Source organism: Streptomyces sp. NPDC022552 (genome assembly GCF_055561875.1).
The window spans coordinates 114,850-171,254 of the sequence record NZ_JBVHGJ010000016.1 but is presented as its reverse complement, the minus strand read 5'-3'; the positions used below and the strand labels follow the sequence as shown (position 1 = coordinate 171,254).

Here is a 56,405-nt window from a genome sequence, read left to right as displayed (position 1 = left end):
CCTCGACGGCTTCGAGCTCTCCCGTATCGACCTCGAACAGCGCCGCGAGGGCGACGTCCTCGGCCAGGCCCAGTCCGGCGTCCGCTCCTCGCTGCGGATGCTCACCGTCATCGACGACGAGGAGGTCATCGCCGCCGCCCGCGAGGAGGCCACCGCCGTCGTCCTGGCCGACCCCGACCTCACCGACCACCCCGAGCTGCGCACCGCCCTGGACGCGCTCCTGGACAAGGAGCGGGAGGAGTTCCTGGAGAAGGGGTGACGGCACACCCCGCCCACCGGCCATATCGTGGAGGCACAGGAGCCCTGAAGCACAAGGACAAGGACCTCAGATGACCCGCGTGATCGCCGGTACGGCCGGCGGACGCCGACTGGCCGTGCCGCCCGGCAACGGCACCCGCCCGACCTCCGACCGGGCGCGCGAGGGCCTCTTCTCCACCTGGGAGTCGCTCCTCGGCACCCTCCACGGGGCCCGTGTGGCCGATCTGTACGCGGGCTCGGGCGCCGTCGGCCTGGAGGCGCTCTCGCGCGGCGCCTCCCACGCCCTGCTCGTCGAGGCCGACGCCCGGGCCGCCCGGACCGTCCGCGAGAACATCCGCACGCTCGGACTCCCCGGTGCCGAACTGCGGACCGGCAAAGCGGAGCAGATCGTGACAGGACCGGCGCCCGCCGACCCGTACGACCTGGTCTTCCTCGACCCGCCCTACGCCGTCTCGGACGACGATCTTCGCGAGATCCTCCTCACACTCCGCTCCGGGGGCTGGATCGCCGACGATGCCGTCGTCACCGTGGAGCGCAGCACCCGAGGCGGAGAGTTCGCCTGGCCGGCCGGTTTCACATCACTCCGGGCCCGTCGCTACGGCGAGGGAACGTTTTGGTACGGTCGCGCCGCCTCTACGTGCGAAGACGCACGATGACCGGACCGGAGAGCGAGGGACCCAAGTTGCGCCGCGCCGTCTGTCCGGGGTCATTCGACCCCATCACCAACGGACACCTCGACATCATCGCCCGCGCCTCCAAGCTGTACGACGTCGTGCACGTCGCGGTGATGATCAACCAGTCCAAGCGAGGGCTGTTCACCGTCGACGAGCGGATCGAACTGATCCGTGAGGTCACGGCCGACTTCGGCAACGTCGAGGTCGAGGCCTTCCACGGCCTGCTCGTCGACTTCTGCAAGCAGCGGGACATCCCCGCGATCGTCAAGGGTCTGCGCGCGGTCAGCGACTTCGACTACGAGCTGCAGATGGCGCAGATGAACAACGGGCTCTCGGGCGTCGAGACCCTGTTCGTCCCCACCAACCCGACGTACAGCTTCCTGTCGTCCTCGCTGGTCAAGGAGGTCGCCGCCTGGGGCGGCGACGTCTCCCACCTGGTCCCGCCGGCCGTCCTCGGCCGGCTCACCGAGCGCCTCGCCGAGCGGCGCGCCGAGCAGTGACCCCGAGCGACCGTCCCTGACGGTCCGTCACCTGGTGTCGTACGGGGGACGACTGCCCTTACAGTCGTCCCGTCCGTCTCCATCCAGCTGTAGAGAGTGGCGAGCACCCGGTGGACGTGCAGAAGAAGCTCGACGAGATCGTTTCCACGATCACAAACGCCCGCTCCATGCCCATGTCGGCGTCCTGCGTGGTCAACCGCGCCGAGCTGCTCGCCATGCTCGAAGAGGTACGGGAGGCCCTGCCGGGCTCCCTCGCCCAGGCCCAGGAGCTGCTCGGCGGCCGGGAGCAGATGGTCGAGCACGCCCGCCAGGAGGCCGAGCGGATCATCGAGGCCGCCCACGCCGAGCGCGGCTCGCTGATCTCGGACACCCAGGTCGCCCGCCAGTCCCAGGACGAGGCGGACCGGATCCTCTCCGAGGCCCGCCGGGAGGCCGAGGAGATCCGCGCCGAGGCCGACGACTACGTCGACTCCAAGCTCGCCAACTTCGAGGTCGTCCTCAACAAGACCATCGGCTCCGTCGACCGGGGCCGCGAGAAGCTGCTCGGCCGCGGCCCCGGCCTGGACGAGCAGGGCTACGCCGACGAGGACGCCCCGGAGTACAGCGCGGACCCGCAGACCCTGATCCACCGGGCGGACGAGTACGTGGACGCCAAGCTCGGCGCCTTCGAGGCCGTGCTGTCCAAGACCCTGGAGGCCGTCGGCCGGGGCCGGCAGAAGCTGCACGGGCGGATCGCCACGGACGACCTCGGCGCGCACATGGCCGCCCAGGACGCGGCCGGCGGCTCCCGGCCCACCAGCGACGCCGACTACCTGGCCGGCCTCGCCGAGCTGGCGGACCCCGAGCCGGTGCAGCAGCAGCCCGTCATGCAGCAGGCCCCGCAGATCCCGGCCCAGCAGCCGGACCCGTACGGGTACCAGCAGCAGCCCCAGCACCAGGACACCTACGCCTACCAGCAGCCCGACCCCTACGCGTACCAGCAGCAGCCCGACCCGTACTCCGTTGCAGGCAGCGGCTCAACCGGAGCGGCTTACGCCGCGCCCGCGTACGAGCAGCAGTACGGCTACGAGCAGCAGCCGCCGCAGCACCAGCCGCAGGCCGCCGCGCTCGACGAGACCAGCTTCTTCGACACGAGCATGATCGACCTGGAGCAGCTGCGTCAGTACGAGCAGGGTCACGGCCACGGTCAGGGGCACTGAACGATCAGCTCCACGGACCCGGATTGGGTCCTGAGCGACGCGTCCAGTATCCTGGCTCTTCGGTCGCGCGTATGCCCGCGATCCATGCTGCCCGCTCCGTCTCCCGATTCGAACGCGGCAGCCCCCTCACGATCCGAAAGCAGGAAGAGCCCTGAGCACGCGCCTTGACCACCGCAACCCCCTCGTGTTCGACACACACGAGCTGGGGCGGCGTCCTGGTGCCCTCCAGCGGATCTCCCGTTCGGTCGAGGCCCCCAAGAACTTCGGTGTCGAAGGGGTCATCGGAGTGCCGGAAGGCGCGCCGGTGGAAATCGACCTCCGCCTCGAGTCGGTCATGGAAGGGGTGCTCGTCACAGGCACCGCCCGTGCATCGGCCGAAGGGGAGTGCGTAAGGTGTCTGGAGCCCGTCGAGCTCGAGCTCGACGTGGACTTCCAGGAGATGTTCTCGTACCCCGACTCCGACGACCGGGGCCGCTCCAAGGCGGCCGCGGACGACGAAGCCGAGGACGACGAGGACATGATCCCCCTCGAGGACGGCATGTTCGACCTCGAGCCCGTGCTGCGTGATGCGGTGGTGCTCGCACTGCCGATGCAGCCGGTGTGCCGGGAGGACTGTGCGGGTCTGTGTTCCGAGTGCGGGACCAACCTGAACGAGAACCCGGACCACCACCACGATGCCGTCGACATGCGTTGGGCGGCACTGCAGGGACTCGCCGGTTCGCTGGGAACCGATGAGAAGGACAACATGAGCGGCGCCGAAGCTGGCGTCGACGAGAAGCAGGAGAAGTAGCCGTGGCTGTTCCGAAGCGGAAGATGTCGCGCAGCAACACGCGCCACCGCCGGTCGCAGTGGAAGGCTGCGGTCCCCACCCTGGTTTCGTGTGAGCGTTGCCAGGAGCCGAAGCAGCAGCACATCGCGTGCCCGAGCTGCGGCACCTACAACAAGCGCCAGGTCCTCTCGGTCTGAGTGGCTGGTGAGAGGCGCAATGTCTGAGTCCAACAAGACGGACAATGCCTCGTCCCACACGCTTCTGGAAGGGCGGCTCGGGTATCAGCTCGAGTCCGCCCTTCTGGTGCGTGCGCTGACGCACCGCTCGTACGCGTACGAGAACGGCGGTCTGCCCACCAACGAGCGTCTGGAGTTCCTCGGGGACTCCGTGCTCGGCCTGGTGGTCACGGACACGCTGTACCGCACCCACCCCGACCTGCCCGAAGGCCAGCTGGCCAAGCTGCGGGCCGCGGTGGTCAACTCGCGTGCGCTGGCGGAGGTCGGTCGCGACCTCGAACTCGGCTCCTTCATCCGGCTCGGCCGGGGCGAAGAGGGCACGGGTGGCCGGGACAAGGCATCCATCCTCGCCGACACCCTTGAAGCGGTGATCGGTGCGGTCTATCTCGACCAGGGCCTCGACGCGGCCTCGGAGCTGGTGCACCGGCTCTTCGACCCGCTGATCGAGAAGTCCTCGAACCTCGGTGCAGGACTGGACTGGAAGACCAGCCTCCAGGAGCTGACCGCGGCCGAGGGTCTGGGTGTTCCGGAGTACCTCGTCACGGAGACGGGTCCGGACCACGAGAAGACCTTCACTGCTGCCGCCCGCGTCGGTGGTGTCTCGTACGGCACCGGCACCGGCCGCAGCAAGAAGGAAGCGGAGCAGCAGGCGGCGGAGTCCGCATGGCGCGCGATTCGCGCGGCGGCGGACGAGCGTCTCGCGGCGGCGAAGGCCGCGGCGGAGGCGGCGGCCGAAGCGACGCCGGAAGAGGTCGCCGACACCCCTTCCCCCGCGGACCAGGCCTCGGCCTGAAGCCCTCCCCTTCCTGACGGCACTGCTTCCCGACGACCCCGCCCGGGGCCCGCGAGGGTCCTCCGGGCGGGGTCTTCTGCTGACGTCCGGCCGTCCCGGCCAGGGCGGTAGGCTTCGGGCGTCGTCTTTCCCGTACCCCTCCGGAGGAGTCCCGTGCCCGAGTTGCCCGAGGTCGAGGTCGTACGACGCGGTCTCGAGCGCTGGGTCGGCGGGCGGACCGTGGGCGAGGTCGAGGTGCTGCATCCCAGGGCCGTACGCCGGCACCTGGCCGGCGGCCCGGACTTCGCCGCCCGCCTCAAGGGTCACCGGTTCGGGATCGCGCGCCGGCGCGGCAAGTACCTCTGGATCCCTCTGGCGGACACCGAGGCCTCCGTCCTCGGCCACCTCGGGATGAGCGGGCAGCTGCTCGTACAGCCCGAGACCACCCCGGACGAGAAGCATCTGCGCATCCGTGTCCGGTTCGAGGACGGCCTCGGCACCGAACTGCGCTTCGTCGACCAGCGCACCTTCGGCGGACTCTCGCTCCACGACAACACCCCCGACGGGCTGCCCGACGTCATCGCGCACATCGCCCGCGATCCGCTGGACCCGGCGTTCGACGACGCCGCGTTCCAGACCGCCCTGCGGCTGCGCCGTACGACGATCAAGCGGGCGCTGCTCGACCAGACGCTGATCAGCGGGGTCGGCAACATCTACGCGGACGAGGCGCTCTGGCGCGCCAAGCTGCACTACGAACGCCCGACCGCGACGCTCACCCGGCCCCGCTCGGCCGAACTCCTCGGCCATGTACGGGACGTGATGAACGCGGCCCTCGCGGCCGGCGGGACCAGTTTCGACAGTCTGTACGTCAATGTGAACGGCGAGTCCGGCTACTTCGACCGGTCGCTCGACGCGTACGGACGCGAGGACGAGCCGTGCCGCCGCTGCGGTACGCCGATGCGCCGCCGTCCCTGGATGAACCGGTCGAGCTACTTCTGCCCGCGCTGCCAGCGCCCGCCGCGCGCCACGGCCTGACGGCCGCGCGCACTCCCACGCTCAACGCGCTCGCTTCTGTCGCTCACACGCTCGCCGCGGCGGCGCGCTCCTCGTCGTAGCTCTCCCGCGCCGTGAGGACGTCCGGCATCCGGCCCTCCACCAGCTCGATCAGCCCGACGAGCCGCTCGGCGACCTCGCGTCCCAGTGGCGTGAGCGTGTAGTCCACCCGGGGCGGGTTGGTCGGCTGCGCCTCGCGGTGGACGAGCCCGTCGCGCTCCAGCGCGTGCAGAGTCTGCGCCAGCATCTTCTCGCTGACCCCGTCGACCCGGCGGCGCAGCTCGTTGAAGCGGAACGTGCCCTCGTGGAGCGCGCCGAGCGTGAGCGTGCCCCACCGGCCCGTCACATGCTCCAGCGTCTCGCGCGAGGTGCAGGCTCGGGCGAACACGTTGAACACGAGGTCGTCAGTCATGCCCTCTACCATACCCGCGCACAGCGCTAACCATGGGTATGCGCTCTCTGATGGGTTGCACTGTTGAAAAGTTAGTGCTCTACTTCTTGTCATTCCCCCCGCCGATGAGGAGTCCCACCATGTCCACGCCGCCCGTCGTCTCCATCGCCTACCACTCCGGCTACGGCCACACCGCCGTCGTCGCCGAGGCCGTCCGTGCCGGCGCGCTCGACGCGGGCGCCACCGTCCACCTGATCAAGGTCGACGAGATCACCGACGCCCAGTGGGAGCTGCTCGACGCCTCCGACGCGATCGTGTTCGGCTCGCCGACGTACATGGGTACCGCCTCGGGCGCGTTCCACAAGTTCGCCGAGGACAGCTCGAAGCGCTGGTTCACGGACACCTGGACCGACAAGCTGGCGGCGGGCTTCACCAACTCCGCCTCCAAGAGCGGCGACAAGCTGCACACCCTGCAGTTCTTCCAGATCCTGGCCGCCCAGCACGGCATGACCTGGGTCAACCTGGGCCTGAAGCCGGGCTGGAACACCACCGAGGCGTCCGAGAACGACATCAACCGCCTCGGCTTCTTCGCCGGCGCCGCCGCCCAGACCCACAACGACCTGGGCCCCGAGGGCGTCCACAAGGCCGACCTCGCCACCGCCGAACACCTCGGCCGCCGCGTCGCCGCCACCGCGCGCACCTTCGCCCTCGGCCGCGCGGCCGCCTGATCCCCTCCCGCGAAGAAGGGCCCCGCCACCACCCGGTGACGGGGCCCTTCTCGGTGTTCGGTCAGAACGTGGAGGTCGCCTTACCCGCTGACGGCTCAGAAGCCGAAGTCCTGCGTCCACCAGGGGCCGCCGTCGGCGAAGTGCACGCCGACGCCGAGCGTCGTGTAGTCGCAGTTCAGGATGTTCGCGCGGTGGCCGTCGCTGTTCATCCAGGACTCCATCACGGCCGCCGCGTCCACCTGGCCGCGGGCGATGTTCTCGCCGCCCATGCCGGAGACGCCCGCCTGGGCCGCGCGGTCCCACGGCGTGTCGCCGTCGGGGTCCGTGTGGTCGAAGAAGCCGCGCGCGGCCATGTCCGCGCTGAAGTCGCCCGCCAGCGCGGCGAGAGCGGCGTCCGAGCGCACCGGGGTGCAGCCCACCTTGGCCCGCTCCTGGTTGACCAGCCGGACGACCTCGGCCTCGGCGGCCGCGGCGCGGCTCAGGGTCGGCGCGGCCGGCGGCGTCGTACGGGTCGGCGCGGGCTTCGTCGTCGTCGGCGCGGGCTTCGGCGTCGCCGTCTTCGGCGGCGTGGGCTTCTTCGTCGGGGCCGCCGTCTTCGACGGCTTGGCGACGGTCTTCGACGGCGTCGGAGAAGCGGTCGTCCTGGACGGCTTCGGCGAGGGGGTCGCGGAGGGGGAGGCCTTGCCCGTGGGCGTAGCCGTACCCGGGGTGGGCGGAGTGGAGGACGGCGTCGCGGACGAGCCGCCCTGCGTCGTCAGCTCCGGAGCCTGCCGGGACTCGCTCTGCTCCTTGCCGGAGGCGACGCTGCCCACGGTGTGCGTCTCCCCGCCGGGCAGCAGGCCCGAGGCGACGGCGACCGCGCCGACCGCCACCGCGGCGGACACGCCGAGCAGCCCGTTACGCACGGGCCGCTTCCTGCGGCGGATACCCCGGTGCCGGCTGTCCGAACCGGCCGCGTAATCTTCTGCGGCGGGCGCGGCGCCGGAGCGACGATGGCGTCCCATCTGCTCTGCCTTCCTGACGTCCTGTGCTGACTGTTCCGTGTGGCTGTGGCGTGCTGGCTGTGCTCTGGTCTTTGCTGATCTTTGCTTCCGCGGACCCGTAGAAGGTCCTCGGGCGAGGCACGCCCGAACGGGTGAGCCTCATTCGGTCGGGACTGTACGCCATGACGCACGGGGGTGACGTGCCCCTTGAGCAATTGGCCCGTTAGCGTTCAGCCATGAACGAAGACGTACGGCTGACCGCCTGGGTGCGCGGCCGAGTACAGGGAGTGGGCTTCCGTTGGTTCACCAGGGCAAACGCAATGGAGATCGGAAGCCTCGTCGGCTTCGCCCTCAACCTCGACGACGGCCGGGTACAGGTCGTGGCCGAGGGGCCGAGTGAGAATTGCCACCGTCTGCTGGAGTGGCTGCGCGCCGGCGACACTCCCGGGCGGGTAACCGGAGTCACGGAGATCTGGGGCACTCCGCGAGGCGGTTACGACGGCTTCGAGATCCGCTGACGATCACCCTGACGGCGCTCCGTCCGATGGCCCGCTCGGCCCTCGGGCGGACGTTCGGCGAAGGGCCGCCGACATGGAAATGGCCTGATGGTTGCCAAGAAGGGCTTGCGATGCCAAGCTGCGCGCGGAAGGATGATCGCTACGCCCCCTGAGGCACCGAGTTGCGAGGTCCAGCCGCCTGTTGTGCGGCCGTAGACCCCCGGTCGCCCCTTGATACGGGGCGTGATCGTGTTGACCGTCAAACTTTTTGGTGAGACTCTGGAAGCCCCGCGCACCTTAGCTGTTTGGCAGTAAGAACCGGCACGACATGAAGCACTGCCGAGCACCGCGGGTGCGAAAATCCCTCACGACCCACACCGCTTCGGTCGGTCACTCAGTGTGGAGGACCATCCATCATGGCAAAGGCGCTTCTCGGTTACGTCGGCGGCTCCGACCCGCGACTCCTCGCCGAGATGCGACGGCTTCAGCAGCGCGTCCAGGACCTCGAGTCCGAGCTTGTACGGATTCAGTCCGAGAACGACGCGCTCAACGCTGCCGCCGCACAGCATGGCGAGTCGCTGCTCGACAGCATCGACCTCGACGTTCCCAAGGCGGAGCCTGCGCTCACCTGACCGTCACCATCCCAGTGACAGTCAGCCCCGTGCCGGGGCAGGGTGAGAAACACTCTCGCTAGCACAGCTAGATATGCAAGGGACGCTCAGGCGTCCCTTCTTTCTTGAGTCCCCCACGTCACACCCCTCCTCACCCGAGGGTGTGCCCTGCACCTTCATGGGTGAAACGCGCAACCCCAGGTAGAGTCCGGGGGCGTGCATCTCAAGGCCCTGACCCTCCGCGGTTTCAAGTCGTTCGCATCCGCCACCACGCTGCGGTTCGAACCGGGAATCACGTGTGTCGTCGGGCCGAACGGATCCGGCAAGTCCAATGTCGTGGACGCGCTGTCCTGGGTCATGGGCGAGCAGGGCGCCAAGTCGCTGCGCGGCGGCAAGATGGAGGACGTCATCTTCGCCGGCACGACCGGGCGGCCGCCGCTCGGTCGTGCCGAGGTGTCGCTGACCATCGACAACTCCGACGGCGCGCTCCCCATCGACTACGCCGAGGTCACGATCACCCGGATCATGTTCCGGGGTGGCAGCAGCGAGTACCAGATCAACGGCGACACCTGCCGCCTGCTCGACATCCAGGACCTGCTCTCCGACTCCGGAATCGGCCGAGAGATGCATGTCATCGTCGGCCAGGGCCAGCTCGACTCCGTCCTGCACGCCGACCCGATGGGCCGGCGCGCCTTCATCGAGGAGGCGGCGGGCGTCCTCAAGCACCGCAAGCGCAAGGAGAAGGCGCTGCGGAAGCTCGACGCGATGCAGGCCAACCTCGCGCGCGTGCAGGACCTGACCGACGAGCTGCGCCGCCAGCTCAAGCCGCTCGGCCGGCAGGCGGCGGTCGCCCGCCGGGCAGCCGTCATCCAGGCCGATCTGCGCGACGCCCGGCTGCGGCTGCTCTCCGACGACCTCGTACGCCTCCAGGAGGCCCTGAAGGCCGAGGTCGCCGACGAGGCCGCGCTCAAGGAGCGCAAGGACGGTGCCGAGAACGAGCTGCGGGCCGCCCTCGCGAAGGAGGCCGAGCTCGAGGACGAGGTCCGCCGGCTCGCCCCGCGGCTCCAGCGCGCCCAGCGGACCTGGTACGAACTCTCGCAGCTCGCCGAGCGGGTACGGGGCACGATCTCGCTCGCCGACGCGCGCGTGAAGAGCGCCACCGCCCAGCCGCCCGAGGAGCGCCGGGGCCGGGACCCGGAGGACATGGAGCGCGAGGCCGCCCGCATCCGCGAGCAGGAGGCCGAGCTGGAGGCCGCCCTGGAGGCGGCCGAACGGGCTCTGGAGGACACCGTCGCCCACCGGGCCGACCTGGAGCGCGAACTCGCGGTCGAGGAGCGCCGGCTCAAGGACGTGGCGCGCGCGATCGCCGACCGGCGCGAGGGCCTGGCCCGGCTGCACGGCCAGGTCAGCGCCGCCCGCTCGCGCGCCGCGTCCGCCCAGGCCGAGATCGACCGGCTCGCCGCCGCCCGGGACGAGGCCCAGGAGCGGGCCGTCGCGGCCCAGGAGGAGTACGAGCAGCTCAAGGCCGAGGTCGACGGCCTCGACGCGGACGACAGCGAACGGGGGGAGCGGTACGAAGCCGCCCGCCGTGACCTCGCCGAGGCGGAGGCAGCCTTGACGGCCGCCCGCGAGGCAGCCACCGCGGCCGACCGTCTCCGGGCCGCGACCCGGGCCCGCCACGACGCGCTCTCGCTCGGGCTGCGCCGCAAGGACGGGACGGGAGCGCTGCTCGGCGCCCGCGACAGCCTGACCGGGCTGCTCGGCCCGGCCGCCGAACTCCTCACCGTCACCCCCGGGCACGAGGTCGCGCTCGCCGCCGCCCTCGGCGCGGCGGCCGACGCCGTCGCCGTCTCCGGCCCCACCGCGGCGGTCGAGGCCCTGCGCCTCCTGCGCAAGCAGGACGCGGGCCGCGCGGCGCTGCTGCTCACCGGGACGGAGGGCCCGGCGCGCCCGTCCGACACCGCGGGCCGACCCGGCGCCGCCGACCTCGTCCGGGGCCCCGAGGAACTCATGGGCGCGGTGCGACGGTTGCTCGACGGGATCGTGGTGGTGGGATCCCTGGAGGAGGCCGAGGACCTCGTCCACGCGCACCCGGAACTCACCGCCGTGACCGCCGAGGGCGACATGCTCGGGGCGCACTTCGCCCACGGCGGCTCCGCCGGGGCGCCCAGCCTCCTCGAAGTGCAGGCGTCCGTCGACGAGGCGGCCGCCGAGCTGGAGGAGCTGGAGTCGCGCTGCGAGGAGCTGGCCCGCGCCCAGCAGGCGGCGACCGAGGCGAGGCGCGCCACCGCCGCCCTCGTCGAGGAGCTGGCCGAGAGCCGCCGCGCCGCCGACCGGGAGAAGTCCCAGGTCGCCCAGCAGCTCGGCCGGCTCGCCGGGCAGGCCAGGGGCGCCGCGGGCGAGGCCGAGCGGACCGCGGCCGCCGCCGCCCGCGCGGAAGAGGCCCTGGAGAAGGCGCTCCACGAGGCCGAGGAGCTCGCCGAGCGGCTGCTCGTCGCCGAGGAGGCGCCGAGCGAGGAGGAGCCCGACACCTCCGTGCGCGACCGGCTCGCCGCCGACGGCGCCAACGCCCGCCAGACCGAGATGGAGGCCAGGCTCCAGCTTCGTACGCACGAGGAACGGGTCAAGGGTCTTGCCGGACGGGCCGACTCCCTCGACCGGGGCGCCCGCGCCGAACGCGAGGCACGCGCGCGTGCGGAGCAGCGGCGGGCCCGGCTGCGTCACGAGGCGGAGGTCGCGACCGCCGTCGCCACCGGCACCCGGCAGCTGCTGGCCCATGTCGAGGTCTCCCTCGTCCGGGCCGAGCAGGAGCGGGCGCTCGCCGACGCCGCCAAGGGCGCGCGTGAGCAGGGCCTGTCCGCCGCCCGGGCCCGGGGCAGGGATCTGAAGGCCGAGCTGGACAAGCTCACCGACTCCGTCCACCGGGGTGAGGTCCTCGGTGCCGAGAAGCGGATGCGGATCGAGCAGCTGGAGACCAAGGCCCTGGAGGAGCTGGGTGTCGAGCCGGCCGGACTGGTCGCCGAGTACGGCCCCCATACGCTCGTACCGCCGTCGCCGCCCGCCGAGGGCGAGGAGCTGCCGGAGGACCCGGAGCATCCGCGCAACCAGCCCCGCCCGTTCGTCCGTTCGGAGCAGGAGAAGCGGCTCAAGGCGGCCGAGCGGGCGTACCAGCAGCTCGGCAAGGTGAATCCGCTGGCTCTCGAAGAGTTCGCGGCGCTGGAGGAACGGCACAAGTTCCTCTCCGAGCAGCTGGAGGACCTGAAGAAGACCCGGGCGGACCTCCTTCAGGTCGTGAAGGAGGTCGACATCCGTGTCGAGCAGGTCTTCAGCGAGGCGTACCGGGACACCGCCCGCGAGTTCGAGGGCGTCTTCTCGCGGCTCTTCCCCGGGGGCGAGGGCCGGCTGATCCTGACCGACCCCGACAACATGCTCACCACGGGCGTCGACGTGGAGGCCCGTCCGCCCGGCAAGAAGGTCAAGCGGCTCTCGCTGCTCTCCGGCGGCGAGCGTTCGCTGACCGCCGTGGCCATGCTGGTCTCCATCTTCAAGGCCAGGCCCAGCCCGTTCTACGTGATGGACGAGGTGGAGGCGGCGCTCGACGACACCAACCTCCAGCGGCTGATCCGGATCATGCAGGAGCTCCAGGAGTCCTCGCAGCTGATCGTCATCACGCACCAGAAGCGGACGATGGAGGTCGCGGACGCGCTGTACGGCGTTTCCATGCAGGGGGACGGGGTATCGAAGGTCATCAGCCAGCGACTGCGGTGATGATCAACTTCAAGTCTTGAACACAAGAGGTCCAAAACTCAGTTTTAAGTCATATGACATGACCTCTTGACTTCGAAACGTGAAGGCATAGTCTCTGCAACGTTGCTTTTACCTTCACGTGGTGGGCGGCGTGATGTTGTGCGCCACTTGAAGGGCTCGCCCCCCACGCCCCGGCGACGCTGCCGGAGCCCGTAGGAGTCCATGTGACCAGCCCCGCGCAGGCGCCCACGCCGCCGCCGTCCGAAGGCCGAGCCGCCCACCCGGACCACCTCGGCCACGTCATCTTCATCACGGCGTCCGCCGCGATGGGAGGCTTCCTCTTCGGATACGACAGCTCCGTCATCAACGGCGCCGTCGAGGCCATCCGGGACCGCTACGACATCGGCTCCGGCACGCTGGCCCAAGTCATCGCGATCGCCCTGATCGGCTGCGCCATCGGCGCCGCGACCGCCGGCCGCATGGCCGACAAGATCGGCCGCATCCGCTGCATGCAGATCGCCGCCGTGCTGTTCACCGTCAGCGCCGTCGGCTCGGCGCTGCCCTTCGCCCTCTGGGACCTGGCCTTCTGGCGGATCATCGGCGGCTTCGCCATCGGCATGGCCTCGGTGATCGGCCCGGCCTACATCGCCGAGGTCGCCCCCGCCGCCTACCGCGGCCGCCTCGGCTCCTTCCAGCAGGCCGCGATCGTCATCGGCATCGCCATCTCCCAGCTCGTCAACTACGGCATCCTGCAGCTCGCCGACGGCGACCAGCGCGGCGAGATCGGCGGCCTCGAGGCCTGGCAGTGGATGCTCGGCGTGATGGTCGTTCCCGCCGTGCTCTACGGTCTGCTCTCCTTCGCCATCCCGGAGTCCCCCCGCTTCCTCATCTCCGTCGGCAGGATCGACAAGGCCAAGGAGGTCCTCTCCGAGGTCGAGGGCCATGAGGTGAACCTGGACCACCGCGTCGCCGAGATCGAACAGGCCATGCGCCGTGAGCACAAGTCCACCTTCAGGGACCTGCTCGTCGTCGGCAGCCGCTTCAAGCTGCTCCCGATCGTCTGGGTCGGCATCGGACTCTCGGTCTTCCAGCAGCTCGTCGGCATCAACGTCGCGTTCTACTACTCCTCGACGCTCTGGCAGTCGGTCGGCATCGACCCCTCCAGCTCGTTCTTCTACTCGTTCACCACGTCGATCATCAACATCATCGGCACCGTGATCGCGATGGTCCTGGTCGACCGGGTGGGCCGTAAGCCCCTCGCCCTCGTCGGCTCCGTCGGCATGGCGATCGCCCTCGCCGTCGAGGCCTGGGCCTTCTCCGCGGACCTCGTCGACGGCAAGCTGCCCGAGACCCAGGGCGTCGTGGCGCTCGTCGCCGCCCACGTCTTCGTGCTCTTCTTCGCCCTCTCGTGGGGTGTGGTGGTCTGGGTCTTCCTCGGCGAGATGTTCCCCAACCGGATCCGCGCCGCCGCCCTCGGCGTCGCCGCGTCCGCGCAGTGGATCGCCAACTGGGCCATCACCGCCAGCTTCCCGTCCCTCGCGGACTGGAACCTCTCCGGCACGTACATCATCTACACGGTCTTCGCCGTGCTCTCCATCCCCTTCGTGCTCAGGTACGTGAAGGAGACCAAGGGCAAGGCGTTGGAGGAGATGGGCTAATCCCCGCTGCCCCTCTCCTCGCACTCGGAACTGCCCCGGCCCACGGTCCTATGCCGTGAGCCGGGGCAGCACCGTCTCTCCCAGCAGCCGCAGGGACCGCCACCCCTCCTCGACCGGCATGCCGCCGCACAGCGGATGCAGCACCAGACTCTCCAGCTCCCGCCCGAGCGCCACGCACTCGTCCGGCGTGACGATCCGGTAGACCTCCTCGGCCCGCAGTTCGGCCACCGTCGTCGCCGTCGAACGCACCGCCGAGCGGATGTCCTTCGACTGCCAGGAGGCGTAGGTGCGCGCCTCGTGCAGGAAGTGCTCCCCGTACAGCGCCCACGACCGGTCCGGGTCCTCCGAGACATGCAGCAGCGGGGTCCGCTCGGCCGGCATCATCGTCCAGCCCTCGGTGCCGTGCTCCACGCACTGCTGCCGGTAGTACGTCTCCAGCTCCGGGAGATGCGCGCTCGGGAAGAGCGGCAGCCCGAGCCGCGCCGCCCGCCGCGCCGCCGCCTTCGAGGAACCGCCGACGAGCAGCAGCGGATGCGGCCTGCTGAGGGGCCGCGGGGTGACCCGTACGGTACGTCCCTGATACGTGAAGGGCTCACCGGACCACGCCTTCAGGAGGGTCTCCAGGAGCAGGTCCTGGAGCTTGCCGCGGCGGCCCCAGTCGACCCCGCGCTCCTCGTACTCCTCCGGCCGGTAGCCGATGCCCGCGACCGTCACCAGGCGGCCCCCGCTGAGCAGGTCGAGAACGGCGATCTCCTCCGCGAGCCGCAGCGGGTCGTGCAGCGGGCCGATGATCGCGGAGACCGTGACCGCGATCCTCTTCGTGGCGCCGAACACCGCGCCCGCGAAGGCGAAGGGGGAGGGCAGCCAGTTGTTGGCGGCGCCGTGGTGCTCCTCGGTCTGGACGGTGTCGACGCCGTGCTCGTCGGCGTAGGCGGCCATGGCGAGGGCGGCGCGATAGCGTTCCGAGAGGGACTCGGGGGTCGCGTGCGGATCGACGAGGTTGAACCGTACGACTGTGAAGGGCATGGGAAGTCCCCCTCCGCGCGTGGGAAGCCGGCGAAGGGGGACGGTATCTGACGTAGCGTCAGATGGAAACAGTCTGAGGAGCGGTCTCGGAGACGGTCTCAGGGACCGTCTCGCGGGCCTCGGCCGGATCCACGGTCTTCGACTGCCCGGCGGTCCGGGGCAGTACGGCGTACAGCACACCCGCGATCACGATCGTCGCCGCCCAGCCGAGCCCGTTCTCGCCGATCCAGGACGAGGCGAGCGGACCGGAGAACCAGTCGACCTTGGTGAACAGCAGACCGCTCACCAGCGCCACCGCCCACGCCGTCATGGCCTGCCAGGCGAAACCGCCCCGGTACCAGTACGCGCTGGTCCGCGTGGTGTCCATCAGCGCCTCACCGTCGTAGGACCGCCGGCGCAGCATGTCGACGCCGAAGACGCCGATCCACGCCGAGAAGGCCACCGCGAGCAGGGTGAGGAAGGAGATGAACGAGCCGATGAAGCTGGTCGCCACCACCATGAGCAGGAAGCCGAAGACCAGGCTGATCACGGCGTTCACGCTCACCGCCGCCGCACGGGAGACCTTGATGCCGAGGGTCTGCGCGGTGAACCCGGCCGAGTACATCGACATCGAGTTGATCAGCAGCATCCCGATCAGCGCGATCAGCAGGTACGGCACGGCGATCCAGGCCGGCAGCAGCTCACCGATGAACGACACCGGGTCCTGCGCCGAGGCGAGCCCGGGGGTGGCCACCGCCATCACAGCGCCCATCAGGACCATCGGCAGCACGACGATCCCGGCGCCGCCGATCGTGGAGCCGACCATCGCCTTCGAGGAGGCCGTACGCGGCAGATAGCGGGTGAAGTCCGGGCCGGAGGGCACCCAGCTGATCCCGCCCGCCGCGATCGTGCCGATGCCCGCGATCATCATCGCCGTCGAGCCGGCCGGCTTGTCGAAGACCGCGGACCAGTCGGTGTCGGCGACGAGATAGACCAGCACGAGCACCGAAAAGGCGCCGAAGAGGTACGTCGACCACTTGCTGCACACCCGCAGGGCGTTGATGCCGAGCCCGGACACGAGGAACGTGCAGGCGACGAAGAGCAGCAGGGTGATGATGATCAGCGCGGTGTTCGACTCGATCCCGAAGAGCAGGTCGAGCACGGTCAGGACGGCGTAGGCGCCGGTGACCGCGTTGATCGTCTCCCAGCCCCAGCGGGCGACCCAGATCAGCGATCCGGGGAAGAGATTGCCGCGCTGGCCGAAGACGGCCCGCGACAGCGCCATGCCGGGGGAGCCACCGCGCTTTCCGGCGATCGAGATCAGGCCGACGATCCCGTACGAGAGGACCGGCGCCGCCGTCGCGACGACGAGCACCTGCCAGAAGTTCAGACCGTTGAAGACGATCAGGCCGGCGCCCATCGTGAGCAAGAGCACACTGATGTTGGCGGCGACCCAGGTCGGAAACAGCTCGCGGACGCGGCCGGTGCGCTCGGCATCGGGGACGGGTTCAAGACCTCGGGTCTCGACCGCGCCTTCGCTCTCGGCGGTGGCTTCGGCGGCAGAGGGCATGGGGGTACTCCGTGCGGGGTGTGGGGGACCCACCCAGGGTACGTGCTCCTCCTACGGCCCGGTCGTGGCCGATACTGGAGCCGTTATGGAACTCATTCTTGCTGTAGTCATCGCCCTGGTCGTCGCCGTCGCCGTGACCAGCGGGCTCGTGATCAGCGGCCGCAAGAAGAAGCAGCTGCCGCCGCCCGAGGCGCCGTCCACCCCGCCGACCATCACCGCTCCGCCCGCCGAGCCGCACGTCGGCGAAGAGGCGGAGACACCGCGGGAAGAACCACGCCGCACGATCGAGGAGGTCGACCTCCCGACCGCGGAGGAGGCCGTCGAGGCCCCCGCCGCCGTCGAGGACCCGGTCGTCGCCGAGGCGCCGGCGCCCGTGATCGAGGTGCCGGAGCCGACCGCGGGCCGTCTCGTACGGCTTCGAGCGCGGCTCGCCCGCTCGCAGAACTCCCTCGGCAAGGGGCTGCTCACGCTGCTGTCGCGTGACAACCTCGACGAGGACACCTGGGAGGAGATCGAGGAGACCCTGCTCACCGCCGACGTCGGCGTCGCACCGACCCAGGAGCTCGTCGAGCGGCTCCGCGAGCGCGTCCGGGTCCTCGGCACGCGTACGCCGGAGGAGCTGCGCGGCCTGCTGCGCGAGGAGCTCATCGCTCTCCTCGGTCCCGACTTCGACCGCTCCGTGAAGACCGAGAGCGCCCCGGGCACCCCGGGCGTCGTCATGGTCGTCGGTGTCAACGGCACCGGCAAGACCACCACCACCGGCAAGCTGGCCCGTGTCCTGGTCGCCGACGGCCGCTCCGTCGTCCTCGGCGCCGCGGACACCTTCCGTGCCGCCGCCGCGGACCAGCTCCAGACCTGGGGCGAGCGGGTCGGCGCGCGCACCGTGCGCGGGCCCGAGGGCGGCGACCCCGCCTCGATCGCCTTCGACGCGGTCAAGGAGGGCATCGCCGAGGGCGCCGACGTCGTCCTCATCGACACTGCCGGCCGCCTGCACACCAAGACCGGCCTCATGGACGAGCTGGGCAAGGTGAAGCGCGTCGTCGAGAAGCACGGTCCGCTGGACGAGGTCCTGCTGGTCCTCGACGCCACGACCGGTCAGAACGGCCTGGTCCAGGCGCGCGTCTTCGCCGAGGTCGTCGACATCACGGGCATCGTGCTCACCAAGCTCGACGGCACGGCCAAGGGCGGCATCGTCGTCGCCGTCCAGCGCGAGCTGGGCGTCCCGGTCAAGCTGATCGGCCTGGGCGAGGGCCCGGACGACCTGGCCCCCTTCGACCCGGCCGCCTTCGTCGACGCCCTGATCGGCGACTGAGGCACACGTGCCCATGCGAAGGGCCCCGCCGGTCTCGGTGGGGCCCTTCGCATGTCAGAAGTGCGTGCGATGGCAGATGTACGCCAGGGTCCCCAGAAGGAGCCGCGCCTCCGGCGGCGCGCCCGCCGTGTCCAGCGTCGGCGGCCGCAGCCAGCGGACCGGCCCCAGGCCCCCGAGGTCCGACGGCGGCGCCGTCACGTGGTCGCCCGGCCCCAGGCCGCGCAGATCCAGGTCCGCGTCGTCCCAGCCCATCCGGTACAGCAGCTGCGGCAGCCCCGCCGCCGCCCCCGGCGCCACGAAGAACTGCGCCCGCCCCGTCGGCGTCGCGCACACCGGCCCGAGCGGCAGGCCCATGCGCTCCAGGCGGACCAGCGCCCGCCGGCCCGCGGGCTCGGCGACCTCGATCACGTCGAAGGACCGGCCCACCGGCAGCAGCAGTGCGGCGCCCGGGTACTCGGACCACGCCTTCGTCGCGTCGTCCAGACCCGCGCCCGCCGGAACCGGCGCGCCGAACGAGAGCGGATGCGCCCCCGGAGCCGTACAGGACGCGTCCCCGCAGGAACACTGGCCGGAGACGGCCCGCGCGCCGGGAACCACGTCCCAGCCCCACAGCCCGGTGTACTCGGCCACCGCTGTGCACTCCGTGGTGCGGACGCGGCGACGTGAGCCGGACCGCATCTCACGAATGCCGCCGATCGTGAAGCCCATGCCCCCTCCAACGGGTCGGACGCGCCGGTGGTTACGACCCGGAGCCCCACTGTCACGCTCCGTCGCCCCCGGTGGCGCTCGGTCGTGGGCGAGGTGGTGCGTCCCGTGGCGCGCGCCTCCCTGCGCAACGGTCCGCCGACCCCTGGTTCGTCGCATGTCAAGTGAATCGTGTTCGGTGGCAGGCGAGTTCATTCGAAGGGGTGGCGAATGGTGGCGTTTCTTGAATCCGGCTCGCGGGACGGGTGATCGTGGGATTACTTTCGGTGCTCGAACCCCGGAGTCCCTTGCGCGCGCGGGTATGCCGGAGGCAACCCGGTTTCCTGTTCGAAGGAGTGGAAGCTCCGGACGGACGCCGCAAGACACGGCATTCTGATAGGGGTTCGCGCAACAGAGTTTCGCGTGACGCAGTCTCGACGTGGATGGGGGCGTTCCTGTGGGCGGCAACGGCGCAGACGGTTCGACTGCCGGCAAGCGCCCGAACGAGCAGCTCAGCTCGTGGTTCGTGCGGAGCGGCTGGTCGAAGGGCGAACTGGCGCGCCAAGTGAACCGCAGAGCACGCCAGATGGGCGCGCACCACATCTCCACGGACACCTCGCGCGTCCGCCGCTGGCTGGACGGCGAGCAGCCCCGCGAGCCCATCCCGCGGATCCTCTCGGAGCTCTTCTCCGAGCGGTTCGGCTCGGTCGTGGCCGTCGAGGACCTCGGGCTGCGCACGGCCCACCAGGCGCCGTCCGTCTCCGGCGTCGACCTGCCCTGGGCGGGCCCCCAGACCGTCGCCCTGCTCAGCGAGTTCTCCCGCAGCGACCTGATGCTCGCCCGGCGCGGCTTCCTCGGCACCTCACTCGCGCTCGCCGCCGGACCCTCCCTCATCGAGCCCATGCAGCGCTGGCTCGTCCCCACCCCGGCCGCCGAGCTCGCCCCGCCCGAGCCGGTCACCGGCGGTCACCGGCCGGGCAAGCTCTCCCCGATCGAGCTCGACCTGCTCGAATCCACCACGGCGATGTTCCGCCAGTGGGACGCCCAGTGCGGCGGGGGGCTGCGCCGCAAGGCGGTCGTCGGCCAGCTCCACGAGGTCACCGACCTGCTCCAGGAGCCCCAGCCCGCCGCCACCGCGCAGCGCCTCTTCACCTGCGCCGCCGAACTGGCCGAACTGGCCGGCTGGATGAGCTACGACGTCGGCCTGCAGCCCACCGCGCAGAAGTACTTCGTCCTCGCCCTGCACGCCGCGAAGGAGGCCGGGGACAAGCCGCTCGGCTCGTACATCCTCTCCTCCATGAGCCGCCAGATGATCCACCTCGGCCGGCCGGACGACGCCCTCGAACTCATCCACCTCGCCCAGTACGGCAGTCGAGACTGCGCCACCCCGCGCACCCAGGCCATGCTGTATGCGATGGAGGCCCGCGCCTACGCCAACATGGGCCAGCCCTCCAAGTGCAAGCGGGCCGTGCGGATGGCCGAGGACACCTTCGCCGACGTCGGCCTCGACGGCGAGCCCGAACCCGACTGGATCCGCTTCTTCTCCGAGGCGGAGCTCAACGGCGAGAACTCGCACTCCTACCGGGACCTGGCCTATGTCGCCGGGCGCTCCCCGACGTACGCCTCGCTCGCCGAGCCCGTCATGGAGCGGGCCGTCAACCTCTTCGAGAAGGACCCCGAGCACCAGCGTTCGTACGCACTCAACCTGATCGGCATGGCCACCGTGCACCTCCTCAAGCGCGAGCCCGAGCAGTCCGCCGCGCTGGTCGAGAAGGCGCTCGGCGTCGCCAAGAGCGTCCGCTCCGAGCGGGTCAACACCCGGCTGCGCAAGACCGTCGACACCGCCGCCCGCGACTTCCGCGACGTCGCCGAGGTCGTCCAGCTCACCGACCGGCTCACCGCCCTGCTGCCCGAGACCGCCGAGGCGGTCTGAGCACCCGGCCCCTCCAGACTCCGGCCGCGACAGCGTTCCCGTACTGACCGACTCGGCTCCCCCGCCGCCAGGACAACCGGGACCTGTCGCGGCCGGTCCGCGTTCCTCGGCCGATCCTTGCCGGTGGTCGCGATCCCGGGAGGGTACGCGCGTTACAAATCCGTGACCTCGCCGTTCACAGTCGCGTAACACGTCCCCATCCTTCGTCACTGCGGCGAAACATCGTGCGGCATCGACGGAAACCGCGCTGCGCGAATCTCTGGCGCATAACCGGCCACCCCTCACGGCCAAGCCGCTCTCCGGCCCCGCCCCCGCACAGGCCGTACCGACGACGAGGAGACGCCGATGGCACCAGCCATCACGACCCTGGCCGCAGACGCCCCCGAGCTGTCTGCCGCCAACACCGGGTTCATGCTCATCTGCTCCGCCCTGGTCATGCTGATGACCCCGGCACTCGCCTTCTTCTACGGAGGCATGGTCCGCGTCAAGTCCACCCTGAACATGCTGATGATGAGCTTCATCAGCCTCGGGATCGTCACGATCCTCTGGGTGCTCTACGGCTTCAGCCTCGCCTTCGGCACCGACTCCGGATCGCTCATCGGCTGGTCCTCCGAGTACGTCGGCCTCAGCGGCATCGGCGTCACCGAGCTGTGGGACGGCTACACCATCCCGGTGTACGTCTTCGCCGTCTTCCAGCTGATGTTCGCCATCCTCACCCCTGCCCTGATCAGCGGCGCCCTCGCCGACCGCGTGAAGTTCACCGCGTGGGCCCTCTTCATCGCCCTCTGGGTCACCGTCGTCTACTTCCCCGTCGCCCACTGGGTCTGGGGCGCCGGCGGCTGGCTCTTCGAGATGGGCGTCATCGACTTCGCCGGCGGTACGGCGGTCCACATCAACGCCGGTGCCGCGGCCCTCGGCGTGATCCTCGTCATCGGCAAGCGCGTCGGCTTCAAGAAGGACCCGATGCGCCCGCACAGCCTCCCGCTGGTCATGCTCGGCGCCGGTCTGCTCTGGTTCGGCTGGTTCGGCTTCAACGCCGGCTCGTGGCTCGGCAACGACGACGGCGTCGGCGCGGTGATGTTCGTCAACACCCAGGTCGCCACCGCCGCCGCCATGCTCGCCTGGCTGCTCTACGAGAAGATCCGCCACGGCTCCTTCACCACCCTCGGCGCCGCCTCCGGCGCCGTCGCCGGCCTCGTCGCCATCACCCCCTCGGGTGGCTCCTGCTCCCCGCTCGGCGCGATCGCCATCGGTGCCATCGCCGGTCTGCTCTGCGCCATGGCCGTCGGCCTGAAGTACAAGTTCGGCTACGACGACTCCCTCGACGTCATCGGCGTCCACCTCGTCGGCGGTGTCATCGGCTCCCTGCTCGTCGGCTTCTTCGCCACCGGCGGCGTCCAGTCCGACGCCAAGGGCCTCTTCTACGGCGGCGGCCTCGAGCAGCTCGGCAAGCAGGCCATCGGCGTCGTCGCGGTCCTCGCCTACTCTCTGATCGCCTCCGCGATCCTCGCGCTGATCATCGACAAGACGATGGGCATGCGGGTCAGCGAGGACGACGAGGTCTCCGGCATCGACCAGGTCGAGCACGCCGAGACCGCGTACGACTTCAGCGGAGCCGGCGGCGGCGCCTCCTCGCGCTCCACCGCCGCGCCCGCCCCGGCAGCTACGGAGACCAAGAAGGTGGACGCATGAAGCTCATCACCGCAGTCGTGAAGCCGCACCGGCTGGACGAGATCAAGGAGGCCCTCCAGGCCTTCGGAGTCCAGGGCCTCACGGTCACCGAGGCCAGCGGATACGGCCGCCAGCGCGGCCACACCGAGGTCTACCGCGGTGCCGAGTACACCGTCGACCTCGTCCCCAAGATCCGTATCGAGGTCCTCGTCGAGGACGACGACGCCGAACAGCTCATCGATGTCGTGGTCAAGGCGGCCCGAACCGGCAAGATCGGTGACGGCAAGGTGTGGAGCGTTCCGGTCGAGACCGCCGTACGGGTCCGCACCGGCGAACGCGGTCCGGACGCACTGTAAGCACGGAGCACGTAAGGAGCTGCTGGGTGACGAGCGTCGACACGAGCACACGAGCGGAAGACTCGGGACCCAGCGGCTACGCGGCGGCCCGGCTGCGCCTTCTCACCGAGAAGGGGCGGTCCGGGCCGCCGCGCCGTGCCGCCCTGGCCCGGCTCACCGACGACTGGCTGACCGGACTCTTCGCCGCCGCCCGGCCGCCACGAGGGGTGGCGCTCGTCGCCGTCGGCGGCTACGGACGCGGTGAACTCTCCCCGCGCAGCGACCTCGACCTGCTCCTGCTGCACGACGGCACCGCCGACGCGGGCGCCGTCGCCACACTCGCCGACCGGATCTGGTACCCGGTCTGGGACCTGGGCCTGGCCCTGGACCACTCCGTCCGCACCCCCGCCGAGGCGCGCAGAACCGCGGGGGAGGACCTCAAGGTCCAGCTCGGGCTCCTCGACGCCCGGCCGGTCGCCGGCGACCTCGGACTCGTCGCCGGACTGCGCACCGCCGTCCTCGCCGACTGGCGCAACCAGGCACCCGAGCGGCTCCCGGAGCTGGACGCGCTCTGCCGCGAGCGCGGCGAACGGATGGGGGAGCTGCAGTTCCTCCTCGAACCCGATCTGAAGGAGGCCAGGGGAGGGCTCCGCGACGCCCAGGTGCTGCGCGCCGTCGCCGCCTCCTGGCTGGCCGACGCCCCGCGCGAAGGCCTGGACGAGGCCCGCCGCCGCCTCCTGGACGCCCGCGACGCGCTCCACCTGGCCACCGGACGGGCCACCGACCGGCTCGCCCTCCAGGAACAGGACGCCGTCGCCGACGAACTCGGCCTCCTCGACGCCGACACCCTGCTCCGCGAGGTGTACGAAGCGGCCCGGGTCATCTCGTACGCCACGGACGTCACCTGGCGCGAGGTCAACCGGGTCCTGAAGGCCCGCTCCTCCCGCCCCCGGTTCCGCGGCCTCCTGGGCGGCGGCCGGCCGGGCGGCGGAAGGCCGCCCGTCGAACGCACCCCGCTCGCCGAAGGCGTCGTCGAGATGGACGGAGAGGTCGTCCTCGCCCTCAGCGCCAGACCCGAACGCGACCCGGTGCTGCCGCTGCGCGCCGCCGCCGCGGCCGCCCAGTCCGGGCTCCCGCTCTCCCTGCACGCCGTACGCCGTCTCGCGGCCGCCGCCAGACCACTGCCGGTGCCGTGGCCCGCCGAGGCGCGTGAGGAGCTCGTCACCCTGCTCGGCGCGGGGGAGCCCACCGTGCCCGTCTGGGAGGCGCTGGAGGCCGAAGGCCTCGTCACCCGGCTCCTGCCCGACTGGGAGCGCGTCCGCTGCCGCCCGCAGCGCAACCCCGTCCACACCTGGACCGTCGACCGGCACCTCGTCGAGACCGCCGTCCGGGCCTCCTCGCTGACCCGCCGCGTCGGCCGGCCCGACCTGCTGCTCGTCGCCGCGCTCCTGCACGACATCGGCAAGGGCTGGCCCGGCGACCACTCCGTGGCCGGCGAGACCATCGCCCGCGACCTTGCGACCCGGATCGGCTTCGACCGGGCCGACGTGGCCGTCATCGCCACCGTCGTACGCCACCATCTGCTGCTCGTCGAGACCGCGACCCGGCGCGACCTCGACGACCCCGCCACCGTCGAGGCCGTCGCGGCCGCCGTCGGTACCGCCGGGGCCCTGGAACTGCTGCACGCCCTCACCGAGGCCGACGCGCTGGCCACCGGCCCGGCCGCCTGGTCGACCTGGCGCGCCTCCCTCGTCGCCGACCTCGTCAAACGGGCCGGGGCCGTCCTCGCCGGAGAGCCCGTGGCCGAACCCGAGCCCGCCGCGACCAGCGCCGAGCAGGAACGCCTCGCCATCGAGGCGCTGCGGACCGGAGAGCCGGTCCTCGCCCTGCATACCCAGCCGGAGACCGCCCCCGAGGACGGCGAACCGGAACCCGTCGGCGTCGAACTCCTCATCGCCCTGCCCGACCAGCCCGGCGTCCTGCCCGCGGCCGCCGGCGTCCTCGCGCTGCACCGCCTGACCGTACGGGCCGCCGACCTGCGCGCCGTCGAGCTCCCCACCGCGCTCGGCGCCGGCGCCGTCCTCGTCCTGAACTGGCGCGTCGCCGCCGAATACGGCGCCCTGCCGCAGGCCACCCGGCTCCGCGCCGACCTCGTACGGGCCCTGGACGGCAGCCTCGACATCCCCGCCCGGCTCGCCGAACGCGACGCCGCCTACCCCCGGCGGCGCGGTCTCACCGCCCCACCGCCCCGCGTCACCGTCGCCGCCGCCGACTCCCGGCTCGCCACGGTCATCGAGGTCCGCGCCCAGGACGCCCCCGGCCTGCTCCACCGCATCGGCCGGGCGCTGGAGGGCGCCGACGTCCGGGTCAGGAGCGCCCATGTCTCGACGCTGGGTGCGAACGCCGTCGACACGCTGTACGTGACCCGCCCCGACGGCTCCCTCCTGGCCGAGGAGGAGGCCGCGGACGTGGCTCAGGCGCTGGAGAAGGCGCTGCGCTGACCCGTGACGTGGAGGCGCGCCGGTCGTTGAGCACGGCGTGCTCCCTGTGGGCGGGAAGGGGCCGATCCGCAGGTCAGGGGCCGGTCGGCGGGCGCCGGCGGTCGTTTCCCCGTACGTGCGGGACGGCGCCTCCGCTCGCCGGATTCGGCAGGCGGGGGCACGTCCTTCGAGCGGCCAGATACCCTTGAGGGCAATCCGTCCGCCCGCCCCCGACACCGAGGATCCGCGACCACCGTGTTCGATACCCTCTCCGACCGCCTTGCAGCGACATTCAAGAACCTCCGGGGCAAGGGCCGCCTGTCCGAGGCGGACATCGACGCCACCGCGCGCGAGATCCGGATCGCCCTGCTCGAGGCGGACGTCGCCCTGCCCGTCGTCCGGGCGTTCATCAAGCAGGTCAAGGAGCGGGCCACCGGCGCCGAGGTCTCCCAGGCGCTGAACCCCGCCCAGCAGGTCATCAAGATCGTCAACGAGGAGCTCATCGGCATCCTCGGCGGCGAGACCCGGCGGCTGCGCTTCGCCAAGACCGCGCCCACCGTGATCATGCTCGCCGGTCTCCAGGGTGCCGGTAAGACCACCCTCGCCGGAAAGCTCGGTCTCTGGCTCAAGGGCCAGGGCCACTCCCCGCTGCTCGTCGCCTGTGACCTCCAGCGCCCCAACGCCGTCACCCAGCTCGGCGTCGTCGCCGAGCGCGCGGGTGTGGCGTTCTACGGTCCGCAGCCGGGCAACGGCGTCGGTGACCCGGTCCAGGTCGCGAAGGACTCGATCGAGTACGCGCGGTCCAAGATGTACGACGTCGTCATCGTCGACACCGCCGGCCGCCTCGGCATCGACCAGGAGCTGATGCAGCAGGCCGCGGACATCCGCGACGCCGTCAGCCCCGACGAGGTCCTCTTCGTCGTCGACGCCATGATCGGTCAGGACGCGGTCAACACCGCCGAGGCCTTCCGCGACGGCGTCGGCTTCGACGGTGTCGTGCTCTCCAAGCTCGACGGCGACGCCCGAGGCGGTGCAGCGCTCTCCATCGCGCACGTCACCGGCCGCCAGATCATGTTCGCCTCCAACGGCGAGAAGCTGGACGAGTTCGACGCGTTCCACCCGGACCGCATGGCGTCCCGCATCCTCGGCATGGGCGACATGCTCTCGCTCATCGAGAAGGCCGAGCAGACCTTCAGCCAGGAAGAGGCCGCCAAGATGGCCTCCAAGCTGGCGTCCAAGAAGGGCCAGGAGTTCACGCTCGACGACTTCCTCGCCCAGATGGAACAGGTCCGCAAGATGGGCTCCATCTCCAAGCTGCTCGGGATGCTCCCCGGCATGGCGCAGATGAAGGAGCAGATCAACAACATCGACGAGCGCGACGTCGACCGCACGGCCGCGATCATCAAGTCGATGACCCCGGGCGAGCGTCACGACCCGACCATCATCAACGGCTCGCGCCGCGCCCGTATCGCCAAGGGTTCCGGTGTCGAGGTCAGCGCGGTCAAGGGGCTCGTCGAGCGCTTCTTCGAGGCCCGCAAGATGATGTCCCGCATGGCCCAGGGCGGTGGCATGCCTGGTATGCCCGGCATGCCGGGCATGGGTGGCGGCCCCGGCCGGCAGAAGAAGCAGGTCAAGCAGGCCAAGGGCAAGCGCAAGAGCGGTAACCCGATGAAGCGCAAGGCCGAGGAGGAGGCCGCCCAGGCCCGCCGCGAGCAGGCGCAGCAGGGTGGCGCCTTCGGCCTCCCGGCGGCCGGCCAGGGCCCGGGCGACTTCGAGCTGCCGGACGAGTTCAAGAAGTTCATGGGCTGAGCAGGGCTGAGCAGGTTCCCTGAAGGGGCCCGGGGCGGTGTGAAACCGCCCCGGGCCCCTTTTCACTCCTTCACCCCGTCTGACATGCCGGAATTGCCCTCTGTTCCGATACTGGGGGCCGGGCCCGACCGTCGGTGTGAGGAGAGCAGCGTGCCCAACTCCGTACCTCCGCGCGACCGGACCGACCAGCCCTGGCGCTCGGAAGGGGCCCCGCCGCCCCAGCCGCCGAAGAGGAAGATGCCCGGAGGCTGGGGAGGACTCATCCTCGCCGCTCTGGTCGTCTTCCTCCTCGCCAACCTCGTGCTGTCGTTCTTCAACCGGGGCGACGAGCCGACGATCTCGTACACCGAGTTCAGCAAACAGGTGAACGCGGGCAACGTCACCAAGATCTACTCCAAGGGCGACGCCATCCAGGGCGAGCTGAAGAACAAACAGCCCCTGCCCAACGGTGACAAGGGCGACTACACCAAGTTCGTCACCCAGCGGCCCGCGTTCGCCGACGACGAGCTCTGGAACGAACTGACCTCGAAGGGCGTCACGGTCACCGCCGAACCCGTCGTCCGTGAGCGCAGCTTCCTCGCCAACCTGCTGATCTCCCTGGCGCCGATGCTGCTGCTCGTCGCACTGTGGATCTTCATCTCCCGCCGGATGAGCTCCGGGATGGGCGGCGCGGGCGGCATGCTCGGCCGCAAGGCCCCGCCCAAACCCGTCGAGCTCGAACCGGGCACCCGGCGCACCACCTTCGAGGACGTCGCCGGCATCGACGAGGTCGAGGGCGAACTCAACGACGTCGTCGACTTCCTGAAGAACCCCTCCGCCTACCGCGACATGGGCGCCAAGATGCCACGCGGTGTCCTCCTCGCCGGCCCGCCGGGAACCGGCAAGACCCTCCTGGCGCGGGCCGTGGCCGGCGAGGCCGGCGTGCCGTTCTTCTCCGCCTCGGCGTCGGAGTTCATCGAGATGATCGTCGGCGTCGGCGCCTCGCGGGTACGTGAACTCTTCGCCGAGGCCCGCAAGGCGGCCCCGGCGATCATCTTCATCGACGAGATCGACACCATCGGCCGCGCCCGCGGCGGCGGCTCCGGCATGGGCGGCCACGACGAGCGCGAGCAGACCCTCAACCAGATCCTGACCGAGATGGACGGCTTCACCGGCTCCGAGGGCGTCATCGTGCTCGCCGCCACCAACCGCGCCGACGTGCTCGACCCGGCGCTCACCCGGCCCGGCCGCTTCGACCGGATCGTGCACGTCAACCCGCCCGACCGCGGGGGCCGCGAGGCGATCCTCAGGATCCACACCCGGGACATCCCGCTCGCCCCGGACGTCGACCTGGTCCAGGTCGCCCGCACGACCCCCGGGATGACCGGCGCCGAACTCGCCAACCTCGCCAACGAGGCCGCCCTCCTCGCCGTCAAGCGGCAGCAGAAGGCGGTCACCCGGTCCGACCTGTCCGACGCCCTGGAGAAGGTCCAGCTCGGTGCCGAACGGCCCCTGGTGATGCCGGAGGAGGAACGGCGCCGCACGGCGTACCACGAGAGCGGCCACGCCCTGCTCGGGATGCTCCAGCCGGGCGCCGACCCGGTCCGCAAGATCACGATCGTGCCGCGCGGCCGGGCACTCGGCGTCACGCTCTCGACCCCCGACTCCGACAAGTACGCGTACACCGAGGAGTACCTGCGCGGCCGGATCATCGGCGCGCTCGGCGGGATGGCCGCCGAGCAGGTCGTCTTCGGGGTCGTCACCACGGGCGCCGAGAGCGACCTGGAGCAGGTCACCACCATCGCCCGCGGCATGGCCGGCCGCTGGGGCATGAGCGAACGCGTCGGCCGCCTCACGGCCATCCCCGGCGACGCCCAGCAGGCGTACGGGCTCTCGGCGGCCCCCGCGACCCTCGACATGGTCGCCGAGGAGATGCGCCGGATCGTCGACGAGTGCTACGAGAGCGCGGTCCGCCAGCTCCGAGAGAACCGCGACAAGCTCGACGCCCTGGCGACCGCCCTCCTGGCGAACGAGACCCTGGAGGAGGACGCGGCGTACCGCGCCGCGGGCATCACGCGCCTGAAGAAGGACTCGTAGGGGCGCCGAGGCGGCCTCGGAGCCGTGCGTAGGACGCGCGGTCCACGCGTCCGGGCGTTCCTCCACGCACGGGCGTCCACGCACGGACGGCGCGTGTTCGGACGGTCCACGCGCGTGTGGACCGTGTCTCGGCGTCGACGGCCGTCGACGCGCGGGCTACGGCACGCGCGCGATCAGGTAGCGGAAGACGTTCGGCATCCAGACCGTGCCGTCGTGACGGACGTACGGCTGCAGAGCCTCCGTGATCTCCTTCTCGACCTGGTCCGGGTCCGTCGCGCGGATCGCCGCGTCGAAGTCGCCCGTCGAGACGAGGCCCCGCACCGCGCTGTCCGGATCCGCGTACCCGAACGGGCAGGACACCCGCCCCGAGCCGTCCGGCTTCAGACCGGCCCGCGCCACCACGTCCTCCAGGTCGTCACGGAACGCCGGCCGCCAGCCCGTCAGCCGCGCCGCGACCTTCAGCACGGAGGACGTCGCGCACCTCTCGGGCGGACCCCAGCCCGCCAGCACAACCGCCGCGCCCGATTGCGCCAGAGGAGTGACGGCGGCGAGATCCCGCGCCGCCTCCGCCGAGGTGTGGAAGGCCGTGATCACGTCGAACGGAGACGTGGACGCGCCGCCCACGGCACTCACGTCCGCCGGGCAGCCCTCGACGACCGTGTGCCCCGCACCCTCCGGAATCCGCTCCCTGGCCAGCTCCACGCGCGCGTGGTCCCCGTCCACGCCGGTGACCCGCGCGCCGCGCGAGGCCGCGATCAGCAGCGCGAGGCCCGATCCGCAGCCGAGCCCCAGGACCCGGGAGCCGGGGCCCACCTCGAGCCGGTCGTACACCGCCTCGTAGAGCGGTACGAGCATGCGTTCCTGGATCTCGGCCCAGTCGCGCGCGGGGTGGTGCGGGACGAGCGTAGGTGTCATGGAAAGCGCCCCAATCAGTGCCTGGTCGACAGCCCCCGTGAAGCATGTGCGCGCATCCCCCCGTATGTCAGGGAACTGCCGATCCGTGCCCGCGTCCAGTGCTCGCACCGCACCACTTCCCCTTCGGGGAGGGGGCGGTGCGCCGACTTGACGTCCGGCCCGGTACTGTCCCTGCATCGCCCCCGGGGCGCGTACACCACCTCTACGCGCCGGGGCGTATGCGCCGCTACGCACCACCTTGACGCCGGCTGTGTGACTTCTCCGCAGATCGGCGCACTGACCCTCGTCCGGACGCATCAACGGCAACTGACGGGTACGTGCAAAATATTTGGGATGCCCCGGAATGGAACCCGGGGGCGCATCGGCTCGTTGTACGCGACGTGAGCACGACACCACCTGTTCTCGCCGCAGAGCTGGCACAGGCGTGGGCCGACATTCAGCGGCACCACCCCGAACTGCCGGATCTTGCCGCGCCCGAGTCCCTGATCGGAGAGTCCTCGTCCGCCTGCGGCGCCGAGCTCTCCTTCGAACGGCTGCTCCACGAAGCAGTCCACGGCATCGCCGCCGCCCGAGGTGTCCGCGACACCTCACGCGCCGGCCGCTACCACAACCGCAGATTCCTGGCGATCGCCGAGGAGATGGGCCTGGACCACCCCGAGGAGCCGCACGCCAGCAGCGGCTTCTCCCTGGTCACGCTCAACCCCGAGGCGAAGCGGCGGTACAGGCCCACGATGGAGCGGCTCCAGCGCGCCCTCAAGGCCCACACCGTCGCGACGGCCGCGGACACCAAGCGGTCCTTCCGCGGCCCCGCCGCCCGCCATGGCTCCTCCGGCGGCGGCGTGCGCGTGAAGGCCGTCTGCGACTGCGGCCGCAACGTCCGCGTGGTCCCCTCGGTCCTCGCCCAGGCCCCCATCGTCTGCGGAGGCTGCGGCAAGCCCTTCCGCATCCCGGAATCGGTGGGTGCGGCCGGCTGACCCCTGACCCGGCCGGGTCAGGGGCGCCACGGTCGTGTGGCACAATGGCTAGCTGTACTCGACAGTCGCACAGGACCCCTCTCTCCTCCGGCTGACGCGTCCATCGGGCATCCGAGTACCGCAACCCCACGTGGCATCTCATGTGCCCAACCACGTCAAGACCAGGAGACACCACTCCAGTGGCAGTCAAGATCAAGCTCAAGCGCCTCGGCAAGATTCGCCAGCCGCACTACCGCATCGTCGTCGCCGACTCCCGCACCCGCCGGGACGGTCGTGCGATCGAGGAGATCGGTCTGTACCACCCGACGTACAACCCGTCGAAGATCGAGGTCGACTCGGACCGCGCGCAGTACTGGCTGTCCGTCGGCGCCCAGCCGACCGAGCCGGTCCTCGCCATCCTGAAGCTCACCGGCGACTGGCAGAAGCACAAGGGCCTGCCGGCCCCGGCGCCGCTGCTGCAGCCGGCGACGAAGGAGGACAAGCGCGCTTCCTTCGACGCGTTCGCCAAGACCCTCGAGGGCGACGACGCCAAGGGTGAGGCCATCACCCCGAAGGCGAAGAAGGCCGACAAGAAGGCGGACGAGGCCGAGGCCGCGTCCACCGAGTCGACCGAGGCCTGAGCATGCTCGAGGAGGCTCTCGAGCACCTCGTGAAGGGCATCGTCGACAACCCCGACGATGTGCAGGTCGCCTCGCGCAACCTGCGCCGTGGCCGCGTGCTCGAGGTTCGGGTCCACCCCGACGACCTCGGCAAGGTGATCGGCCGTAACGGCCGCACCGCGCGTGCGCTGCGCACCGTCGTGGGCGCCATCGGCGGCCGTGGCATCCGCGTCGACCTCGTCGACGTGGACCAGGTCCGCTGAAGCAAGTTGGACACACCGGCACGGGCCGGGGAGGGCCTTCGGGTCCGCCCCGGCCCGTCGTCGTCGGACAGGAGAGAATGAAGTCGTGCAGCTGGTAGTCGCGCGGGTCGGCCGCGCCCATGGCATCAAGGGCGAGGTCACCGTCGAGGTACGGACGGACGAGCCCGAACTGAGGCTCAGCCCCGGAGCGGTCCTGCTCACCGATCCCGCCTCGGCGGGGCCCCTGACGATCGAGACCGGCCGTGTCCACAGCGGTCGCCTGCTGCTCCGCTTCGAGGGCGTGCGCGACCGGACCGGCGCCGAGGCCCTGCGCAACACCCTGCTCATCGCCGACGTCGACCCCGACGAGATGCCGGAGGGGGACGACGAGTACTACGACCACCAGCTCATGGACCTGGACGTCGTGCTCGCCGACGGCACCGAGGTCGGCCGGATCACCGAGATCACCCACCTGCCGTCCCAGGACCTCTTCATCGTCGAGCGGCCCGACGGCACGGAGCTGATGATCCCGTTCGTCGAGGAGATCGTCACCGAGATCGACCTCGAGCAGCAGCGGGCCGTCATCGCGCCGCCGCCGGGGCTGATCGACGACCGCGCCGAGATCGCCTCCTCCCGGGACGAGGAGCCCGCCGGGGGCTCCACCGAGGGCTCCGCCGGGGACGTTTCCGAGGACTCCTCCAAGGGCGACGGCGCATGAGGCTCGACGTCGTCACGATCTTCCCCGAGTACCTGGAGCCGCTGAACGTCTCCCTGGTCGGCAAGGCACGCGCGCGTGGACAGCTCGATGTCCACGTCCACGACCTGCGGGAGTGGACCTACGACCGGCACAACACGGTCGACGACACCCCCTACGGCGGCGGCCCCGGCATGGTCATGAAGACCGAGCCCTGGGGCGACGCCCTCGACCAGACACTCGCCGACGGCTTCGAGGCGGGCGCCCACGGGCCCGTCCTGGTCGTCCCCACGCCCAGCGGACGCCCCTTCACCCAGGAGCTCGCCGTCGAGCTCTCCGCGCGCCCCTGGCTGATCTTCACGCCCGCCCGCTACGAGGGCATCGACCGGCGCGTCATGGACGAGTACGCGACCCGGATGCCGGTCTACGAGGTCTCCATCGGCGACTACGTCCTGGCCGGCGGAGAAGCCGCCGTCCTGGTCGTCACCGAGGCCGTGGCGCGGCTGCTGCCCGGTGTCCTCGGCAACGCCGAGTCCCACCGCGACGACTCCTTCGCCCCGGGCGCCATGGCCAACCTCCTCGAAGGCCCCGTCTACACCAAGCCCCCCGAGTGGCGCGGCCGCGCGATCCCCGACGTACTCCTCAGCGGGCACCACGGGAAGATCGCGCGCTGGCGCCGCGACGAGGCGTTCCGGCGCACGGCGGCCAACCGGCCGGATCTGATCGAGCGCTGCGACCCCGCCGCCTTCGACAAGAAGGACCGCGAGATCCTCTCCATGATGGGCTGGGCCCCTGAGCCCGACGGCCGATTTTGGCGCAGGCCCGGCGCCGTGGAAGAATAGGCCGCTGCTGTGTGTCCGGCGAGCGCCCCTGCCACAGGGGGACGACGCCCGCCCGGTACCCACGGCGCTTCATCGTCTTCTTCGAACGTTCCGCTGATGACCTGTGGCATCAGCGAGGAAAGAGACCACCATGGCCTCCCTGCTCGACTCGGTCAACGCGGCTTCGCTCCGCACCGACCTCCCCGCCTTCCGTCCCGGCGACACCGTGAACGTCCACGTGCGCGTCATCGAGGGCAACCGCTCCCGTATCCAGCAGTTCAAGGGCGTTGTCATCCGCCGCCAGGGCTCGGGCGTCAGCGAGACCTTCACGGTCCGCAAGGTCTCGTTCTCCGTCGGCGTCGAGCGCACCTTCCCGGTGAACAGCCCGATCTTCGAGAAGATCGAGCTCGTCAGCCGCGGTGACGTCCGTCGCGCCAAGCTCTACTACCTGCGTGAGCTGCGCGGCAAGGCCGCCAAGATCAAGGAGAAGCGCGACAACTGAGCTCCGGCTCACCGATCGCGCGGGGCTTCGGAGCACTGACCCACAGGGCGGCCGGATAGGCTCTGCCCTCGATGGACACCGAAGCACAGCACACGGAGCGCGACCGCTCCTCCGAGACGGAGGAGCGGTCGCGCTCCGCGCGTATGTCCGGACCGGTGCGGTCCGGCTGGTCCTGGCGCCGTACGGGCGTCCTCGGCGGCGTCTTCCTCCTCTTCCCGCTGCTCCTGAGCCACTTCGTCCTGCAGCCGTTCCTGATCCCCAGCCGTTCGATGGAGCCGACGCTCCAGGTCGGGGACCGGATCCTCGTGAACAAGCTGGCGTACCGTTTCGGCGATCAGCCGCGCCGCGGGGACGTCGTCGTCTTCGACGGCACCGGGTCCTTCCTCCAGGAGGCCCCCGAGGAGAACCCGGTCACCGGGCTCCTGCACGGCACCGCCGCGGCCCTCGGCCTCGCCGAGCCGGCCGAGACCGACTTCGTGAAGCGGGTCGTGGGCGTCGGCGGCGACCGTGTCGTCTGCTGCGACCAGAACGGCCGGCTCACCGTCAACGGCGTGCCCGTCGAGGAGTGGTACGTCCAGATGGGTGACGCACCCTCCAAGGTCTCCTTCGACATCGTCGTACCTCAGGGCACCCTGTGGGTGATGGGCGACCACCGCAGCCAGTCGAGCGACTCCCGCGACCACCTCGGTCAGCCGGGCGGCGGTGTGGTGCCCGTCGAGCAGGTGATCGGCCGCGCGGACTGGATCGGCTGGCCCTTCGGCCGCTGGTCCGGTGTGCCGGAGACCGGCGCCTTCGACTCCGTACCCGCTCCCGCGGCGGGTGGCCATGGGTAACCGGGGGAGGGCGGCCGGGCACCGCGCCGAGACACCCCTGCCCACCGGAACGCGACCCACGGACGCAGGCCGTCCGCTGCCCGGGCGGGCGGAGCGGCGCAAGCTCGCCCGCAAGGTCAAACGCCGGCGCCAGCGCTCCGCCGTCAAGGAGATCCCGCTCCTCGTCATGGTCGCCGTGCTGATCGCGCTCGTCCTGAAGACCTTCCTGGTCCAGGCGTTCGTCATCCCGTCCGGCTCCATGGAACAGACGATCCGGATCGACGACCGGGTCGTGGTCGACAAACTCACGCCCTGGTTCGGCTCCACACCGCAGCGCGGTGACGTCGTCGTCTTCAAGGACCCCGGCAACTGGCTCCAGGACGCCGCGCCGCCCACCGACGATCCCGTGGGCGTCAAGCAGGTCAAGCAGGCCCTGACCTTCATCGGGCTGCTGCCGTCGGCCGACGAACAGGACCTGATCAAGCGGGTGGTGGCGGTCGGCGGCGACACCGTCGCCTGCTGCGACAAGGACGGCCGGGTCACGGTCAACGGCGTACCGCTGGACGAGCCGTACCTGCACCCGGGGAACGAACCCTCGAAGATCAGGTTCAAGGTGACGGTGCCTCAGGGCCGGATCTTCGTGCTGGGCGACCACCGCTCGGACTCCGCCGACTCGCGCTTCCACCTCGACGAGAAGGACCGGGGGACCATCTCCGTGGACGACGTCGTCGGCCGGGCGGTCGGCATCGTCTGGCCCGTGAGCCACTGGCGTCGTCTGGAGGAGCCGGACACGTTTGCGGCCGTACCGGACGGTCGTTCGGGCGCTGTGACCGCGGACGGTGTGTCGCATAGTGTGTCTTCGCGGAATCTGAACGGATTGCCCTGGCTCCCGACCCCTGCGGAACTCCCGCTCGTTATGGGAGTGGTGGGCCTGTCCCTGTTCTGGGGCGGGCATGTGCACGGACTGAGGAGTGGATGTGGGGGATGTGGCCGTCGGCGCACGATCCGGACACGACGATCCCGAGGAGCGGCCTGACCGGCTCGGCGAGTCGTCGGTGGCCATGAGGGATGACTCCGGCGGCCGGTCGGACGCCGACCCCGGGGACGGCGCGGACGACGCCGGCGGTACCGGGCAGGGTGGCGAGTCCGGGGAGACCGAGGAGGCCGACGGTGCTCCGAAGAAGCCGCGTTCCTTCTGGAAGGAACTGCCGCTGCTGATCGGTATCGCCCTGATTCTCGCGCTGCTGATCAAGACCTTCCTGGTGCAGGCGTTCTCCATCCCCTCCGACTCGATGATGAACACGCTGCAGCGCGGCGACCGGGTCCTGGTGGACAAGCTGACCCCGTGGTTCGGCTCCGAGCCGGAGCGCGGCGAAGTCGTCGTCTTCCACGACCCGGGCGGCTGGCTGGAGGGTGAGCCCACCCCTGACCCGAACGTGCTCCAGGAGTTCCTCTCCTTCATCGGCCTGATGCCGTCCGCCGAGGAGAAGGACCTGATCAAGCGGGTCATCGCGGTCGGCGGCGACACGGTCTCCTGCAAGGAGGGCGGCAACGTCGTCCTCAATGGCAAGACGCTGGACGAGACCTCGTACATCTACCCCGGCTCCTCGCCCTGCGGTGACAAGCCCTTCGGGCCGATCACCGTCCCCAAGGACAGCATCTGGGTGATGGGCGACAACCGCCAGAACTCGCTGGACTCCCGGTACCACCAGAACCTCGCCGGCGGCGGCACCGTCCCGACCGACCAGGTCGTCGGCCGCGCGGTCTTCGTGGCCTGGCCGGTCACCCGCTGGTCGACGCTGCCGGTGCCGGAGACCTTCGAGCAGCCGGGGCTCAGCCAGGCGCTGGCCGTGGCCCCGGGCGCGGCGGGTCTGGCCGGAGCGCTGCCGCTGGTCCTGTGGCGCAGGAAGAGGCTCACGGCTCGGCATACCGCCGAGTAGTGACGCCCGGGTAGGGTGCCGTCCCAGATCGTCGAACCGACCTTCGAGGTGGGGAGCGCTGGGATGAGCGGAACCATACGTACGGAAGGCGGCCGCGGCCGCCTCGGCAGCGTGCTGTCGGGGCTGGTCGTGGCCGTCGGCTGTGTGCTCTTCCTCGGCGGCTTCGCCTGGGGAGCCGTGGTCTACCAGCCGTACAGCGTGCCCAGCGACTCGATGACGCCGGCTCTGGCCGTCGGGTCGAAGGTCCTCGCACAGCGGATCGACGGCGACGAGGTACGGCGCGGCGACATCGTGATCTTCAACGACCCGCTGTGGGGCGACGTGCCCATGGTCAAGCGGGTCGTCGGCGTCGGTGGTGACACCGTCGTCTGCTGCGACAAGGACGGGCGGCTCACGATCGACGGCAAGGCGATCGAGGAGCCCTACACCCGGCCCGGCGCCCCGGCCTCGGGGCAGAAGTTCTCGGCGACCGTGCCCGAGGGGAAGCTCTTCCTGCTCGGCGACGAGCGGCACAACTCCCTGGACTCCCGGACCCATCTGGAGGAGGCCGGCCAGGGCTCCGTACCGAGCTCCGCGGTCACGGCCCGGGTCGACGCCGTCGCCTGGCCCGACACGGACCTCGTGGAGCGCCCCACGGCCTTCGCGGCGCTGCCGGGCGGGATCTCGGAGCGCGGGCCGGTGGAGCCGCTCTTCTACGCGATCGTCGGCGGGTGTGTACTGATCCTTGCGGGGGCCGCGTACGGCCCGGTGGCGCGGCTGGCGGGCCGGCGGTCCGGAATCCGCTCGGGAGACCGGTCGTCGGGCAGGGAGACGGTGGACGCGTGACGGGTACGGCGGGTTCGAGAGATGCGGCGGGTCCGGCCGGGCCGGGCGAGGCCGGCGGGCGGGAGCTGCGGCGGGTGGCGCGGGTCGTTCTGCTCGACCCGGACGACCGCATCCTCCTCATGCACGGGTACGAGCCCGACGACCCGGCGCAGACCTGGTGGTTCACGCCCGGCGGCGGCCTGGAGGGCGACGAGACCCGGGAGGAGGCGGCGCTGCGCGAGCTGGCCGAGGAGACCGGGATCACGGAGGTCGAACTCGGACCGGTCCTCTGGCAGCGGATCTGCTCCTTCCCGTTCGACGGGCGGCGCTGGGACCAGGACGAGTGGTACTACCTGGCACGAACCACCCAGACCGCGACGGCCCCGGGGGGCCTCACCGAGCTCGAGGAGCGCAGTGTCGCGGGGCTGAGGTGGTGGACCTCCGCCGAACTGTCGGCGGCGCGTGAGACGGTGTACCCGACCAGACTCGCCGAGCTGCTGCACAGGCTGCTCGACGAGGGACCGCCGAGTTCACCGGTGGTGCTCGCCCCGGAAATCGCTTAGCGGTGCGAGCGGCTGGCGCACAATAGGTGGACGCACGGCTGAAGGGGAACATGCCATGAGCGCCGAGGACCTCGAGAAGTACGAGACCGAGATGGAGCTGAAGCTCTACCGGGAGTACCGCGATGTCGTCGGGCTGTTCAAATATGTGATCGAGACCGAGCGTCGCTTCTACCTCACCAATGACTACGAGATGCAGGTGCATTCGGTCCAGGGCGAGGTGTTCTTCGAGGTCTCCATGGCCGATGCCTGGGTCTGGGACATGTACCGGCCGGCCAGATTCGTCAAGCAGGTCCGCGTTCTCACGTTCAAGGACGTGAACATCGAGGAGCTCAACAAGAGCGACCTGGAGCTTCCCGGCAGCTGATTTCCGGAGCTCCGTCACGTCGGCCACCCGGACGGGTGACGAGGTTCTCCACAGGCGCCCGGTTGTCCACCGGCCCGCACACGGAACGTGGCGAAGCGTCACAGTCGGTGCCGGAGGTGGTACCGATGAACGCACCGAGCGCATCGAACGCAACGAGCACGCCGAGCCGGACCAACGCGAGGAACGCCCTCGGGCAGTACGGCGAACAGCTCGCGGTCCGCAGGCTCACCGACGCCGGGATGAGCATCCTCGCGCGGAACTGGCGCTGCGGACGCACCGGAGAGATCGACATCGTCGCCCGGGACGGGACCACCGTCGTCGTCTGTGAGGTCAAGACCCGGCGCGAAGGCGCCTTCGAACACCCCATGGCCGCCGTCACCCCCGCCAAGACCGACCGGCTCAAACGCCTCGCGGCCTGCTGGCTCGACCGCCACGGCGGACCACCGCCCGACGGGGGCGTGCGCATCGACCTCGTCGGAGTCGTCCTGCCCCGTCGGGGCGCTCCCGTCGTCACTCACGCCCGGGGGGTGGCGTGATGGGATTCGCCCGCACCTGCTCCGTCGCCCTCGTCGGCGTCGAAGGCGTCGTCGTCGAGGTTCAGGCCGACCTGGAGGCCGGAGTCGCCGCCTTCACCCTGGTCGGACTGCCCGACAAGAGCCTCACCGAGAGCCGCGACCGCGTGAGGGCCGCCATCGTCAACTCCGACGCCGAGTGGCCCCAGAAGAAACTCACCGTCGGACTCAGCCCCGCCTCCGTCCCCAAGGGCGGATCCGGATTCGACCTCGCCGTCGCAGCCGCCGTACTCGGTGCCGCCGAGCGGATCGACCCCCGGGGCATCGCCGACCTCGTCCTCATCGGCGAACTCGGTCTCGACGGCCGCGTCCGGCCCGTGCGCGGCGTCCTGCCGGCCGTCCTGGCCGCCGCCGAAGCCGGGTACCGCCAGGTCGTCGTCCCCGAACAGACGGCCGGCGAAGCCGCCCTCGTCCCAGGAGTCTCCGTCCTCGGCGTCCGCAGCCTGCGCCAGCTCATCGCCGTCCTCTCCGACGAACCCGTCCCCGAGGAGGAACCCGCCGAGGCGGGCCGCCCCGACGCCATGCTCGCCGGACTCCTCGTCCCCGGCGCGGGTGTCGGCACCGGGCTCTCCGCCGACCCCCTCGACGGACCCGACCTCGCCGACGTCGCCGGACAGCACGGCGCCCGCCGCGCCCTGGAGGTCGCCGCCGCGGGCAGCCACCACCTGCTGCTCTCCGGACCGCCCGGGGCCGGAAAGACCATGCTCGCCGAACGGCTCCCCGGCATCCTGCCGCCCCTCACCCGACAGGAGTCCCTCGAAGTCACCGCCGTCCACTCCGTCGCCGGCATCCTCCCGCCCGGCGAACCCCTCGTCCGGCGCGCCCCCTACTGCGCGCCCCACCACTCCGCGACCATGCAGTCCCTCGTCGGCGGCGGCAACGGACTGCCGCGCCCCGGAGCCGTCTCCCTCGCCCACAGGGGAGTCCTCTTCCTCGACGAAGCGCCGGAATTCTCCGGGAAAGCGCTCGACGCCCTGCGGCAGCCACTCGAATCCGGGCACGTCGTCGTCGCCCGTGCCGCCGGAGTCGTCCGGCTCCCCGCCCGCTTCCTGCTCGCACTCGCCGCCAACCCCTGCCCCTGCGGGCGGCACACCCTGCACGGCGCCGGATGCGAGTGCCCCGCCTCCCTGATCCGCCGCTACCAGGCCCGGCTGTCCGGCCCGCTCCTCGACCGCATCGACCTCCGCGTGGAAGCCGAACCCGTCACCCGCTCCGACCTGCTCGGCCAGGGCGGACGCGGCGAATCCACCGCCACCGTCGCCGACCGCGTCCGCGAGGCACGCGCCCGCACCGCCGCCCGGCTCGCCGGCACCCCCTGGACCGTCAACAGCGAGGTTCCGGGCCACGAACTGCGCACCCGCTTCCTGGTCGGTCCCGGAGCCCTCGCGGCGGCGGAGCGGGACATCGAGCGCGGACTGCTCACCGCCCGAGGCCTCGACCGGGTCCTGCGCGTCGCCTGGACCGTCGCCGACCTCGTCGGCCACGACCGGCCCGACGCCCAGGACGTCGGCCTCGCCCTCGAACTGCGTACCGGCATTGCCCGTGGCGTACCGGTCGGAGCGGGGAGCCTCGCATGACGTCCGACGACGAGCGCCTCGCCCGCGCCGCCCTCACCCGCGTCGCCGAGCCCGGCGACACCCACGCCGGCCGCTGGCTCAGGCAGTACGGAGCCACGGGGTTCCTGGAGCGGCTCCGGGCCGACCCCGCCGGGAACCCGGAGACAAGCCCCTTCCCCGGCACCGGGGAGAAACGGGTCGACGGGTGGCGTCGACGGGCCGCCACGGTGGAACCGCGGTCGGACCTCGACGCCGCCGAGCGACACGGCTGCCGGCTCGTCGTCCCCGGCGACACGGAATGGCCCCGGCAGCTCGACGACCTCGGCGACGCCCGCCCCGTCGGGCTCTGGATCAGGGGCCCCGCCGACCTGCGGACCTGGGCGCTGCGCTCCGTCGCCGTCGTCGGCGCCCGCGCATGCACCCCCTACGGCGCCCACATGGCCACCACGCTTGCCTCCGGACTCGCCGAACAGGGCTGGGTCGTCGTCTCCGGCGCCGCCTTCGGCATCGACGGCGCCGCCCACAGAGGGGCCCTCGCCGCCCAGGGCGCCACCGTGGCCGTCCTCGCCTGCGGCGTCGACATCCCCTATCCCCGTGGCCATGCGGGACTCATCGGACGCATCGCCGAACAAGGCGTGGTCATCGGCGAGTTACCACCCGGCAGTCACCCCACACCCAGCAGATTCATCCTTCGTAACCGGGTCATCGCCGCCCTCACCCGCGGCACCGTCGTCGTCGAGGCCGAGTACAGAAGCGGCTCCCTCGTCACCGCCCGTGCCGCCGCACGGCTCGGCCGCCACACCATGGGCGTGCCCGGCGCCGTCACCAGCGGTCTCTCCGCGGGCGTCCACGAACTCCTGCGCGGTGAGGCCACCCTCGTCACCGATGCCGCCGAAGTGATCGAACTCGTCGGTGACATGGGTCAACTCGCCCCGGCCCGACGTGGCCCCGTCCTGCCCCGGGACCTCCTCGGCCCCGACACCGTCCGTGTCCTGGAAGCGATGCCCGCGGGCAGACCCACACCCCTGAGAGCGATCGGCGAACGGGCCGGCGCGTCCACCGACGACACCCTCGCCCGACTGTACGAACTGCACTCCTTGGGGTTCGTCGAACGGCAAGGAGATGACTGGCAGTTGACGAACAGCCCCACGGAAGGGGCGAACCTGCGGCGAGGCGGTCCTTGACCTGGAGCATTCGGGTGAAATGGTGATGGTGATGAACCAGCCAGTTCTCCCGGCCGCACCCCAGCGGCCGAAACGCGCCACCACTCGGGTTCGAAAGCGTGGCCGAGGGCGTCCACCCGGAGCGGCGCGATCCGCAGAGGTTCGCACACCGCGACGGTCCAGTCACGCTACGCTCACCAGGATTCCCTGCCGGACACCCAGACCGACCAACCCGCCAGCAGAACGGCTCAAGGCAACGCATGCCCCAGCACACCTCCGGGTCTGACCGCGCTGCGGTGCCCCCAGCAGCCCGGGGCACCGTGCGACCGCCCGCACCGACATCGCTCGACGAGCTGTGGCGGTCGTACAAGGACACGGGCGACGAGCGGCTGCGGGAACAGCTGATCCTGCACTACTCGCCGCTGGTGAAGTACGTCGCGGGCCGCGTCAGCGTGGGGCTGCCCTCCAACGTGGAACAGGCCGACTTCGTCTCCTCCGGAGTCTTCGGGCTGATCGACGCCATCGAGAAGTTCGACGTCGAGCGGTCGATCAAGTTCGAGACGTACGCGATCACCCGCATCCGGGGCGCGATGATCGACGAGCTCCGCGCCCTGGACTGGATCCCCCGCTCCGTACGGCAGAAGGCGCGCAACGTCGAGCGCGCCTACGCCACCCTCGAGGCCAAGCTCCGCCGGACCCCGACCGAGAGCGAGGTCGCGGCCGAGATGGATATCGGCCTGGAGGAACTGCACGCGGTTTTCAGCCAGTTGTCCCTCGCGAACGTCGTCGCCCTGGAGGAGCTGCTCCACGCGGGCGGCGAAGGCGGCGACCGGCTGTCGCTCATGGACACCCTGGAGGACACCGCCGCCGACAACCCGGTCGAGGTCGCCGAGGACCGCGAGCTGCGCAGGCTGCTCGCCCGCGCCATCAACACCCTCCCCGAGCGCGAGAAGACCGTCGTCACGCTCTACTACTACGAGGGCCTCACCCTCGCCGAGATCGGCCAGGTCCTCGGCGTCACCGAGAGCCGCGTCAGTCAGATCCACACCAAGTCCGTCCTCCAGCTGCGAGCCAAGCTGGCCGATGTAGGACGCTGACGGCGGGCGGCCGGTCGTATGGTGGAGCCGTGCCCAGGATTCGAGCGGCCTCCGTGGCCGAGCACCGGACGATGCAGCGCGGCGCCCTGCTGGACGCCGCGCGTTCCCTGCTGTCCGAGGGCGGTACGGAGGCGCTGACCTTCCCCGCCCTCGCCGAGCGCACGGGCCTGGCCCGCTCCTCGGTGTACGAGTACTTCCGCTCCCGCGCGGCCGTGGTCGAGGAGCTGTGCGCCGTCGACTTCCCCGTCTGGGCGGCCGAGGTCGAGACGGCGATGGCGTCCGCCGACACCGCCGAGGGCAAGGTCGAGGCGTACGTACGCAAGCAGCTGGAGCTCGTGGGGGACCGGCGCCACCGGGCGGTCGTCGCGATCTCCGCGAGCGAGCTCGACGACGGCGCCCGCGAGAAGATCCGCGCCGCCCACGGCGGCCTCGTCGCCATGATCGTCGAGGCCCTCGCCGACCTGGGCCAGCCCCAGCCCCGCCTGGGCGCGATGCTCCTCCAGGGCGTCGTGGACGCGGCCGTACGCCGTATCGAGCTGGGAGCGGCCGAGGACCCGGAGACCATCGCCGAGGCCGCTGTCGCCATGGCCCTCCGCGGCGCTGGCGGCTGACCGGCCCGGCCGGACGGCTTCCCGACCCGTGACGGACCTCGCCTCGTTCGCCTTCGTGCGCCACGTCGACGGCCTCCGCCACCTCTTCGAACGGGACGGCGAGCGCCACGGCCGGCCCGCGTACCGCCGCACGGACGGCCAGGTGTGGTGCCTCTGGGCGCCCGGCCTCGGCTGGCACTGCGAGATCGCCGACGGCCTCGTCACCGCCCATCCCGTGAACGGCACCGGCGACGAAGCCGAACCCCCGGCGACCGTGTGGCGCAGCTTCAAGGGCGACCGCTCCTATCTCTACGACCTGGTGACCACCGACGGCGGCGGCTGATCCGTCACCGGCAGCAGCCTGGACGGGCCCTCGCGCAGGAGCAGCAGGGGGTTCAGGTAGGCGTCGCCTCTCAGCAGGCCCCAGTGCAGGCAGGACTCCGGGCAGTGGGCGTTCTCCGGCGGCGGGGGTTCGAGCGTGGCGACCGGCGTGCCGCGGGTGACCGCGGTGCCCGCCGTGACGCTCGGGACAACCGGTTCGTACGTGGTCCGCAGGGGTGGCTCTCCGGTGCCCGGCAGGGTGATCGTGAGGACGCCGCGGCCGGCCACCCGGCCCGCGAACGTGACCACGCCCGATGCCGCCGCCCGGACCGGGCTGCCCACCGGGGCGGCCAGATCGAGCCCGCGGTGGCCGGCGGCGTACGGACCGGCCGGGGGTTCCCAGCCGCGGATGATCTCCGGGCGAGGCGGGCCCAGGGGCCACATCAGCGCCAGGGCCATAAGCAGGTGCGTCGTGAGGTGCATGGGGACACCGTCCCGCAGCCGCCCGATTCGCGTCGATCATGGTTGATATCTGTGGAATACCGGCCGGTTGTGGACAGCGCCGTCACCCGGCACCCCCGGGGTCCCGTACACTTCCTATGGCGATCCGGGTCACCGGGTCGACTTCGCACGCCCCGCCACACAACCCTCACCGGTCGTGGCAGCGCCTTTCGGTCCCTTGCGGCACGGCGCGTCGGGGTGTCAGGACATAACCGAGAAACACAAGGAGATACGGCCATGGCCGTCGTCACGATGCGGGAGCTGCTTGAGAGCGGCGTCCACTTCGGTCACCAGACCCGTCGCTGGAACCCGAAGATGAAGCGCTTCATCTTCACCGAGCGCAACGGCATCTACATCATCGACCTGCTCCAGTCGCTGTCGTACATCGACCGCGCCTACGAGTTCGTCAAGGAGACCGTCGCCCACGGCGGTTCCATCATGTTCGTCGGTACGAAGAAGCAGGCCCAGGAGGCCATCGCCGAGCAGGCGACGCGTGTCGGCATGCCGTACGTCAACCAGCGTTGGCTCGGTGGCATGCTCACCAACTTCTCCACCGTCTACAAGCGTCTGCAGCGCCTCAAGGAGCTCGAGCAGATCGACTTCGAGGACGTCGCCGCCTCGGGTCTCACCAAGAAGGAGCTCCTGGTCCTCTCGCGTGAGAAGGCCAAGCTGGAGAAGACCCTCGGTGGTATCCGCGAGATGCAGAAGGTGCCGAGCGCCGTCTGGATCGTCGACACCAAGAAGGAGCACATCGCCGTCGGTGAGGCGCGCAAGCTCCACATCCCGGTCGTCGCGATCCTCGACACCAACTGCGACCCCGACGAGGTCGACTACAAGATCCCGGGCAACGACGACGCGATCCGCTCCGTCACCCTGCTCACCCGCGTGATCGCCGACGCCGTCGCCGAGGGCCTCATCGCCCGCTCCGGCGCCGCGACCGGCGACTCGAAGCCGGGCGAGAAGGCCGCCGGCGAGCCGCTCGCCGAGTGGGAGCGCGACCTCCTCGAGGGCGAGAAGAAGGCTGACGAGGCCGAGGTCCAGACCTCCGCCGAGACCGAGAAGGTCGCCGACGCCGAGGCTGCCACGGCCACCGAGGCCACCGAGGCTGTCGAGGCTCCGGCCGCCGAGGCCGAGCAGGCCTGACCCACGACCCGACCTTCACAGGTCAGGTCCGGTTGGTTGTATCGGATGTCGACGGCGGGGGCGCGCGTTGCCCCCGCCGTCCACCCGTAGATCTTTCAGACTTCGAGAGAGAAACTCAGACTCATGGCGAACTACACCGCCGCTGACGTCAAGAAGCTCCGTGAGCTCACCGGCGCCGGCATGATGGACTGCAAGAAGGCTCTGGACGAGGCCGACGGCAACGTCGACAAGGCCGTCGAGGCCCTGCGCATCAAGGGCCAGAAGGGCGTCGCCAAGCGCGAGGGCCGCTCTGCCGAGAACGGCGCCGTCGTCTCCCTCATCGCCGACGACAACACCTCCGGTGTCCTCGTCGAGCTGAAGTGCGAGACGGACTTCGTCGCCAAGGGCGACAAGTTCCAGGCCGTCGCCAACGCGCTCGCCGCCCACGTCGCCGCCACCGCCCCGGCCGACCTGGAGGCGCTGCTCGCCTCCGAGATCGAGCCCGGCAAGACGGTCCAGGCGTACGTCGACGAGGCCAACGCCAACCTGGGCGAGAAGATCGTTCTCGACCGCTTCGCGCAGTACGCCGACGGCTTCGTCTCGGCCTACATGCACCGCACCATGCCCGACCTGCCCCCGCAGATCGGTGTTCTCGTCGAGTTCGACAAGGAGAACGCCGAGGTCGCGAAGGGTGTCGCGCAGCACATCGCCGCCTTCGCGCCGAAGTACCTCACCCGTGAGGACGTTCCGGCCGAGGTCGTCGAGACCGAGCGTCGCGTCGCCGAGGAGACCACCCGCGCCGAGGGCAAGCCCGAGGCCGCGCTCCCGAAGATCGTCGAGGGTCGCGTGAACGGCTTCTTCAAGGACGCCACGCTGCTCGGCCAGCCGTACGCGCTGGACAACAAGAAGTCCGTCCAGCAGATCCTGGACGAGGCCGGTGTCACCCTGAAGCGCTTCACGCGCATCAAGGTCGGCATCTGAGTCCGTACGCGACGGACACCGGGCCCGGGTAGGGTCTGAAGCAGTCGCCCACGCTCGCGTAGGACGACCGCAGTTCTGACGAGGAGGCCATTGCCGCAGGGGAAACCGCAAGGACCCACCGGCAATGGCCTTCGTCGTATGTGCACGAGGAGATCTCCATGAACCAGAGCGCCGTACAGGGCGACGACAACCACGGCAAAAAGGCCGGCCGCTTCATGCTGAAGCTGTCCGGTGAGGCATTCGCCGGAGGCGGCGGTCTCGGCGTCGACCCCGACGTCGTGCACAAGATCGCCCGCGAGATCGCCGCAGTCGTCCGCGACGGGGCGGAGATCGCGGTCGTGATCGGCGGCGGCAACTTCTTCCGCGGCGCCGAGCTGCAGGTACGCGGCATGGACCGGGCTCGCTCCGACTACATGGGCATGCTCGGCACCGTCATGAACTGCCTCGCCCTCCAGGACTTCCTGGAGAAGGAGGGCATCGACTCCCGCGTCCAGACCGCCATCACCATGGGCCAGGTCGCGGAGCCGTACATCCCGCTGCGGGCCGTACGCCACCTGGAGAAGGGCCGTGTGGTCATCTTCGGTGCCGGTATGGGCATGCCGTACTTCTCCACCGACACCACGGCCGCCCAGCGTGCCCTGGAGATCGACGCCGAGGCCCTGCTCATGGGCAAGAACGGCGTCGACGGGGTCTACGACTCCGACCCGAAGAAGAACCCGGACGCGGTGAAGTACGACGCGCTGGAGTACGGAGAGGTCATCTCCCGCGACCTCAAGGTCGCCGACGCCACCGCCATCACGCTGTGCCGCGACAACAAGCTGCCGATCCTCGTCTTCGAACTGCTCGCCGAGGGCAATATCGCGCGCGCGGTGAAGGGTGAGAAGATCGGCACTCTCGTGAACGACCAGGGCACCCGGGCCTGAGCCTCGGCTCGAACCGGGTACCTCCCCGCGAGGGGATGGACAGAGCCCTGCCGGTCGTACACCGTGCAGGACAAGACGCGACGACACGCAGGAGCAAGTGGTGATCGAAGAGACCCTCCTCGAGGCCGAGGAGAAGATGGAGAAGGCCGTCGTGGTCGCCAAGGAGGACTTCGCCGCGATCCGCACCGGGCGTGCGCACCCGGCGATGTTCAACAAGATCGTGGCGGACTACTACGGTGCGATCACGCCGATCAATCAGCTGGCGTCGTTCTCGGTTCCCGAGCCGCGCATGGCGGTCGTGACCCCGTTCGACAAGAGCGCGCTGCGCAACATCGAGCAGGCGATCCGTGACTCGGACCTCGGCGTCAACCCGAGCAACGACGGCAACATCATCCGTGTGGTGTTCCCGGAGCTGACCGAGGAGCGCCGCCGCGAGTACATCAAGGTCGCCAAGGGCAAGGCCGAGGACTCCAAGATCTCCATCCGGTCCGTCCGCCGCAAGGCCAAGGAGACCATCGACAAGCTGGTCAAGGACGGCGAGGTCGGCGAGGACGAGGGCCGCCGCGGCGAGAAGGAGCTCGACGACACCACCGCGAAGTACGTCGCGCAGGTGGACGAGCTGCTCAAGCACAAGGAAGCCGAGCTGCTCGAGGTCTGATGAACGACTCTTCCTGGAGGGCCCAGGCCGGTTCCGGCTACTGGGGGCCCGACCAGGGGCCTGCCCCGGCGGGTCCCGCATACGATGGGCTGCAGGCGGCGCAGACTCGGCCCATGCCCATCGTGCCCGACGTCCCCGCCGGCGATCACCAGGACGACCACGACCGGGGGGCCGCTCAGCCGAGCGGTCCCCTGTTCCGTGACGAGACGCCGAACGAGCACCCTCAGGAGCCCATGTCCAGCCCGTCCCAGCCTCCTGCCCCGCAGAAGAAGAGCGCGGGGCGCGATCTGGGCGCTGCCATAGGGGTCGGGGTCGGGCTCGGCGCGGTCATCATCGCGTCGCTCTTCATCTGGAAGGCCGCGTTCATCGGCGTCATAACGGTCGCCGTCGTGGTCGGTCTGTGGGAGCTCACCTCCCGCCTTCAGGAGCGCAAGGGCATCAAGGCGCCGCTCGTCCCGCTGGCGGTCGGCGGCGCGGCGATGGTCGTGGCCGGCTACGTCCGCGGCGCCGAGGGGGCCTGGGTCGCCATGGCCCTGACGGCGCTCGCGGTGCTCGTATGGCGGATGACGGAGCGGCCCGAGGGCTATCTGAAGGACGTCACGGCGGGCGTCTTCGCCGCGTTCTACGTGCCGTTCCTGGCGACGTTCGTGGCACTGATGCTCACGGCCGACGACGGTGCGGAGCGGGTGCTCACGTTCCTGCTGCTCACCGTCGTCAGCGACACCGGCGCCTATGCGATCGGCTGGCGTTTCGGCAAGCACAAGCTGGCTCCGCGGATCAGCCCCGGCAAGACCCGCGAGGGCCTGGTCGGAGCGGTGACGTTCGCGATGGCGGCGGGCGCGCTGTGCATGGAGTTCCTGATCGACGGCGGCTCGTGGTGGCAGGGCCTGCTGCTCGGCCTGGCCGTGGCGGCGAGCGCGACGCTCGGTGACCTCGGCGAGTCGATGATCAAGCGTGACCTCGGCATCAAGGACATGGGCACCTTGCTTCCGGGCCACGGCGGCATCATGGACCGCCTGGACTCGCTGCTGCCTACGGCGCCGGTGGTCTGGCTGCTGCTGGTGCTGTTCGTCGGTACGACCTGATCCACGTTTCCCCACGAGGGGCCCGTCGCTCACGAGCGACGGGCCCCTCGTGCGTCGGGCTCCTGGCCCGATGCCCGCGACCGCCGGACGGGGCCGCCTCGCGTGACCTACAGTCGCGGCGGACGGGGGCGACGGGACGCGGGGAGGATCGGTGGGGGAGCCGGGGGCAGCGGGAGCGGTCTGGAGCCGTCCCGAGGACGAGTCGATCTACCAGGACGCCGTCCGCAGACTGTTCCGCGAGGACGTCGTCCTCCGGGGATATCTGGGCCAGCGGTACGTCACGGGGATCGACGAGCAGCGTCTCGCCGCCGAATTCCACGGACCGTGGGTCGTCGAAAGGGTGCGGGCCTGGGGCGCCCGGGAGTACGACGACTACCAGAGCGCCGACGAGCAGTTCGACCAGGCCGTCTCCCGGTACGAACGCCTCGGTGCGGCCCGGCGGCTCGTCGCGCCGTTCTGGCTGGCGACGTTACGGATGCAGGCCGCGTTCCTGCGGCGCCGGTGGGAGGAGTGCCTGCCGGAGGCGCTCGCCGCCCAGGTACGGCCGACGCTCCGGCGCCTCATAGGGGAGCAGCACGACGATCTTCTCGTCACCCCCGACCTTCTGGGGCTCATCGAGGTCCACGACCCGAGGTACGTGGTCCCCCACCGGGAGTTGCAGGGCCTCGCCGCGAGAATGGCCCTGATGGCCGGCGGGACCATCGCGATATCGGGTCCGCGCGGCGTGGGGAAGTCCACGCTGCTCAAGTCGGTGACGCGGAACTGGGAACCGGACCATCTGGTGGTGCCGGTCGAGATTCCGGCCGCGTACGTCCCCCAGGAATTTCTGCTCTCGCTCTTTCAGCGGGTCTGCGAGGAGTTTCTCGCCCTGCACGGGCACGCGGTCGATTCCTCGTCGATGTTCCTGGTGAAGCTGCGGAAGCATCTGCTGAAGCGGCTGCGCCATCTGGCGCTGTTCTCGGTGCGTCTGCTGGTGGCCGGAACGCTGCTCGTCATCGCGCTCGCGCCGCTCGGCGGCATACTGCGCGAGGGGCTGGCAGGGGGGCCGGGGGAGCGGTTGGCGCAGGCGTGGCACGGCGTGTGGGGCTTCGTCACGGCGTTCTGGACCGATCATCCCGTCTCGGCCCGGCTGCCCCTCGGCCTCCTCGGTCTGGTCCTCCTGGTGTCGCTGCCGAGGTGGCAGAAGAGGTCCTCGCTGGTCAAGAGCTGCGTGCACTACCTGTACCTGCTCAGGACCATGCAGAGCACGAGCGTGGCCTCCGGGGCGGTGCTGACCCCGCTGACCGCCGGGACGCTGAGCGCCACGCGCACCACGACGCTCTCCTCGCGCACGCTGACGTTTCCGGAGCTGGTCGTCCACTTCCGGGGGCTCCTGGAGCGGATGACGAAGGAGGGGAACAGGGGCGCGGAGACCGGGGACAGACCGCGGCGGGTGCTGATCGTCATCGACGAGATCGACCGGATCGGAACCGCGGAACAGGCGCGCTCGCTCCTGACGGAGATCAAATCCGTCTTCGGGATTCCGCACGTCTACTTCCTCATCTCCGTGGCCGAGGACGTCGGCGCGGGATTCGTACGGCGAGGCATTCCGGTCCGTGACGTCATCGACAGTTCCCTGGACGACGTCATTCACATCGAACCGCGGACCCTGGACGAGTCGAACGAGATCATTCAGAACCGGGTGCCCGGCCTGACCCTCCCGTTCGTCGCGCTCGCCCACTGCCTCTCCGGCGGCATCACGCGGGACCTGATCCGCTGCACGCGCCGGATGGTCATGATTCCCGAACAGCTCGGGCCGGGAGAGGGGCGGCTGCGGCGCATCGCGGGGATGCTGCTGATCGAGGAGCTGAGGGAGACGCTGGCCGGATTCCGGGTGCTGATGGGCAGCGCGGAGAGCTCGCCGGACTGGGCGGCCCGCCTCGACGAGATCCGCTCGACGATCCTGCGGCTGCGGCCGGAGCCGTACGACGCGAACAGCGCGAACGACGCGAACAACCCGAACGACGCCGAGGCACCCAGGCCGGACGACGGCCACGACGCCGTCCGCGCGCGGGAGGCGGTCCAGCGGCTGTTCGACGCCGCGACGGCTGCCGGGGCCGGGGCCGGTACCGGGGGCCCGGACGACCGGCACGGGCACTGGGACGAGCTCACCGCGTACAGCGACTTCGTCCTGACGCTGATCGACTTCTTCACCGGGCGGGAGGAGTTTCCCGACGCCAGCGACATCCGGAGCGCCGGCCCCGACGGAGACCTCCAGCGCCTCGCCGAGGCCCGCCTCGAACTCGGCGTCTCACCGGCAGGAGCGCGCCTCCTGCTGGAGCGGTTCCGCAAGGCCTGGAGCATGCCGGGCGTCGGCACGGTCGGCTAGCGGGCCGCCGCGGTCGGCCATGTGGGACGCGGGCAAGGCCCCCAGCGTCCGTGTCGCCCTGCGTCGTCGGCGGCCGTCACGCAGGACGACCATGCCGCCATGCGGTGGACGGCCACGGCGGGTCCCGGCTCCTTCGGCGGCGTCGTTGGCACGATGCGGCCATGGCACCCAGGGGTGGAAGCACGGAAGGTCCGGCGGGGGCGCGTCTTGTCCTGCTGACGCTCGCGGCCGGGCAGTTCCTGATGGCGCTGGACAGCTCCGTCATGAACGTGTCGATCGCGACGGTCGCCGACGACGTGGGAACGACGGTCACCGGGATCCAGGGCGCCATCACCGCGTACACGCTCGTGATGGCGATGCTCATGATCCCCGGGGGCAAGGTCGGGGCGCTGATCGGCCGTAGGCGCGCGTTCATGATCGGCTGCGTCGTCTACGGCTGTGGTTCGCTGACCACGGCGCTGGCGCCGAACCTTCCCGTACTGCTGTTCGGCTGGTCGTTCCTCGAAGGGGTCGGGGCGGCGCTCATCATGCCCGCGATCGTGGCCCTGGTGGCCGGCAACTTCGCCACGGAGCGTCGCCCCGCGGCGTACGGGATCGTGGCGGCCGCCGGGGCGGTGGCCATCGCCCTGGGGCCACTGATCGGGGGCGTCGCCACGACGTACTTCTCCTGGCGCTGGGTCTTCGCCGGTGAGGTCCTGGTGGTGCTCGTCATCCTGGTGTTCGCGCGCCGCATCGCCGACGCCGTGGGCGAGAAGCGTTCGCGGATCGACCTCGTCGGAGCGGTCCTGTCCGCGCTCGGGCTCGGGATCTTCGTCTACGGCGTGCTCCGCTCGGACGAGTGGGGCTGGTTCCGGCCGAAGCCGGACGCGCCGTCGTGGCTCGGTGTCTCGATGGTCGTGTGGGCGATGCTGGTCGGCCTGCTGCTGGTGTGGCTCTTCCTCCGCTGGGAGGCACGGCTCGCGGCCCGCGGCCGGGAGCCGCTCGTCGACCCGGCCATGCTGCGGAACAAGCAGCTCACCGGCGGTCTGACGATGTTCTTCTTCCAGTACCTCGTACAGATGGGCGTGTTCTTCGTCGTCCCGCTCTATCTGTCCGTCGCCCTGGGCCTGTCCGCACTCGCGACCGGGGCGCGGATCCTGCCGCTCTCCCTGACGCTGCTGGCGGCGGCGCTCCTGATTCCCCGGTTCCTCCCGGAGGTCTCGCCGCGGCGGGTGGTGCGGCTCGGGGTGCTCGCGCTCCTCGCGGGCGCTGTGGCCCTGATGGCCGCGCTCGACGCCGACGCCGGCGCGGAGGTCGTCACCGTCCCCCTCCTGCTGATCGGGTTGGGCATGGGCGCGCTGGCCTCGCAGCTCGGTTCCGTGACGGTGTCCGCCGTCCCCGACAGCCGGAGCGCGGAGGTCGGTGGTGTGCAGAACGCCGTCACCAACCTCGGCGCCTCGATCGGCACGGCGCTCGCCGGATCGCTCCTGATCGCCGCGCTCACGTCGTCGTTCCTGACGAGCGTCGAGGAGAATCCGGCGGTCCCGGCCGACGTCAAGAACCGGGCCGCCGTGGAACTCCAGAGCGGCGTCCCGTTCCTCTCGGACGCCCAGCTCACGACGGCGCTCGACGAGGCGGGCACCTCGGAGGAGGTGACCCGGGCGGCGCTGGACGCGAACGCCGCAGCCCGCCTGGACGGCCTGCGGGCGGCCCTGGCGATCCTCGCCCTGTCCTCGGTCGTGGCGCTGTTCTTCACCTCGCGCATCCCCTCGACCCAGCCCGGCACACCCCGGCCCTGACGGGGAGAAGGGGGACGCGGGCCTTCGCCCGGAAGCGAAGGCCCTCGTCGTGGGTCAGAAGGCGCGGGCGCCGCTCAGGCCCCACCACAGGTCGGATTGTTCACCGGGCCGCAGCCCACCGGTGCCGGTGCCTGCGTACCGGTACAGCCACTCGGAGCTGTTCAGGGCGAGGAGGTCCGGACGGCCGTCGCCGGACGAGTCGCCGACGGCGAGGAAGGACTGCATGGCGTTCCAGCCACCGCTGCCGACCAGAACCCGGGGACCGAGGTAACCGGCCCTGCCCGGGTAGAGCCAGAGCTTGCCGGTGGATGGCTCGCGGGCGTAGAGGTCGGCCCGGCCGTCGCCGTTCATGTCGCCGACGCCGACCAGGGCGTTCATGCTGTTCCAGCCGCCGCTGCCGATCAGCTTGCGCGCGCCGAGGCCGCCCGTGCCGGTACCGGGGTAGAGCCACAGCTTGCCGGTCGACTTCTCCACCGCGAGCAGGTCGGCCCGGGCGTCGCCGGACAGGTCCCCGAACGCGACGATCCGGCTCATGGCGTTCCAGCCGCCGCTGCCCAGCAGCTTGCGCGCCCCCAGGCCGCCGGTGCCGGTGCCGGGGTAGAGCCACAGCTTGCCGGTGGACGCCTCGCGGGCGATCACGTCCTCCCGGCCGTCCCGGCTGAAGTCACCGTGCCGGACAAGGGCGTCGAAGGCGTTCCAGCCGCCGGAGCCGACCAGACGGCCGGTGCCGTCACCGGGCAGGAACCACAGGCGCCCGACCGCGTCGCGGACCAGCACATCCGCGTTCCGATCGGCGTTCACGTCGCCGAAGCCGGACAGCTTGGGTGCGGTCGCCGCGTCCCAGTAGGGGTACGCAGGCGCCTCGCACTCACGCACGGTGCGGACGAGCTTCAGCGAGCTGTAGTCGCCCACGTCCCCGCCCGTGGCGTACTGCTGTCGGGGATCGAAGGTGCTGTAGCCCCGCGTGAGACCGTAGTTCGGGTCGTCGTAGAGGCAGGCGATCATGGACGTGCGGTTGATGACCAGGCGGAACTTGTTGTCCCAGGTCCCCAGCGTCGCCTTGCTCGTGTTCGTCCTGAACATCGGGCCTGTGCCGTTGTCGTCGTTCTGCCAGGCACAGAAGTACCCCGAAGGGCAGTCGCACAGGTTTTCGAGCGCGTCGCGAGGAGGACCGTACCTGCGCCCCTGCGCACCCCGGCGACCGGGGCGCCTGCCCTGAAGCACAGGCGTCAGCCCACAAGAGACCCCGTCCCACCTCGGCGTTCAGCTCGCCTTCGGGAACGTTGTCACGCCTCCCGCTTCGCGTCGATCTCGGCGATGAGGCCCTCGACGAGACCCTGGATCTCGTCGCGGATGGGGCGGACTGCCTCCACACCCTGGCCGGCCGGGTCTTCCAGGGCCCAGTCGAGGTACTTCTTGCCGGGGAAGATCGGGCAGGCGTCGCCGCAGCCCATGGTGATGACGTAGTCGGACGCCTGGACGGCCTCGGTGGTCAGGACCTTCGGCTTCCGGTCGGAGATGTCGACGCCGACCTCCCTCATCGCCTCGACGGCGGCCGGGTTGACCTGGTCGCCCGGGACGGATCCGGCGGAGCGGACCTCGATGCGGTCGCCGGCGAGGTGGTTGAGGAATCCGGCGGCCATCTGGGAGCGGCCGGCGTTGTGGACGCAGACGAAGAGCACGGAGGCGAGCGGAGCAGTCATCGGTTCTTCCTCAGGGCGGGGCGGAGCGTGGTGCGGGGGACGGAATGACTCGGGTGCCGGGCAAGGTGTCCAGCAGAGTGGTGATCCGGGGGGCCGGGGCGTCGCGGATGGAACGTACGACCGCGATGGGGCGCCGTCGGTGAGGGGCCCGGTCCAGGTCGCGAGGGCCGGGTGGCGAGAACCCCCTGGGTTCAAAGAGGTCAGCCCAGGCTGGTATCAGCGCCGGGTGATGTGACAGTATCAGCCCATGATGACGTCAGTCGATACTGATCTGATCCGGGTTCTGGGTGATCCCCTGCGCCTCCAGATCGTGACCCTGCTCGCTCGCGAGACGCTCTGCACCACCCACCTCGTCGAGGAGACCGGTGCCAGGCAGACCAACCTCTCGAACCACCTGAAGGTGCTGCGCGAGGCCGGGGTCGTCGAGACCGAACCCTGCGGCCGGTTCACCTACTACCGCCTCAAGCCCGACGTCATCGAAGGCCTGGCCGGGCAGTTCGCCGCCCTTGCCGAGATCGCGCGCGCCAACCCCGACACCAAGAGGGCCTGTCCGTAGCTCTCGCCTCACCTGCCCGAGGAGACCCTGCCCGTGACCGCCACCGAGCCCGCCGCGAGCGACGCCATAGCCGCCGACGCATCGCCGCGGCCCGCGCCCGGCGCCACCCCGCCCCGTACCCCGCTCGCCGCACGTGCTGCTGCCGAGCTCGTCGGTACCGCCGCCCTGGTGGCGATCGTCGTCGGATCCGGCATCCAGGCCACCGACCTCACCGATGATGTCGCGTTGCAGCTCCTCGCCAACTCCACCGCCACCGTTTTCGGCCTGGGCGTACTGATCGCCCTCCTCGGGCCGGTCTCCGGTGCGCACTTCAACCCGGCGGTCACCCTGGCCGAGTGGTGGACCGCCCGCCGCGGCGGTGCGGGCGTGAACGCGCGCGAGCTCGCCGCCTACGTGCCCTCCCAGGTCGTCGGCGCGGTCGCGGGCGCTGTGCTGGCGGATGCGATGTTCGGCGAACCGCTGGTGAAGTGGTCCATGCACGACCGCTCGGCAGGCAACCTGCTCCTCGGCGAGGTCGTGGCCACGGCCGGGCTCGTCCTGCTGATCTTCGGTCTGGCCCGCACCGACCGGCTCCGCTTCGCACCGGTCGCGGTCGCCTCCTACATCGGCGCCGCCTACTGGTTCACCTCGTCCACCTCGTTCGCGAACCCCGCGGTGACCATCGGTCGCGCCTTCACGGACACCTTCGCCGGCATCGCCCCCGCCTCCGTCCCGGCGTTCATCGGCGCGCAGCTCATCGGCGCCGCCGTGGGCCTGGCCCTGGTCGCCGTCATCTTCACGCGCGGCAGGGCGAACACGGAATGACACGGGTCGTGGCCTGGTGATGATCGGGGGCGGCCAAGCCTCTAGTGCAGAGTGGCGCTAGTACCGCCCACGACGCACCGGCCCACGCGCCCAGCAGGTGAAGCGGCGGTTCGGTCGGATCCTGACCGCGACATCGCCGGTCATGAACCCAATAGGTCCATCGTGACCACCTCCGTCGCCCTTCCCGCCCTCCGTGGCTACACGGTGGCTGCCTTGGTGAGCAGCTGCCCCATGGCGGCGAGAACGGCGGGCTCGACGCGGTAGTAGACCCAGGTTCCGCGCCGCTCGGAGGAGAGGAGGCCGGCCTCCTTCAGCTTCTTCAGGTGGTGGGACACCGTGGGCTGGGAGACGCCGACGTCGGAGATGTCGCAGACGCAGGCCTCGCCGCCTTCGTGCGAGGCGACCGCGGAGAAGAGTCGCAGCCGGACGGGATCTCCCAGGGCCTT

The 56,405-nt window shown here is 70.8% G+C and carries 56 protein-coding genes and 1 pseudogene (2 of these 57 only partly in view); 47 read left to right on the top strand and 10 right to left on the bottom strand.

The window, feature by feature from the left end; all coding sequences use genetic code 11:
* The 8 genes from recG to mutM form a co-directional block, all read left to right on the top strand.
* On the top strand, positions 1-259 hold the 3' portion of the coding sequence (gene recG, locus ACZ3OF_RS31450; RefSeq protein ID WP_467308162.1) for an ATP-dependent DNA helicase RecG. Its footprint begins 1,955 nt before the window's first position; only the last 259 of its 2,214 coding nucleotides appear in the window; its start codon lies beyond the left edge, outside the window; its stop codon occupies positions 257-259.
* A 70-nt stretch (positions 260-329) separates the two neighbouring features.
* Positions 330-914, top strand: a complete 585-nt coding sequence (gene rsmD, locus ACZ3OF_RS31445) for a 16S rRNA (guanine(966)-N(2))-methyltransferase RsmD (protein WP_389573859.1) — start codon at positions 330-332, stop codon at positions 912-914.
* Positions 915-940: 26 nt separating this feature from the next.
* Entirely contained in the window at positions 941-1,432 is a 492-nt protein-coding gene (gene coaD / locus ACZ3OF_RS31440; RefSeq protein WP_361434777.1) for a pantetheine-phosphate adenylyltransferase, read from the top strand.
* 110 nt (positions 1,433-1,542) lie between these two features.
* Positions 1,543-2,631 carry an ATP synthase F0 subunit B gene (locus ACZ3OF_RS31435; protein ID WP_361679073.1) on the top strand — a complete coding sequence of 363 codons (1,089 nt, stop codon included), beginning with the start codon at positions 1,543-1,545 and terminating at the stop codon, positions 2,629-2,631.
* A gap of 151 nt (positions 2,632-2,782) precedes the next feature.
* The gene (locus ACZ3OF_RS31430; RefSeq protein ID WP_361679104.1) at positions 2,783-3,421 is read left to right on the top strand and encodes a YceD family protein; all 639 of its coding nucleotides are present in this window, start codon (positions 2,783-2,785) and stop codon (positions 3,419-3,421) included.
* 2 nt (positions 3,422-3,423) lie between these two features.
* Positions 3,424-3,597 carry a 50S ribosomal protein L32 gene (gene rpmF, locus ACZ3OF_RS31425; RefSeq protein WP_030496967.1) on the top strand — a complete coding sequence of 58 codons (174 nt, stop codon included), beginning with the start codon at positions 3,424-3,426 and terminating at the stop codon, positions 3,595-3,597.
* Positions 3,598-3,616: 19 nt separating this feature from the next.
* Positions 3,617-4,429 (top strand): ribonuclease III, encoded by an 813-nt coding sequence (rnc, locus tag ACZ3OF_RS31420; protein WP_467308158.1) that lies wholly within the window; start codon positions 3,617-3,619, stop codon positions 4,427-4,429.
* Positions 4,430-4,582: 153 nt separating this feature from the next.
* Positions 4,583-5,443, top strand: coding sequence for a bifunctional DNA-formamidopyrimidine glycosylase/DNA-(apurinic or apyrimidinic site) lyase (gene mutM, locus ACZ3OF_RS31415; protein ID WP_361679070.1), 861 nt, complete (start codon positions 4,583-4,585; stop codon positions 5,441-5,443).
* Between the two features lie 43 nt (positions 5,444-5,486).
* On the opposite strand, the gene ACZ3OF_RS31410 is transcribed toward mutM, so the two are convergent.
* On the bottom strand, positions 5,487-5,873 hold the full coding sequence (locus tag ACZ3OF_RS31410; protein ID WP_361679067.1) for a winged helix-turn-helix transcriptional regulator: 387 nt from the start codon (positions 5,871-5,873) through the stop codon (positions 5,487-5,489).
* Between the two features lie 119 nt (positions 5,874-5,992).
* Between ACZ3OF_RS31410 and ACZ3OF_RS31405 the strand changes: the two genes are divergently transcribed.
* Positions 5,993-6,580: a flavodoxin family protein gene (locus ACZ3OF_RS31405; RefSeq protein WP_361679064.1), complete on the top strand. Its 588-nt coding sequence runs from the start codon at positions 5,993-5,995 to the stop codon at positions 6,578-6,580.
* 95 nt (positions 6,581-6,675) lie between these two features.
* On the opposite strand, the gene ACZ3OF_RS31400 is transcribed toward ACZ3OF_RS31405, so the two are convergent.
* Positions 6,676-7,584 (bottom strand): CAP domain-containing protein, encoded by a 909-nt coding sequence (locus ACZ3OF_RS31400; protein ID WP_361679061.1) that lies wholly within the window; start codon positions 7,582-7,584, stop codon positions 6,676-6,678.
* Between the two features lie 215 nt (positions 7,585-7,799).
* Between ACZ3OF_RS31400 and ACZ3OF_RS31395 the strand changes: the two genes are divergently transcribed.
* From ACZ3OF_RS31395 to ACZ3OF_RS31380, 4 genes are all read left to right on the top strand, one after another.
* The gene (locus ACZ3OF_RS31395; RefSeq protein ID WP_361679058.1) at positions 7,800-8,081 is read left to right on the top strand and encodes an acylphosphatase; all 282 of its coding nucleotides are present in this window, start codon (positions 7,800-7,802) and stop codon (positions 8,079-8,081) included.
* 395 nt (positions 8,082-8,476) lie between these two features.
* Positions 8,477-8,692: a hypothetical protein gene (locus tag ACZ3OF_RS31390; protein ID WP_352190317.1), complete on the top strand. Its 216-nt coding sequence runs from the start codon at positions 8,477-8,479 to the stop codon at positions 8,690-8,692.
* A gap of 195 nt (positions 8,693-8,887) precedes the next feature.
* Positions 8,888-12,439, top strand: coding sequence for a chromosome segregation protein SMC (gene smc / locus ACZ3OF_RS31385; RefSeq protein ID WP_467308154.1), 3,552 nt, complete (start codon positions 8,888-8,890; stop codon positions 12,437-12,439).
* A gap of 203 nt (positions 12,440-12,642) precedes the next feature.
* Positions 12,643-14,076 carry a sugar porter family MFS transporter gene (locus ACZ3OF_RS31380; protein ID WP_361679052.1) on the top strand — a complete coding sequence of 478 codons (1,434 nt, stop codon included), beginning with the start codon at positions 12,643-12,645 and terminating at the stop codon, positions 14,074-14,076.
* A 48-nt stretch (positions 14,077-14,124) separates the two neighbouring features.
* On the opposite strand, the gene ACZ3OF_RS31375 is transcribed toward ACZ3OF_RS31380, so the two are convergent.
* On the bottom strand, positions 14,125-15,102 hold the full coding sequence (locus ACZ3OF_RS31375; protein ID WP_361679049.1) for an LLM class flavin-dependent oxidoreductase: 978 nt from the start codon (positions 15,100-15,102) through the stop codon (positions 14,125-14,127).
* A 58-nt stretch (positions 15,103-15,160) separates the two neighbouring features.
* Complete coding sequence (locus ACZ3OF_RS31370; protein ID WP_467308151.1) at positions 15,161-16,651, bottom strand: cytosine permease; 1,491 nt, start codon at positions 16,649-16,651, stop codon at positions 15,161-15,163.
* A gap of 85 nt (positions 16,652-16,736) precedes the next feature.
* Between ACZ3OF_RS31370 and ftsY the strand changes: the two genes are divergently transcribed.
* The gene (gene ftsY, locus ACZ3OF_RS31365; protein ID WP_361679044.1) at positions 16,737-17,963 is read left to right on the top strand and encodes a signal recognition particle-docking protein FtsY; all 1,227 of its coding nucleotides are present in this window, start codon (positions 16,737-16,739) and stop codon (positions 17,961-17,963) included.
* Between the two features lie 54 nt (positions 17,964-18,017).
* On the opposite strand, the gene ACZ3OF_RS31360 is transcribed toward ftsY, so the two are convergent.
* Positions 18,018-18,671 carry a bifunctional DNA primase/polymerase gene (locus tag ACZ3OF_RS31360; protein ID WP_361603698.1) on the bottom strand — a complete coding sequence of 218 codons (654 nt, stop codon included), beginning with the start codon at positions 18,669-18,671 and terminating at the stop codon, positions 18,018-18,020.
* A gap of 433 nt (positions 18,672-19,104) precedes the next feature.
* Between ACZ3OF_RS31360 and nsdA the strand changes: the two genes are divergently transcribed.
* The 6 genes from nsdA to ftsH all read left to right on the top strand — a co-directional run bounded on the left by nsdA (position 19,105) and on the right by ftsH (position 28,951).
* On the top strand, positions 19,105-20,580 hold the full coding sequence (gene nsdA / locus ACZ3OF_RS31355) for a transcriptional repressor NsdA (protein WP_467308148.1): 1,476 nt from the start codon (positions 19,105-19,107) through the stop codon (positions 20,578-20,580).
* 345 nt (positions 20,581-20,925) lie between these two features.
* Positions 20,926-22,272: an ammonium transporter gene (locus ACZ3OF_RS31350; protein ID WP_361679038.1), complete on the top strand. Its 1,347-nt coding sequence runs from the start codon at positions 20,926-20,928 to the stop codon at positions 22,270-22,272.
* The gene (locus tag ACZ3OF_RS31345; protein ID WP_101390346.1) at positions 22,269-22,607 is read left to right on the top strand and encodes a P-II family nitrogen regulator; all 339 of its coding nucleotides are present in this window, start codon (positions 22,269-22,271) and stop codon (positions 22,605-22,607) included. The genes ACZ3OF_RS31350 and ACZ3OF_RS31345 overlap by 4 nt, the downstream gene beginning before the upstream one ends.
* Positions 22,608-22,633: 26 nt before the next feature.
* The gene (locus tag ACZ3OF_RS31340; protein ID WP_361679035.1) at positions 22,634-25,087 is read left to right on the top strand and encodes a [protein-PII] uridylyltransferase; all 2,454 of its coding nucleotides are present in this window, start codon (positions 22,634-22,636) and stop codon (positions 25,085-25,087) included.
* Between the two features lie 234 nt (positions 25,088-25,321).
* Complete coding sequence (gene ffh / locus ACZ3OF_RS31335; RefSeq protein ID WP_361434490.1) at positions 25,322-26,875, top strand: signal recognition particle protein; 1,554 nt, start codon at positions 25,322-25,324, stop codon at positions 26,873-26,875.
* A 150-nt stretch (positions 26,876-27,025) separates the two neighbouring features.
* A complete protein-coding gene (gene ftsH / locus ACZ3OF_RS31330; protein ID WP_467308143.1) occupies positions 27,026-28,951 on the top strand; it encodes an ATP-dependent zinc metalloprotease FtsH in 1,926 nt (641 codons plus the stop codon).
* A 156-nt stretch (positions 28,952-29,107) separates the two neighbouring features.
* Here the strand turns inward: ftsH and ACZ3OF_RS31325 are convergent, their stop codons facing one another.
* On the bottom strand, positions 29,108-29,866 hold the full coding sequence (locus tag ACZ3OF_RS31325) for a class I SAM-dependent methyltransferase (RefSeq protein WP_467308141.1): 759 nt from the start codon (positions 29,864-29,866) through the stop codon (positions 29,108-29,110).
* 380 nt (positions 29,867-30,246) lie between these two features.
* Here ACZ3OF_RS31325 and ACZ3OF_RS31320 point away from each other — a divergent pair, with 380 nt between their 5' ends.
* The 18 genes from ACZ3OF_RS31320 (at position 30,247) to ACZ3OF_RS31235 (ending at position 43,502) form a co-directional block, all read left to right on the top strand.
* Positions 30,247-30,840: a hypothetical protein gene (locus ACZ3OF_RS31320; RefSeq protein WP_352190305.1), complete on the top strand. Its 594-nt coding sequence runs from the start codon at positions 30,247-30,249 to the stop codon at positions 30,838-30,840.
* Between the two features lie 179 nt (positions 30,841-31,019).
* Positions 31,020-31,460, top strand: a complete 441-nt coding sequence (gene rpsP / locus ACZ3OF_RS31315) for a 30S ribosomal protein S16 (protein ID WP_260227749.1) — start codon at positions 31,020-31,022, stop codon at positions 31,458-31,460.
* Positions 31,461-31,462: 2 nt separating this feature from the next.
* Entirely contained in the window at positions 31,463-31,702 is a 240-nt protein-coding gene (locus tag ACZ3OF_RS31310) for an RNA-binding protein (RefSeq protein ID WP_005311361.1), read from the top strand.
* An 85-nt stretch (positions 31,703-31,787) separates the two neighbouring features.
* The gene (rimM, locus tag ACZ3OF_RS31305; RefSeq protein ID WP_467308138.1) at positions 31,788-32,399 is read left to right on the top strand and encodes a ribosome maturation factor RimM; all 612 of its coding nucleotides are present in this window, start codon (positions 31,788-31,790) and stop codon (positions 32,397-32,399) included.
* The gene (trmD, locus tag ACZ3OF_RS31300) at positions 32,396-33,217 is read left to right on the top strand and encodes a tRNA (guanosine(37)-N1)-methyltransferase TrmD (protein ID WP_361679024.1); all 822 of its coding nucleotides are present in this window, start codon (positions 32,396-32,398) and stop codon (positions 33,215-33,217) included. Before rimM ends, trmD begins: the two co-directional genes overlap by 4 nt.
* 130 nt (positions 33,218-33,347) lie before the next feature.
* Complete coding sequence (rplS, locus tag ACZ3OF_RS31295) at positions 33,348-33,698, top strand: 50S ribosomal protein L19 (protein WP_356894105.1); 351 nt, start codon at positions 33,348-33,350, stop codon at positions 33,696-33,698.
* A gap of 71 nt (positions 33,699-33,769) precedes the next feature.
* Positions 33,770-34,531: a signal peptidase I gene (gene lepB, locus ACZ3OF_RS31290; RefSeq protein WP_467308134.1), complete on the top strand. Its 762-nt coding sequence runs from the start codon at positions 33,770-33,772 to the stop codon at positions 34,529-34,531.
* Entirely contained in the window at positions 34,524-35,546 is a 1,023-nt protein-coding gene (lepB, locus tag ACZ3OF_RS31285) for a signal peptidase I (protein WP_361679018.1), read from the top strand. The genes lepB (ACZ3OF_RS31290) and lepB (ACZ3OF_RS31285) overlap by 8 nt, the downstream gene beginning before the upstream one ends.
* Positions 35,497-36,450 (top strand): signal peptidase I, encoded by a 954-nt coding sequence (lepB, locus tag ACZ3OF_RS31280; protein WP_361679101.1) that lies wholly within the window; start codon positions 35,497-35,499, stop codon positions 36,448-36,450. Before lepB (ACZ3OF_RS31285) ends, lepB (ACZ3OF_RS31280) begins: the two co-directional genes overlap by 50 nt.
* Before the next feature lie 63 nt (positions 36,451-36,513).
* Complete coding sequence (gene lepB / locus ACZ3OF_RS31275) at positions 36,514-37,275, top strand: signal peptidase I (RefSeq protein ID WP_361679015.1); 762 nt, start codon at positions 36,514-36,516, stop codon at positions 37,273-37,275.
* A gap of 65 nt (positions 37,276-37,340) precedes the next feature.
* The gene (locus ACZ3OF_RS31270; protein WP_467308200.1) at positions 37,341-37,817 is read left to right on the top strand and encodes an NUDIX hydrolase; all 477 of its coding nucleotides are present in this window, start codon (positions 37,341-37,343) and stop codon (positions 37,815-37,817) included.
* A gap of 55 nt (positions 37,818-37,872) precedes the next feature.
* Entirely contained in the window at positions 37,873-38,181 is a 309-nt protein-coding gene (locus ACZ3OF_RS31265; RefSeq protein WP_005311352.1) for a DUF2469 domain-containing protein, read from the top strand.
* A 125-nt stretch (positions 38,182-38,306) separates the two neighbouring features.
* Positions 38,307-38,717, top strand: a complete 411-nt coding sequence (locus ACZ3OF_RS31260) for a YraN family protein (RefSeq protein ID WP_467308131.1) — start codon at positions 38,307-38,309, stop codon at positions 38,715-38,717.
* Positions 38,717-40,330, top strand: coding sequence for a YifB family Mg chelatase-like AAA ATPase (locus ACZ3OF_RS31255; RefSeq protein WP_361679009.1), 1,614 nt, complete (start codon positions 38,717-38,719; stop codon positions 40,328-40,330). Before ACZ3OF_RS31260 ends, ACZ3OF_RS31255 begins: the two co-directional genes overlap by 1 nt.
* Positions 40,327-41,493, top strand: a complete 1,167-nt coding sequence (dprA, locus tag ACZ3OF_RS31250) for a DNA-processing protein DprA (protein ID WP_467308127.1) — start codon at positions 40,327-40,329, stop codon at positions 41,491-41,493. Before ACZ3OF_RS31255 ends, dprA begins: the two co-directional genes overlap by 4 nt.
* Before the next feature lie 239 nt (positions 41,494-41,732).
* On the top strand, positions 41,733-42,569 hold the full coding sequence (gene whiG / locus ACZ3OF_RS31245) for an RNA polymerase sigma factor WhiG (RefSeq protein WP_361603659.1): 837 nt from the start codon (positions 41,733-41,735) through the stop codon (positions 42,567-42,569).
* 53 nt (positions 42,570-42,622) lie between these two features.
* Entirely contained in the window at positions 42,623-43,180 is a 558-nt protein-coding gene (locus ACZ3OF_RS31240) for a TetR/AcrR family transcriptional regulator (protein ID WP_361679095.1), read from the top strand.
* Positions 43,181-43,208: 28 nt separating this feature from the next.
* Entirely contained in the window at positions 43,209-43,502 is a 294-nt protein-coding gene (locus tag ACZ3OF_RS31235) for a hypothetical protein (protein WP_467308125.1), read from the top strand.
* Here ACZ3OF_RS31235 and ACZ3OF_RS31230 read toward each other — a convergent pair.
* The gene (locus ACZ3OF_RS31230; RefSeq protein ID WP_361679000.1) at positions 43,469-43,963 is read right to left on the bottom strand and encodes a M23 family metallopeptidase; all 495 of its coding nucleotides are present in this window, start codon (positions 43,961-43,963) and stop codon (positions 43,469-43,471) included. The two genes, ACZ3OF_RS31235 and ACZ3OF_RS31230, sit on opposite strands and share 34 nt — an antisense overlap.
* Before the next feature lie 255 nt (positions 43,964-44,218).
* Here ACZ3OF_RS31230 and rpsB point away from each other — a divergent pair, with 255 nt between their 5' ends.
* From rpsB to ACZ3OF_RS31195, 7 genes are all read left to right on the top strand, one after another.
* Positions 44,219-45,124 carry a 30S ribosomal protein S2 gene (gene rpsB, locus ACZ3OF_RS31225; RefSeq protein WP_361434476.1) on the top strand — a complete coding sequence of 302 codons (906 nt, stop codon included), beginning with the start codon at positions 44,219-44,221 and terminating at the stop codon, positions 45,122-45,124.
* 123 nt (positions 45,125-45,247) lie between these two features.
* Positions 45,248-46,084, top strand: coding sequence for a translation elongation factor Ts (gene tsf, locus ACZ3OF_RS31220; RefSeq protein WP_361434475.1), 837 nt, complete (start codon positions 45,248-45,250; stop codon positions 46,082-46,084).
* Positions 46,085-46,242: 158 nt separating this feature from the next.
* Complete coding sequence (pyrH, locus tag ACZ3OF_RS31215; protein WP_352191873.1) at positions 46,243-47,007, top strand: UMP kinase; 765 nt, start codon at positions 46,243-46,245, stop codon at positions 47,005-47,007.
* 100 nt (positions 47,008-47,107) lie between these two features.
* The gene (gene frr / locus ACZ3OF_RS31210; RefSeq protein ID WP_158990977.1) at positions 47,108-47,665 is read left to right on the top strand and encodes a ribosome recycling factor; all 558 of its coding nucleotides are present in this window, start codon (positions 47,108-47,110) and stop codon (positions 47,663-47,665) included.
* Positions 47,665-48,750, top strand: coding sequence for a phosphatidate cytidylyltransferase (locus ACZ3OF_RS31205; RefSeq protein ID WP_361678997.1), 1,086 nt, complete (start codon positions 47,665-47,667; stop codon positions 48,748-48,750). The genes frr and ACZ3OF_RS31205 overlap by 1 nt, the downstream gene beginning before the upstream one ends.
* Before the next feature lie 151 nt (positions 48,751-48,901).
* A complete protein-coding gene (locus ACZ3OF_RS31200) occupies positions 48,902-51,118 on the top strand; it encodes a P-loop NTPase fold protein (protein WP_467308121.1) in 2,217 nt (738 codons plus the stop codon).
* A gap of 161 nt (positions 51,119-51,279) precedes the next feature.
* Complete coding sequence (locus tag ACZ3OF_RS31195; RefSeq protein ID WP_361678991.1) at positions 51,280-52,896, top strand: MFS transporter; 1,617 nt, start codon at positions 51,280-51,282, stop codon at positions 52,894-52,896.
* 54 nt (positions 52,897-52,950) lie between these two features.
* On the opposite strand, the pseudogene ACZ3OF_RS31190 reads toward ACZ3OF_RS31195, so the two are convergent.
* Together ACZ3OF_RS31190 and ACZ3OF_RS31185 are read right to left on the bottom strand one after the other, a co-directional pair.
* A pseudogene (locus ACZ3OF_RS31190) lies at positions 52,951-54,036 on the bottom strand (FG-GAP-like repeat-containing protein); the annotation flags it as partial.
* Between the two features lie 146 nt (positions 54,037-54,182).
* Positions 54,183-54,599, bottom strand: coding sequence for an arsenate reductase ArsC (locus ACZ3OF_RS31185; RefSeq protein ID WP_361678985.1), 417 nt, complete (start codon positions 54,597-54,599; stop codon positions 54,183-54,185).
* A gap of 247 nt (positions 54,600-54,846) precedes the next feature.
* On the opposite strand from ACZ3OF_RS31185, the gene ACZ3OF_RS31180 reads away from it, so the two are divergent.
* Both ACZ3OF_RS31180 and ACZ3OF_RS31175 read left to right on the top strand, forming a co-directional pair.
* A complete protein-coding gene (locus ACZ3OF_RS31180; protein WP_361678981.1) occupies positions 54,847-55,155 on the top strand; it encodes an ArsR/SmtB family transcription factor in 309 nt (102 codons plus the stop codon).
* A 33-nt stretch (positions 55,156-55,188) separates the two neighbouring features.
* Positions 55,189-55,959 carry an MIP/aquaporin family protein gene (locus tag ACZ3OF_RS31175; protein WP_361678978.1) on the top strand — a complete coding sequence of 257 codons (771 nt, stop codon included), beginning with the start codon at positions 55,189-55,191 and terminating at the stop codon, positions 55,957-55,959.
* A gap of 197 nt (positions 55,960-56,156) precedes the next feature.
* On the opposite strand, the gene ACZ3OF_RS31170 is transcribed toward ACZ3OF_RS31175, so the two are convergent.
* A protein-coding gene (locus tag ACZ3OF_RS31170; protein WP_361678975.1) for an ArsR/SmtB family transcription factor crosses the window boundary here: on the bottom strand, positions 56,157-56,405 show its 3' portion. Its footprint extends 114 nt past the window's final position; the window shows 249 of its 363 coding nt (coding positions 115-363); its start codon lies off the right edge, out of view; it ends in the stop codon at positions 56,157-56,159.

Coding starts and splice junctions, on each gene's coding strand:
- ACZ3OF_RS31390 (WP_352190317.1), top strand. CDS start 8,477: ATGGCAAAGGCGCTTCTCGGTTACGTCGGCGGCTCCGACCCGCGACTC.
- ACZ3OF_RS31230 (WP_361679000.1), bottom strand. CDS start 43,963: ATGCACCTCACGACGCACCTGCTTATGGCCCTGGCGCTGATGTGGCCC.
- ACZ3OF_RS31410 (WP_361679067.1), bottom strand. CDS start 5,873: ATGACTGACGACCTCGTGTTCAACGTGTTCGCCCGAGCCTGCACCTCG.
- ACZ3OF_RS31370 (WP_467308151.1), bottom strand. CDS start 16,651: ATGCCCTCTGCCGCCGAAGCCACCGCCGAGAGCGAAGGCGCGGTCGAG.
- ACZ3OF_RS31310 (WP_005311361.1), top strand. CDS start 31,463: ATGCTCGAGGAGGCTCTCGAGCACCTCGTGAAGGGCATCGTCGACAAC.
- ACZ3OF_RS31180 (WP_361678981.1), top strand. CDS start 54,847: ATGATGACGTCAGTCGATACTGATCTGATCCGGGTTCTGGGTGATCCC.
- ACZ3OF_RS31395 (WP_361679058.1), top strand. CDS start 7,800: ATGAACGAAGACGTACGGCTGACCGCCTGGGTGCGCGGCCGAGTACAG.
- ACZ3OF_RS31350 (WP_361679038.1), top strand. CDS start 20,926: ATGGCACCAGCCATCACGACCCTGGCCGCAGACGCCCCCGAGCTGTCT.
- ftsY (WP_361679044.1), top strand. CDS start 16,737: ATGGAACTCATTCTTGCTGTAGTCATCGCCCTGGTCGTCGCCGTCGCC.
- ACZ3OF_RS31205 (WP_361678997.1), top strand. CDS start 47,665: ATGAACGACTCTTCCTGGAGGGCCCAGGCCGGTTCCGGCTACTGGGGG.
- ACZ3OF_RS31185 (WP_361678985.1), bottom strand. CDS start 54,599: ATGACTGCTCCGCTCGCCTCCGTGCTCTTCGTCTGCGTCCACAACGCC.
- rplS (WP_356894105.1), top strand. CDS start 33,348: ATGGCCTCCCTGCTCGACTCGGTCAACGCGGCTTCGCTCCGCACCGAC.
- ACZ3OF_RS31360 (WP_361603698.1), bottom strand. CDS start 18,671: ATGGGCTTCACGATCGGCGGCATTCGTGAGATGCGGTCCGGCTCACGT.
- pyrH (WP_352191873.1), top strand. CDS start 46,243: ATGAACCAGAGCGCCGTACAGGGCGACGACAACCACGGCAAAAAGGCC.
- dprA (WP_467308127.1), top strand. CDS start 40,327: ATGACGTCCGACGACGAGCGCCTCGCCCGCGCCGCCCTCACCCGCGTC.
- tsf (WP_361434475.1), top strand. CDS start 45,248: ATGGCGAACTACACCGCCGCTGACGTCAAGAAGCTCCGTGAGCTCACC.
- ACZ3OF_RS31260 (WP_467308131.1), top strand. CDS start 38,307: ATGAACGCACCGAGCGCATCGAACGCAACGAGCACGCCGAGCCGGACC.
- ACZ3OF_RS31345 (WP_101390346.1), top strand. CDS start 22,269: ATGAAGCTCATCACCGCAGTCGTGAAGCCGCACCGGCTGGACGAGATC.
- rpsB (WP_361434476.1), top strand. CDS start 44,219: ATGGCCGTCGTCACGATGCGGGAGCTGCTTGAGAGCGGCGTCCACTTC.
- lepB (WP_361679015.1), top strand. CDS start 36,514: ATGAGCGGAACCATACGTACGGAAGGCGGCCGCGGCCGCCTCGGCAGC.
- ACZ3OF_RS31400 (WP_361679061.1), bottom strand. CDS start 7,584: ATGGGACGCCATCGTCGCTCCGGCGCCGCGCCCGCCGCAGAAGATTAC.
- rnc (WP_467308158.1), top strand. CDS start 3,617: ATGTCTGAGTCCAACAAGACGGACAATGCCTCGTCCCACACGCTTCTG.
- ACZ3OF_RS31325 (WP_467308141.1), bottom strand. CDS start 29,866: ATGACACCTACGCTCGTCCCGCACCACCCCGCGCGCGACTGGGCCGAG.
- trmD (WP_361679024.1), top strand. CDS start 32,396: ATGAGGCTCGACGTCGTCACGATCTTCCCCGAGTACCTGGAGCCGCTG.
- lepB (WP_361679018.1), top strand. CDS start 34,524: ATGGGTAACCGGGGGAGGGCGGCCGGGCACCGCGCCGAGACACCCCTG.
- ACZ3OF_RS31195 (WP_361678991.1), top strand. CDS start 51,280: ATGGCACCCAGGGGTGGAAGCACGGAAGGTCCGGCGGGGGCGCGTCTT.
- whiG (WP_361603659.1), top strand. CDS start 41,733: ATGCCCCAGCACACCTCCGGGTCTGACCGCGCTGCGGTGCCCCCAGCA.
- rsmD (WP_389573859.1), top strand. CDS start 330: ATGACCCGCGTGATCGCCGGTACGGCCGGCGGACGCCGACTGGCCGTG.
- ACZ3OF_RS31375 (WP_361679049.1), bottom strand. CDS start 15,102: ATGCCCTTCACAGTCGTACGGTTCAACCTCGTCGATCCGCACGCGACC.
- ACZ3OF_RS31255 (WP_361679009.1), top strand. CDS start 38,717: ATGGGATTCGCCCGCACCTGCTCCGTCGCCCTCGTCGGCGTCGAAGGC.
- ACZ3OF_RS31405 (WP_361679064.1), top strand. CDS start 5,993: ATGTCCACGCCGCCCGTCGTCTCCATCGCCTACCACTCCGGCTACGGC.
- ACZ3OF_RS31265 (WP_005311352.1), top strand. CDS start 37,873: ATGAGCGCCGAGGACCTCGAGAAGTACGAGACCGAGATGGAGCTGAAG.
- lepB (WP_467308134.1), top strand. CDS start 33,770: ATGGACACCGAAGCACAGCACACGGAGCGCGACCGCTCCTCCGAGACG.